48 protein-coding genes and 1 pseudogene (1 of these 49 only partly in view) are annotated in these 57,348 nt (G+C 71.2%); 24 read left to right on the top strand and 25 right to left on the bottom strand.

The genetic code is table 11. The features are described from left to right. Positions 1-275 carry the beginning of an O-methyltransferase gene (locus ACFVXC_RS40280; RefSeq protein ID WP_389916424.1) on the bottom strand. It extends 394 nt beyond the left edge of the window, so 275 of the gene's 669 nt are visible here — the first part of the coding sequence; the start codon lies at positions 273-275; the stop codon falls past the left edge of the window. Between the two features lie 146 nt (positions 276-421). Between ACFVXC_RS40280 and ACFVXC_RS40275 the strand changes: the two genes are divergently transcribed. Then, a complete protein-coding gene (locus tag ACFVXC_RS40275) occupies positions 422-1,540 on the top strand; it encodes a serpin family protein (protein ID WP_389916422.1) in 1,119 nt (372 codons plus the stop codon). Between the two features lie 127 nt (positions 1,541-1,667). Here ACFVXC_RS40275 and proP read toward each other — a convergent pair whose 3' ends face one another. After that, positions 1,668-3,122, bottom strand: coding sequence for a glycine betaine/L-proline transporter ProP (gene proP / locus ACFVXC_RS40270; RefSeq protein ID WP_389916420.1), 1,455 nt, complete (start codon positions 3,120-3,122; stop codon positions 1,668-1,670). Positions 3,123-3,638: 516 nt separating this feature from the next. Here proP and ACFVXC_RS40265 point away from each other — a divergent pair. Beyond that, the gene (locus ACFVXC_RS40265) at positions 3,639-5,717 is read left to right on the top strand and encodes a bifunctional glycosyltransferase 87/phosphatase PAP2 family protein (RefSeq protein ID WP_389916418.1); all 2,079 of its coding nucleotides are present in this window, start codon (positions 3,639-3,641) and stop codon (positions 5,715-5,717) included. Here ACFVXC_RS40265 and ACFVXC_RS40260 read toward each other — a convergent pair. Together ACFVXC_RS40260 and ACFVXC_RS40255 are read right to left on the bottom strand one after the other, a co-directional pair. Then, complete coding sequence (locus ACFVXC_RS40260) at positions 5,671-7,293, bottom strand: glycosyltransferase family 87 protein (protein WP_389916416.1); 1,623 nt, start codon at positions 7,291-7,293, stop codon at positions 5,671-5,673. The genes ACFVXC_RS40265 and ACFVXC_RS40260 overlap by 47 nt on opposite strands. A gap of 200 nt (positions 7,294-7,493) precedes the next feature. Then, positions 7,494-8,738 (bottom strand): cytochrome P450, encoded by a 1,245-nt coding sequence (locus tag ACFVXC_RS40255; protein ID WP_389916414.1) that lies wholly within the window; start codon positions 8,736-8,738, stop codon positions 7,494-7,496. A gap of 294 nt (positions 8,739-9,032) precedes the next feature. Here ACFVXC_RS40255 and ACFVXC_RS40250 point away from each other — a divergent pair, with 294 nt between their 5' ends. Continuing rightward, entirely contained in the window at positions 9,033-10,202 is a 1,170-nt protein-coding gene (locus ACFVXC_RS40250) for a steroid 3-ketoacyl-CoA thiolase (RefSeq protein WP_389916412.1), read from the top strand. 116 nt (positions 10,203-10,318) lie between these two features. Here the strand turns inward: ACFVXC_RS40250 and ACFVXC_RS40245 are convergent, their stop codons facing one another. The 7 genes from ACFVXC_RS40245 to ACFVXC_RS40215 all read right to left on the bottom strand — a co-directional run bounded on the left by ACFVXC_RS40245 (position 10,319) and on the right by ACFVXC_RS40215 (position 18,153). Next, positions 10,319-10,774, bottom strand: a complete 456-nt coding sequence (locus tag ACFVXC_RS40245) for a lytic transglycosylase domain-containing protein (RefSeq protein ID WP_389916410.1) — start codon at positions 10,772-10,774, stop codon at positions 10,319-10,321. Positions 10,775-11,118: 344 nt separating this feature from the next. After that, positions 11,119-11,967: an ECF transporter S component gene (locus ACFVXC_RS40240; protein ID WP_389916408.1), complete on the bottom strand. Its 849-nt coding sequence runs from the start codon at positions 11,965-11,967 to the stop codon at positions 11,119-11,121. After that, the gene (locus tag ACFVXC_RS40235; RefSeq protein ID WP_389916406.1) at positions 11,964-13,673 is read right to left on the bottom strand and encodes an ABC transporter ATP-binding protein; all 1,710 of its coding nucleotides are present in this window, start codon (positions 13,671-13,673) and stop codon (positions 11,964-11,966) included. The genes ACFVXC_RS40240 and ACFVXC_RS40235 overlap by 4 nt, the downstream gene beginning before the upstream one ends. Beyond that, complete coding sequence (locus tag ACFVXC_RS40230; RefSeq protein WP_389916404.1) at positions 13,670-14,839, bottom strand: energy-coupling factor transporter transmembrane component T; 1,170 nt, start codon at positions 14,837-14,839, stop codon at positions 13,670-13,672. Before ACFVXC_RS40230 ends, ACFVXC_RS40235 begins: the two co-directional genes overlap by 4 nt. A gap of 8 nt (positions 14,840-14,847) precedes the next feature. Beyond that, the gene (locus ACFVXC_RS40225) at positions 14,848-15,519 is read right to left on the bottom strand and encodes an SCO2322 family protein (protein ID WP_389916462.1); all 672 of its coding nucleotides are present in this window, start codon (positions 15,517-15,519) and stop codon (positions 14,848-14,850) included. Positions 15,520-15,545: 26 nt separating this feature from the next. Further along, positions 15,546-16,766, bottom strand: a complete 1,221-nt coding sequence (locus ACFVXC_RS40220) for a prenyltransferase/squalene oxidase repeat-containing protein (protein ID WP_389916402.1) — start codon at positions 16,764-16,766, stop codon at positions 15,546-15,548. 337 nt (positions 16,767-17,103) lie between these two features. Beyond that, entirely contained in the window at positions 17,104-18,153 is a 1,050-nt protein-coding gene (locus tag ACFVXC_RS40215; protein WP_389916400.1) for an MBL fold metallo-hydrolase, read from the bottom strand. A gap of 184 nt (positions 18,154-18,337) precedes the next feature. Between ACFVXC_RS40215 and ACFVXC_RS40210 the strand changes: the two genes are divergently transcribed. The 6 genes and pseudogenes from ACFVXC_RS40210 to ACFVXC_RS40185 all read left to right on the top strand — a co-directional run. Further along, positions 18,338-19,804, top strand: a complete 1,467-nt coding sequence (locus tag ACFVXC_RS40210; protein ID WP_389916398.1) for an aldehyde dehydrogenase — start codon at positions 18,338-18,340, stop codon at positions 19,802-19,804. Beyond that, positions 19,804-20,037 carry a ferredoxin gene (locus ACFVXC_RS40205; protein ID WP_344521034.1) on the top strand — a complete coding sequence of 78 codons (234 nt, stop codon included), beginning with the start codon at positions 19,804-19,806 and terminating at the stop codon, positions 20,035-20,037. The genes ACFVXC_RS40210 and ACFVXC_RS40205 overlap by 1 nt, the downstream gene beginning before the upstream one ends. Before the next feature lie 268 nt (positions 20,038-20,305). After that, the gene (lanKC, locus tag ACFVXC_RS40200; RefSeq protein WP_389916396.1) at positions 20,306-22,945 is read left to right on the top strand and encodes a class III lanthionine synthetase LanKC; all 2,640 of its coding nucleotides are present in this window, start codon (positions 20,306-20,308) and stop codon (positions 22,943-22,945) included. 47 nt (positions 22,946-22,992) lie between these two features. Next, positions 22,993-23,118 (top strand): SapB/AmfS family lanthipeptide, encoded by a 126-nt coding sequence (locus ACFVXC_RS40195; protein ID WP_383271570.1) that lies wholly within the window; start codon positions 22,993-22,995, stop codon positions 23,116-23,118. Positions 23,119-23,275: 157 nt separating this feature from the next. After that, positions 23,276-25,003 (top strand): ABC transporter ATP-binding protein, encoded by a 1,728-nt coding sequence (locus tag ACFVXC_RS40190; protein ID WP_389916393.1) that lies wholly within the window; start codon positions 23,276-23,278, stop codon positions 25,001-25,003. A 5-nt stretch (positions 25,004-25,008) separates the two neighbouring features. Next, a pseudogene (locus ACFVXC_RS40185) lies at positions 25,009-26,487 on the top strand (ATP-binding cassette domain-containing protein); the annotation flags it as partial. 300 nt (positions 26,488-26,787) lie between these two features. Here ACFVXC_RS40185 and ACFVXC_RS40180 read toward each other — a convergent pair. Both ACFVXC_RS40180 and ACFVXC_RS40175 read right to left on the bottom strand, forming a co-directional pair. Beyond that, entirely contained in the window at positions 26,788-27,396 is a 609-nt protein-coding gene (locus ACFVXC_RS40180; protein ID WP_389916391.1) for a LuxR C-terminal-related transcriptional regulator, read from the bottom strand. A 213-nt stretch (positions 27,397-27,609) separates the two neighbouring features. Further along, positions 27,610-28,254 carry a TetR family transcriptional regulator gene (locus ACFVXC_RS40175; RefSeq protein ID WP_389916389.1) on the bottom strand — a complete coding sequence of 215 codons (645 nt, stop codon included), beginning with the start codon at positions 28,252-28,254 and terminating at the stop codon, positions 27,610-27,612. Positions 28,255-28,475: 221 nt separating this feature from the next. On the opposite strand from ACFVXC_RS40175, the gene ACFVXC_RS40170 reads away from it, so the two are divergent. From ACFVXC_RS40170 to ACFVXC_RS40160, 3 genes are read left to right on the top strand one after another with little or no spacing between them, the layout of a single operon-like run. After that, entirely contained in the window at positions 28,476-29,843 is a 1,368-nt protein-coding gene (locus ACFVXC_RS40170; protein WP_389916387.1) for a glycosyltransferase family 4 protein, read from the top strand. Beyond that, a complete protein-coding gene (locus tag ACFVXC_RS40165) occupies positions 29,843-30,610 on the top strand; it encodes a methyltransferase domain-containing protein (protein WP_389916383.1) in 768 nt (255 codons plus the stop codon). The genes ACFVXC_RS40170 and ACFVXC_RS40165 overlap by 1 nt, the downstream gene beginning before the upstream one ends. Then, complete coding sequence (locus ACFVXC_RS40160; protein ID WP_389916381.1) at positions 30,607-31,698, top strand: prenyltransferase; 1,092 nt, start codon at positions 30,607-30,609, stop codon at positions 31,696-31,698. The genes ACFVXC_RS40165 and ACFVXC_RS40160 overlap by 4 nt, the downstream gene beginning before the upstream one ends. Here ACFVXC_RS40160 and ACFVXC_RS40155 read toward each other — a convergent pair. After that, positions 31,692-31,982, bottom strand: coding sequence for a hypothetical protein (locus tag ACFVXC_RS40155; protein ID WP_389916379.1), 291 nt, complete (start codon positions 31,980-31,982; stop codon positions 31,692-31,694). The two genes, ACFVXC_RS40160 and ACFVXC_RS40155, sit on opposite strands and share 7 nt — an antisense overlap. Positions 31,983-32,096: 114 nt before the next feature. Here ACFVXC_RS40155 and ACFVXC_RS40150 point away from each other — a divergent pair, with 114 nt between their 5' ends. After that, positions 32,097-32,660, top strand: coding sequence for a hypothetical protein (locus tag ACFVXC_RS40150; protein WP_389916377.1), 564 nt, complete (start codon positions 32,097-32,099; stop codon positions 32,658-32,660). Between the two features lie 132 nt (positions 32,661-32,792). Here the strand turns inward: ACFVXC_RS40150 and ACFVXC_RS40145 are convergent, their stop codons facing one another. The 4 genes from ACFVXC_RS40145 to ACFVXC_RS40130 all read right to left on the bottom strand — a co-directional run bounded on the left by ACFVXC_RS40145 (position 32,793) and on the right by ACFVXC_RS40130 (position 36,699). Then, on the bottom strand, positions 32,793-33,803 hold the full coding sequence (locus ACFVXC_RS40145) for an LLM class F420-dependent oxidoreductase (protein WP_389916460.1): 1,011 nt from the start codon (positions 33,801-33,803) through the stop codon (positions 32,793-32,795). 114 nt (positions 33,804-33,917) lie between these two features. After that, positions 33,918-34,778: a hypothetical protein gene (locus ACFVXC_RS40140; protein ID WP_389916375.1), complete on the bottom strand. Its 861-nt coding sequence runs from the start codon at positions 34,776-34,778 to the stop codon at positions 33,918-33,920. 148 nt (positions 34,779-34,926) lie between these two features. Next, positions 34,927-35,955, bottom strand: coding sequence for an N-acetylmuramoyl-L-alanine amidase (locus tag ACFVXC_RS40135; RefSeq protein ID WP_389916373.1), 1,029 nt, complete (start codon positions 35,953-35,955; stop codon positions 34,927-34,929). An 84-nt stretch (positions 35,956-36,039) separates the two neighbouring features. Then, positions 36,040-36,699, bottom strand: coding sequence for a class I SAM-dependent methyltransferase (locus ACFVXC_RS40130; protein WP_389916458.1), 660 nt, complete (start codon positions 36,697-36,699; stop codon positions 36,040-36,042). Positions 36,700-36,842: 143 nt separating this feature from the next. Between ACFVXC_RS40130 and ACFVXC_RS40125 the strand changes: the two genes are divergently transcribed. After that, complete coding sequence (locus ACFVXC_RS40125; RefSeq protein ID WP_389916371.1) at positions 36,843-37,487, top strand: CatB-related O-acetyltransferase; 645 nt, start codon at positions 36,843-36,845, stop codon at positions 37,485-37,487. Between the two features lie 135 nt (positions 37,488-37,622). On the opposite strand, the gene ACFVXC_RS40120 is transcribed toward ACFVXC_RS40125, so the two are convergent. Continuing rightward, the gene (locus tag ACFVXC_RS40120) at positions 37,623-39,350 is read right to left on the bottom strand and encodes an MFS transporter (RefSeq protein ID WP_389916369.1); all 1,728 of its coding nucleotides are present in this window, start codon (positions 39,348-39,350) and stop codon (positions 37,623-37,625) included. Positions 39,351-39,626: 276 nt separating this feature from the next. Between ACFVXC_RS40120 and ACFVXC_RS40115 the strand changes: the two genes are divergently transcribed. From ACFVXC_RS40115 to ACFVXC_RS40105, 3 genes are all read left to right on the top strand, one after another. Beyond that, positions 39,627-41,810, top strand: a complete 2,184-nt coding sequence (locus tag ACFVXC_RS40115; RefSeq protein WP_389916367.1) for an acyl-CoA dehydrogenase — start codon at positions 39,627-39,629, stop codon at positions 41,808-41,810. A gap of 13 nt (positions 41,811-41,823) precedes the next feature. Continuing rightward, complete coding sequence (locus ACFVXC_RS40110) at positions 41,824-43,014, top strand: lipid-transfer protein (RefSeq protein WP_389916365.1); 1,191 nt, start codon at positions 41,824-41,826, stop codon at positions 43,012-43,014. Positions 43,015-43,155: 141 nt separating this feature from the next. Then, complete coding sequence (locus tag ACFVXC_RS40105; protein WP_389916363.1) at positions 43,156-44,580, top strand: MFS transporter; 1,425 nt, start codon at positions 43,156-43,158, stop codon at positions 44,578-44,580. A 183-nt stretch (positions 44,581-44,763) separates the two neighbouring features. On the opposite strand, the gene ACFVXC_RS40100 is transcribed toward ACFVXC_RS40105, so the two are convergent. From ACFVXC_RS40100 to ACFVXC_RS40085, 4 genes are read right to left on the bottom strand one after another with little or no spacing between them, the layout of a single operon-like run. After that, positions 44,764-45,369, bottom strand: a complete 606-nt coding sequence (locus ACFVXC_RS40100) for a response regulator (protein WP_389916361.1) — start codon at positions 45,367-45,369, stop codon at positions 44,764-44,766. Beyond that, positions 45,366-46,610, bottom strand: coding sequence for a sensor histidine kinase (locus ACFVXC_RS40095; RefSeq protein ID WP_389916359.1), 1,245 nt, complete (start codon positions 46,608-46,610; stop codon positions 45,366-45,368). The genes ACFVXC_RS40100 and ACFVXC_RS40095 overlap by 4 nt, the downstream gene beginning before the upstream one ends. Before the next feature lie 38 nt (positions 46,611-46,648). Beyond that, the gene (locus ACFVXC_RS40090) at positions 46,649-47,371 is read right to left on the bottom strand and encodes an ABC transporter permease (RefSeq protein ID WP_389916357.1); all 723 of its coding nucleotides are present in this window, start codon (positions 47,369-47,371) and stop codon (positions 46,649-46,651) included. Beyond that, a complete protein-coding gene (locus ACFVXC_RS40085; protein ID WP_389916456.1) occupies positions 47,371-48,273 on the bottom strand; it encodes an ABC transporter ATP-binding protein in 903 nt (300 codons plus the stop codon). The genes ACFVXC_RS40090 and ACFVXC_RS40085 overlap by 1 nt, the downstream gene beginning before the upstream one ends. A gap of 357 nt (positions 48,274-48,630) precedes the next feature. Here ACFVXC_RS40085 and ACFVXC_RS40080 point away from each other — a divergent pair, with 357 nt between their 5' ends. The 3 genes from ACFVXC_RS40080 (at position 48,631) to ACFVXC_RS40070 (ending at position 51,594) form a co-directional block, all read left to right on the top strand. Further along, positions 48,631-49,485, top strand: coding sequence for a MaoC/PaaZ C-terminal domain-containing protein (locus ACFVXC_RS40080; RefSeq protein ID WP_389916355.1), 855 nt, complete (start codon positions 48,631-48,633; stop codon positions 49,483-49,485). Between the two features lie 61 nt (positions 49,486-49,546). Continuing rightward, positions 49,547-50,623 (top strand): Zn-dependent alcohol dehydrogenase, encoded by a 1,077-nt coding sequence (locus ACFVXC_RS40075; RefSeq protein WP_389916353.1) that lies wholly within the window; start codon positions 49,547-49,549, stop codon positions 50,621-50,623. Between the two features lie 17 nt (positions 50,624-50,640). Continuing rightward, a complete protein-coding gene (locus ACFVXC_RS40070; RefSeq protein ID WP_389916351.1) occupies positions 50,641-51,594 on the top strand; it encodes a 3-oxoacyl-ACP reductase in 954 nt (317 codons plus the stop codon). 109 nt (positions 51,595-51,703) lie between these two features. Here ACFVXC_RS40070 and ACFVXC_RS40065 read toward each other — a convergent pair whose 3' ends face one another. Further along, entirely contained in the window at positions 51,704-51,844 is a 141-nt protein-coding gene (locus tag ACFVXC_RS40065) for a hypothetical protein (protein ID WP_389916349.1), read from the bottom strand. 124 nt (positions 51,845-51,968) lie between these two features. Further along, positions 51,969-53,069: a hypothetical protein gene (locus ACFVXC_RS40060; protein ID WP_389916347.1), complete on the bottom strand. Its 1,101-nt coding sequence runs from the start codon at positions 53,067-53,069 to the stop codon at positions 51,969-51,971. Between the two features lie 273 nt (positions 53,070-53,342). Between ACFVXC_RS40060 and ACFVXC_RS40055 the strand changes: the two genes are divergently transcribed. The 4 genes from ACFVXC_RS40055 (at position 53,343) to ACFVXC_RS40040 (ending at position 57,247) form a co-directional block, all read left to right on the top strand. After that, a complete protein-coding gene (locus ACFVXC_RS40055; protein ID WP_389916454.1) occupies positions 53,343-54,386 on the top strand; it encodes an ABC transporter substrate-binding protein in 1,044 nt (347 codons plus the stop codon). 90 nt (positions 54,387-54,476) lie between these two features. Beyond that, entirely contained in the window at positions 54,477-55,328 is an 852-nt protein-coding gene (locus tag ACFVXC_RS40050; RefSeq protein ID WP_389916345.1) for a Nif3-like dinuclear metal center hexameric protein, read from the top strand. Continuing rightward, the gene (locus tag ACFVXC_RS40045) at positions 55,325-56,068 is read left to right on the top strand and encodes a zinc ribbon domain-containing protein (protein WP_389916452.1); all 744 of its coding nucleotides are present in this window, start codon (positions 55,325-55,327) and stop codon (positions 56,066-56,068) included. The genes ACFVXC_RS40050 and ACFVXC_RS40045 overlap by 4 nt, the downstream gene beginning before the upstream one ends. Before the next feature lie 12 nt (positions 56,069-56,080). Then, positions 56,081-57,247 carry a bifunctional RNase H/acid phosphatase gene (locus ACFVXC_RS40040; protein ID WP_389916343.1) on the top strand — a complete coding sequence of 389 codons (1,167 nt, stop codon included), beginning with the start codon at positions 56,081-56,083 and terminating at the stop codon, positions 57,245-57,247. Positions 57,248-57,348: the final 101 nt, after the last annotated feature.

The raw sequence follows: 57,348 nt of genomic DNA, 5'->3' as shown, positions 1-57,348 counted from the left end.
GGGGAGTACTCCAGGGTGATCAGGCGGCCGTCCGCGGGCAGGGCGCGGGCCAGCCAGATCGTGCTGTAGCCGCCGAGCGTGCCGATCTCGAGGATGCGGTGCGCGCCCTGGATCTGGGCGAGGAGCTGGAGCAGCTTGCCCTGGTTCGGGGCCACGCTGATCTGCGGAAGACCGGCGGCGTCGCTGTCGTGCAGGGCCGCGGTCAGCGCGTCGTCGGCGGGGGCGAGCAGGCCGGTGAAGTAGGTGTCCACCGCGTTCCATTGCTGCTGGGTCATGGGGGCCTTTCCGGGGTTCATTAGGTTCGCTAAAGATGTTAGTGGGGTGAGGGTCGATTGTCAGTGGGGACTCGCATACTGGGGTTGTCGGGCCGGGTTGTCGGACCGGGCCGGCGCACATGGGCTGTGGGCTGCGGGGGGTTGGGATGACGTACGGGACCGAGCGGGCGTTGCCCGCGTCGGCCATTCGGGGGCTCGCCGATCGATGGCTGCCGCTGATGGCTTCGCCGGGCAAGGAGCAGGGGAGCGACGCGAGCGCGGGGGACTTCGTGTGCTCGCCCGCCGGGTTGTGGCTCGCGCTGGCCGCCGTCGCGGTGGGCGCGCGGGAGGAGACCGCCGGGGAGCTGCGGGAGTTGCTCGGCGTCGCGGGTGAAGAGGCCGCCGGTGTGGTGAGGGGAGCCGCGCGCGCTCTGGCCGGTACGGACGCGATGGCCGTCGCCACCCGGGTGTGGAGCCGGGTTCCGGTGTACCGCGCCTATCGGGAAGCGCTGCCGGACGTGGGATTCGGGCCGATGGACCCAGACGACGTCGACGCGTGGGTGCGGGAGGCGACGGACGGTCTGATCCAGCGGCTGCCGGTGGTGATCACTCCGGATGTGCTGCTCGTCCTCGTCAATGCCCTTGCTCTCAAAGCGCGTTGGGAGACCCCTTTCGAAGGGGCGGGCACACGCGACCAGGACTTCACGGACGCGTTCGGCGTGCGGCACCGGGTGCCCACCATGCATCGGCCCGTTCCGCTGAACTGCGCCTGGACGGTGGGTGGCGCGAGCGTCGTCGAGCTGAAGTGCCGGGCGGAGGGCGGGCGGGCGCCTGCCCGGGTGCGGTTCGTGCTCGGCGAGCCGGGGGCGGGGGCGGCTGAAGTGCTGCCGCTCGCGTGGGCGCCTGAGGGGCGGTGGACCGGGATCGACGCCGAGCAGATCAACATGGCGCTGCCCCGGCTGTCCTTGCGGACACGGGTCGACGCGACGGAGCAGTTGGCCGCGCTCGGTGTGCGGTGGGCCATGAGCGAGGGGGCCGACTTCTCCGGGATGTCGCCGGAGCGGCTCGCGATATCGCAGGTGGTGCAGGAGGCGGTGGTGAAGGTCGCGGAGGAGGGGGTCGAGGCGGCGGCGGTTACGGCTGTGCCTATGGCGCCGGGTGGCGCGTATGCGCCTCGGCGGATCGAGTGGATCGCCTTTAACCGGCCCTTTGGGGTCGTGGTGCTTGACGGGGGTGGGGAGGTGCCTTTGTTCACGGCTTGGCAGGCCGGGGTGCCGACGGGGTAGGGGCGGGCCCCTTGCGGGGTGGGGGCGGGCCCCTGCGGGGTGGGGCGGGCCCCTGCGGGGCTTTCCCCGACCCCGCCCGTTCCCGAAACCATGGGGCTCCGCCCCCTGGACCCCCGAAAAGACGGCCTCAGACGCCGACCGGGCTTGATGCCTCCACCGCCGGTGGCGACCCCGGCAGTGGCCTGCCCGCGCTCTCGCTCACGAACCACACCGCGATGCCGCCCACCACGGCCGCGGCCATCATGTAGTACGCGGGCATCATCATGTTCCCCGTCGCCCCGATCAGCGCCGTCACGACCAGCGGTGTCGTGCCTCCGAAGATCGACACGGAGATGTTGAAGCCGATGGAGAGCGAACCGTAGCGGACCTTGGTCGGGAAGAGCGCGGGGAGTGTCGACGGCATCGAGGCCGTGAAGCAGACCAGGAGCAGGCCGAGCGCCGCCATCCCCAGGCCGATGGCCCAGAGCGAGCCCTCGCGGATCAGGAGCAGGGCGGGGACCGAGAGGAGCAGGAAGCCCGCGCAGCCCGCGGCGATCACCGGACGGCGGCCGACCCGGTCCGTCAGCGCGCCCGCGAACGGCTGGACGCACATCATCAGCGCCATCACGGCGAGCACGACCATGAGCCCGTGCGTCTCGTCGTACTTGAGCTCGCTCGTCAGATAGCTCGGCATGTACGAGAGCAGCATGTAGTCGGTGACGTTGAAGACCAGGACGAGGCCCATACACAGGAGAAGCGCCTTCCACTGACCCGTGACCATGTCGCGCAGGCGCACCTTCGGACGGGACTGCTCGTCCTTGTGGGCCTTGGCGAGCTCCGCCGCGAACGCCGGGGTCTCCTCCAGCTTCATCCGCAGGTACAGGCCGATCAGGCCCATCGGACCCGCGATCAGGAACGGGATGCGCCAGCCCCAGGTGAGGAGGTCCTCGGAGGACAGGAGCGCCGTCATCAGGGTCACGAGGCCCGCGCCGCCGATGTAGCCGGCGAGGGTGCCGAACTCCAGCCAGCTGCCGAAGAAGCCCCGCTTCTTGTCGGGGGCGTACTCGGCGATGAAGGTGGACGCGCCCGCGTACTCGCCGCCCGTCGAGAAGCCCTGCACCAGGCGGGCGATCAGCAGGAGGATCGGGGCGCCCACGCCGATGGAGGCGTAGGAGGGGATCAGGCCGATCGCGAAAGTGCCCGCCGCCATCATGATCATGGTCAGGGCGAGAATCTTCTGGCGGCCGATGCGGTCGCCGAGCGGTCCGAAGACCATGCCGCCGAGCGGGCGGATCAGGAACGCCGCCGCGAACGCGCCGAAGGTGGAGAGCAGCTGGGCCGTGGGGTTGCCCGACGGGAAGAAGACCTTGCCCAGCGTCACGGCGATGTAGCTGTAGACGCCGAAGTCGAACCACTCCATCGCGTTGCCGAGAGCGGCCGCCTTCACAGCCCGCTTGACCAGCGCAGGGTCGACGACGGTGACCTCCGCCGACGAGGGCGTGGGCGACGCGGACGACGTGGGCGGCGTGGGCGACGCGGACGACGTGGGCGGCGGGGCCTGGGTCTGCCGAGCTACGGGTGCGGCGGATGCGGCTGCCGGCAAGGGTTCGCTCGCCTGCCTCTCGGTTGACGACAAGGACAGAGCCGCCCGGTGAGAGGCGGCTCGAAAACGACCATAGGTGTAGGCAGCATCATTACGTTGGGTACCCGGTCAACCGCACACTGCCGGGAAAGTGCCGCTATCCAGGGCAAATGGTTCCGCTTGTGACGGTGGCGAGATGGCGTCCTTGTGATCTATGTCGCGCCTTGGGTGGGGAACCGTATGACCTGGTCTCGGTAGTCATCTCATGTGCGGGGGGTGGACTGTTTGTGGAGATCCGGCGGCAGTCGGGCGAATCCAGCCAGTTAGGAAGTCCACACAAAAGCCGGTAGAAAGCGGTGTGACTGACAGGTGAAATGGGGGTTGCGCGCGTCTCTCCCGAGGGCGCGAGCCTTCCGGAGCCGGTTGCGGACCCCGCAGCCGACCGGCACATCTCGGAGCCGACGGAGAACTCCCGGAGCCGACCGGGCGTTGGAACCGAACAGAGGATGACGAGCGGGGCGGGAGGGCCGACGACGCGTGGCGAATGTTGAGCACGGAGGACCGGGAAATGCCTTTGGGGCCGGAGGGCCGGATACACCAACGGCACGGATCGGGGCGGTCCGTGCCGCCCTCTGGCTGATCGCCGCCGTACTGGCGGTGCGGCAGCTGATCGTCGTCCTGCGCACGCCGGAAGGGGACCGGCTCACCGATCTGGAGACCTGGATCGGCCCGGAAGGCGTCCTCCATGTGAACGGCTCCTTCTACGACACGGACAAGTTCACCGGCACCCCCTTCGCCGGGCTCGTGCTCAAGCCCTTCTCCCGCGCGGCCGAGCAGGCGCTCGGCTGGGGCTGGACGTTCGGCACGCTGACCCTGGTCGTGATCCTCGGCCTGGTAGCGGCCCGCGCTCTTCCGCAGCCCGTGGCCCGGCGCACGTCGCTGCTCGCCGCGCCCGTCGCGATCTGCCTCCTGATGCTGTCGCTCCCGGTGCGCAACACGCTTTACCTGGGCCAGACCAGCGTCATTCCCGTGCTCCTCGTGCTGCTCGGGTGCTTCGCGGTCCGGGGCGAACGGGCCAGCGGAGTCCTCATCGGCATAGGGGCCGCGCTCCAGCCCACCGTGCTGCTCTTCGCCGCCCTGTTCTGGTTCACCGGCCGCAGGCGCGCCTCCCTCTCCACCGGCGCCACCTTCCTCGCCTGCACCGCGCTCGCCTGGGCCGCGATGCCGCACGACTCCTGGACGTACTGGGTGCACCACCTGGCCGGAGCCGGCCTGGGCGCGAACCCGGGCGGCCTTGCCAACCAGTCGCTGCACGGCGCGCTGCTCAGGCTCGGCCTCGAAGGGCCGCTGGAGATCGGCCTCTTCGTCGCCCTGGGGGTGGCCGTCATCGGGCTCGGCCTGCGCCGCGCCGTCCGCTACGCCAAGGACGGCCAGCTCCTGCTCGCCGTCGCGATCACCGGCTGCGTCGCGGTCGCCGTCTCGCCGACGACCTGGCAGCACCAGCTCCTGTGGGTGCTGCTCGCGGTGGTCGGCAGGGTCGGCAAGAAGCAGTCCGACCGGTACATGTGGCCCGTGGCCGTCGTCCTGGTCTCGACGCTGCCCGCGAAGATGATGCTGCCGAACATGCCGGTCGTGGAGCCCATCCGGGACAACATCGTGCTGATCGCCGCGCTCGCCGCGGCGACCGTCGTGCCGTTCCTGTCCCGTACGGCTCCGCAGTACCAGGCGCCCATCCCCACCGACTACGCCAGGCCCGCGCCCGCGCGCTGGAGCCGGGTGCCGCTGCTCCCGTTCTGGCGCCGGGTCACCACACGGCCGAACCTGCTGCTCGAACTGCTCCTGATCCGCGTCGGCTACTCCGCCTACCAGCAGGCGCGGCTCGCCGCCACGGGCGGTACGAACTCGGGCGGGCGTGCCACCGCCGAGCACCACGGCGCACAGATCCACTCGATCGAGCGGTTCCTGCGGATCGACATCGAGCACTGGGTCAACCACGCGGTGGTGAACATCGGCTGGCTCAAGGAGTTCTTCAACTTCTACTACACGTCGTTCCACTTCGTGGTGCCGCTGACCGTCCTCGGCGTGCTCTACGTCCGGCGCCCCGCCGACTACCGCTGGGCACGCTCCGCGCTCGGCTTCGCGACGGTCCTCGCGCTCGTCGGGTTCTGGCTCTACCCGCTGGCCCCGCCGCGTCTGATGCCCGGCCTCGGCTTCATCGACACGGTCCACGGCGTGCAGGACTTCAGCAAGCCGGAGTACGGCACACTGACCGCGCTCACCAACCAGTACGCGGCGATGCCCTCGCTGCACTTCGGCTGGTCGCTGTGGTGCGGTGTGGTGATCGTGGCCCTCGCGCCGAAGTGGTGGATGAAGGCCCTCGGCCTGCTGCACCCGCTGTTCACGGTCTCCGCGATCGTCGCCACCGGGAACCACTGGGTCCTCGACGCGGTGGGCGGCGCGACCGTCGTGGGCGCCGGATTCGGCCTCGGCTACCTCCTCGCGGGGCCCCGGGTGGGCAGGACCCTCAAGGTGGCGACGGGGGCGGAGCCGGTCATGGGCGCGGAGCCGGTCATCGACATGTCGAAGGACTCGGCGAAGGACCGTACCCCGAGCTGATCTTGTACGTCCCCGGCGTGGACACCGTAAGACGGGTGAAGTCGCCGTGCCGCTTCAGGCAGGCTCCCTCCGCCCGCAGCCACGGCGAGTACACCAGGCGCAGCGTCACCGGCTTACGCGTGGGAACGCGGACCACCATGGCCGAGCCGGTCGACTGCACGACGGACGCGGGCTCCGACACCATCGGCACCGGGTCCTTCACGCGGAGCACCCGCCAGTTCGCGTCCCGCCACACCGGCTCAAGCCACTTGGGGCCACTGGCGACGAGGGCCGCCTCGTCCTCGGCGAACCCGTCCGGCTTGCCGGAGGGCAGCACCACATAGCCGACGGCCCACTTGTCCAGCCACGCCCGGTAGGTGGCGGCCGAGAAGGACCCGTCGTAGAAGAGGCGGCCACGCTCGATGTCGAGCTGCCGGTTCCAGCCGCGCGCCATGTTCACGTACGGGGCAAGCGCCGTGGCCTCGCGGTGATTGCGGGCCGGGACCACCTCCACGCGCCCCCGGTCGGCGCCGAGCCGCGCCAGCTCGTCCACCACGCCCTTGGTGTCGGCGGCCCACTTGGGCACGGTCGTCGACACCGTCAGATCGTCCGCCGTCTTCTGCCCCACCCAGGCGGTGGACAGGACGAGCGCGCTGATGAGCACGGTCCGGCGTACACGGGACAGCGAGGGCATCAGGAGCGCGGCCAGGAGCGCGGCGGGCGCGAGCAGTTCGGCGAGGCGCTCCACGTTCGTGCCGATGGGGGAGGGGATGAGATACGTCAGGACCGTCCCGGCCGCGTACACCCCGGCGCCCCACCGCAGCACCCGCCACTCGCGCGGCGCCGCCGCGATGAGCGCGAGGCTGAAGACCACGGGCGGGAAGATCCGGTCGAACGGCATCAACTGCTCGCCGTTGAAGGGGAAGAGCACGGTCGTCGCCCCCACGACCACCACCGGCGGCACGATGAGCGCCGCTGCCCGCCCCCAGTCACGTACGAGGAAATAGGCGGCGCCCGCCACCACGAGGAAGAGGCCCGCCACCGGGCTGGACATGGTGGCGAGGGCCGCGCACACCACGGCGGCCCCCACGCGCCGTTCCCGCACGAGCACCAGACACGCGGCGAACCCGAAGGCGATGCCGAGCGCGAACGTGGTGCGCCCCGACGCGACGTTGCACCACACCGCGAGCGAGGCGAGCACCGCGGGCCACAGCGGGCGCCGCGCCCCGGTGCGTTCGATCAGCGCGGCGGCCAGCCAGGCCCCGGCGACGCCCGACACCACCGTCACCGTCTTCACGCCGAGGGCGGCCATCAAGTAGGGCGAGATCAGGCTGTAGTTGGCGGTGTGCATGCCGCCGTACCAGAACAGGCCGTACGCGGACGCCCCGTGCTCGGAGGCGAAGCGCGCCCAGGCCTCCTGCGCCGCCAGGTCACCGCCGCCGGTGGCGAGGAACGCCGCCCACACCGCGTACAGCGGAAGCGTGGGCAGGGTGGCGATGAGCGGTATGCGGTGGCGTCGGCGGAACTCGCGGAGGGAGGTCTTCCGCTCCTTGGGCGCGCTGCCCGACGGCGCGAGGGAGAAATCGGCGGAGACCACAGCGACCGTTTCCGTTCGAAGTCTTGGAGAGGCGGAAAGAGGCAAGAAGAGGAAAGGCTTGCTTCTCAAGACGCGTAACGCAACGGAAACGTTGGCTGTGGGCGGCACCTGGCCGGATATCCACCTTGGCCGCTGTCGACAGCCGAGGGAAGGCAGGGGCGGGGCGTAGGGAAGAGCGCCCCTGCCTCCCTGGCGGCAGGTCAGCTGGTGTTGACCTGCAGTTCCTTGACTCCGTTCAGCCAGGCCGAGCGGAGCCTGCGGGGGTCGGAGACCAGACGCAGATCGGGCAGGGCGTCCGCGATGGCGTTGAAGATGAGGTTGATCTCCAGGACGGCGAGCGACTTGCCGAGGCAGAAGTGCGGGCCTCCGCCGCCGAATCCGAGGTGCGGGTTCGGGTCGCGGGAGATGTCGAACTTCTCCGGCTCGTCGAACACTTCGGGGTCGTTGTTGGCCGAGGAGTAGAAGATGCCGACCCGGTCGCCCTTCTTGATCGTCGTGCCCTCCAGCTCGGTGTCCTGGGTCGCGGTGCGCTGGAAGGAGACGACGGGGGTCGCCCAGCGCACTATCTCCTCGGCGGTGGTCTCGGGGCGCTCGCGCTTGAAGAGCTCCCACTGCTCGGGGTGCGTGAGGAAGGCGTGCATACCGTGGGTGATGGCGTTACGGGTCGTCTCGTTTCCGGCCACCGCGAGCAGGATGACGAAGAAGCCGAACTCGTCGGAGGAGAGGTTGCCCTCGTCCTCGGCCGCCACCAGCTGGCTGACGATGTCCTTGGCCGGGCACTCCTTGCGGGCGGCGGCGAGGTTCATCGCGTACGAGACGATCTCCATGGCCGCCTCGGCGCCGATCTCCTCGGTGATCGCGTACTCCGGATCGTCGTAGGCCGCCATCTTGTTGGACCAGTCGAAGATCTTCGTCCGGTCGTCCTGGGGTACGCCGATGAGCTCGGCGATGGCCTGGAGGGGGAGTTCGACGGCGACGTTCGTGACGAAGTCGAAGGAGCCGTCGGCCGCGGCGTTCGCCAGGGCCGTCTCGACGATGGAGCCCGCCCGGTCGCGCAGGGCGTCCTCGAGCGAACGTATGGCGCGGGGCGTGAAGCCGCGCTGCACGATCTGGCGGACCCGCGTGTGCTCGGGCGGGTCCATGTTCAGCATGATCAGCTTCTGGACCTCGATCTGGTCGCGGCTGATCGTCTCGTTGAAGCGGATGACCGCGGTGTTGAGGTTCGAGGAGAACAACTCCGGGTGCGTGGAGACGTACTTGACGTCCGCGTGCCGCGTGACGGCCCAGTAGCCCGCGTCGTCGAAGCCGGATATGCGCGGCGGCTGGGCGATCCAGCGCACCGGTTCCGTCTGCCGCAGCTGGGCGAACTCCGGGTGGGGTACGCGCTCTTGGAGCAGGTCGGGGTCGGTGAAGTCGAACCCGTCGGGCAGCGCTGGACAGGGCATCGGCAACTCCAGGAGCTCAGTCGGGCAGCGTCACTTTTCTCCTGACGGTCCATCAGGAGATGCTCCGCAAGGTAGTAACGGGTTCTACAAGAGGCAAGGCTCACGGCGGGCCGTCTTCCCCGAACTCTCAATGAGCGGGGGAGGTCCCGCTGTGCAGGTACTGCGCAAGGTGCGTGCAAGCCCCTTGCGGTGCCGGGCCCCGGCTCAGCAGACTGCATGCAGAACTAGAACGCGTACTAGTTCTCCGTGTGGGTGCCGGGACGCCCCCGCGGGATGTGGATGGAGAGGACGCCCATGGCCGCGGAACCTGTCATCGTCGAAGCCGTACGCACCCCCATAGGTAAGCGCGGCGGCGCGCTCGCCAATCTCCACCCCGCCTATCTGCTCGGCGAGACCTACCGAGAACTCCTCGGACGCACGGGCATTCAGGCGGACTGCGTCGAGCAGATCGTGGGCGGCACCGTGACCCACGCCGGGGAGCAGTCCATGAATCCGGCGCGCACGGCCTGGCTCACGATGGGTCTTCCGTACGAGACCGCCGCGACGACGGTGGACTGTCAGTGCGGCTCGTCGCAGCAGGCGAGCCACATGGTCGCGAACATGGTCGCGGCCGGTGTCATCGACGTGGGGATCAGCTGTGGCGTCGAGGCGATGTCACGGGTGCCGCTGGGATCCGGCTCCAAGCACGGTCCCGGCAAGCCGTTCCCCGAGGAATGGAACGTAGACCTGCCCAATCAGTTCGAGGCGGCCGAGCGCATCGCCCGCAACCGGGGTCTCACGCGGGAGAACGTCGACTCGCTCGGCCTCATCTCGCAGGAGCGGGCCGCCACCGCCTGGGCCGAGGAGCGCTTCAAACGCGAGACGTTCGCCGTCCAGGTCCCCACGACGGAGGACGAGCAGGCCGCCGGGCAGGGCATGTGGCGGCTCGTCGACCGGGACGAGGGGCTGCGGGACACGTCGATGGAGGGCCTGGAGCGGCTCAAGCCGGTGATGCCGACCGCCGTGCACACCGCGGGCAACTCCTCGCAGATCTCGGACGGCGCGGCGGCGATCATGTGGGCGTCGAAGCGGATGGCGCGGGCCCTGAAGCTGAAGCCGCGGGCGCGGATCGTGGCGCAGGCGCTCGTCGGGGCCGATCCGCACTTCCATCTGGACGGGCCGATCGACGCGACGCGGGCGGTCCTCGGCAAGGCGGGGATGTCCCTGAAGGACATCGACATCGTGGAGATCAACGAAGCGTTCGCCTCGGTGGTCCTGAGCTGGGCGCAGGTCTTCGAGCAGGACCTGGAGAAGGTGAACGTGAACGGGGGCGCGATCGCCCTCGGTCACCCGGTCGGGGCGACCGGGGCGCGTCTGATCGCCACCGCTCTGCATGAGCTGGAGCGCCGCGACAAGGAGTTCGCGCTGGTCACGATGTGCGCGGGTGGGGCTGTGGCTACAGGCACGATCATCCAGCGGCTTTGAGTGGACCGCTCCCTCGCGTACGAAGAAGGCGGCCACCCCCTCTCCGGGGGTGGCCGCCTTCTTGCGCTTCAGGGAGCCCTGCTTCAGGGAGCCCTGCTCCAGGGAGTCCCGACGGCTCAGTAGGAGCCGTTGGCCTGCCAGTGGTTCCAGGCGCCGACGGGGCTGCCGTAGCGGTCGTTCATGTAGTCGAGGCCCCACTTGATCTGGGTCTCGGGGTTGGTCTTCCAGTCCGAGCCCGCCGACGCCATCTTCGAGGCGGGCAGGGCCTGGACCAGGCCGTAGGCGCCGGAGGAGGAGTTCGTGGCCTTGTGGTTCCAGCCGCTCTCGTGCTCCACGATCTTGCTGAACGCCTTGTACTGAGCGGGGTCCTTGATCATCTTCTTCGCGATCGCCTTGGCCGAGGAAGGCGCCGCGGCGGGAGCGGCGGCGGGGGCCGCGGCCTTCGCCTCGGTCGGGGCGGCGGCCTGGGCCGCGCCGGCGCTGAACACCATGCCGGTCGTGGCGACGGCCACGGCGGCACCGGCGAGGGCCTTCTTCGGGGTGGCGATACGGCGGAAAAGCGTGGCGGACAAAGCGTGACCTTCCGTGGGGAACATGGTGTCGCGGGCATGCCGTGGGCCACGGGGGTGTGGCTGGGGGAATGCGTCGGCGCCGGGGGCCTGAGCCGGTGGCGCTGTGCGACTCGATCCAGAGAAACAGGGCTGACGCGTCTCCGCAATGACCCCTTTTACTAGTGGATGTCGCACGCAGGAAGAAGGTCCTTCGTGTGACGTGGCTCTCAATCCCCAGGTCGGGGCGGGTGTTGACGCGTCCGCGACAAAAAGGATGATCTACGAGGCCCCTTCGTAGAGGACCAAAGACCTGTGCGCCGCCTCACCCCGAGAGGCGCTCCATGTGACGGAGAGCGGGCAGTCGCCTACGCCTTGGGCCCCTGGAATGTGACCTGGGCCTCGAAGGCGGCCCTGCGCGTGGCCCGGCGCAGCGCCTTCAGGACGGCGGGCCCCAGGGCGAGGCTCAGCAGGACGGTGACGACGGCGCGGGGCAGGTCCCAGCCGAGGGAGGTGGCGAGGCAGTACGCGATGAAGCGGCCGAGGTTGTCGCCGACGGGGTCGCCGGGCACGAAGGAGACGCCGGTCGCGAGGCCTCCGATGTAGGGCCAGCCCTGGAGGTTCATGACGGTGCCGTAGAGGACGGACGAGACGGCTCCGTACGCGGCGAGCAGCCACAGCTCGCGCCGCCCGCGCAGGCCGTGGGCACCCGGCAGCAGCCCGGCGCCCATGCAGACCCACCCCATGGACAGCATCTGGAACGGCATCCACGGCCCGACGCCCCCGGTCAGGAGCGCCGAGGCGAACATGGACACGGCGCCGAGCACGAACCCGAAACCGGGCCCGAGCACGCGCCCGCTGAGCACCATGAGGAAGAACATCGGCTCGATCCCGGCCGTCCCCGCCCCCAGTGGCCGCAGCGCGGCCCCCGCCGCGGCGAGCACCCCGAGCATCGCGATGGCCTTCGCGTCGAGCCCGGCATCGGCGATGGTCGCCACGACGACGGCAAGGAGGAGCGGCAGCAGCGCCGCGAACAGCCAGGGCGCGTCCTGGGCGTGCGCGCTGAGCCCCGATTCCCCGCTCGCGATGAGCGGCCACCCGAAGGCCACGACGCCGACCGCGCTGACGAGCGCGAGGGCGCCGATGGAGCGCGGGCCGAGGCGGATGGGGCGGGCCTGGCGGGCAGCGGTTCGGCCGGTGACGGGAGCGGGGCTCACGGGGTGCCGCCCTCCGTCCCGGTCTCCGTCCCGGCCTCCGTACGCAGCGCGTTTCGTACCTCCGTGACCGTCAGCCACTTCTGCGGGGCGAGGATCTTGGTGGTCTGCGGGGCGAAGGACGGGGACGAGACCACGATCTCCGGGGTCGGGCCGTCCGCGACGATCTCGCCGTCGGCGAGGATCGCCACCCGGTGGGCGAGCTCCGCCGCCAGTTCCACGTCGTGCGTGGCCAGGACGATCGCATGGCCTTCGGCGGCCAGGCCGCGCAGGAGCGTGACCAGACGGGCCTTGGCCGCGTAGTCGAGGCCCCGGGTCGGCTCGTCGAGGAGGAGCAGAGGAGGGCGGGCGGTCAGGACGATCGCCAGGGCGAGCGTGAGGCGCTGGCCCTCCGACAGGTCGCGGGGGTGGGTGTGGTCCGCGATGCCGGGAAGCAGCTCGGTGACCAGGGCGCGGCAGGTGCCCGCCTGCGCCGCCGCGTCATGGTCGGCGGCGGCGCACTCGGCGGCCACCGTGTCCGCGTAGAGGAGGTCCCTCGGCTCCTGGGGGACCAGGCCCACGTGGCGGATCAGCTCGCGCGGGCCCGTGCGGTGCGGGACCGCGCCGCCTACGCGCACCGAGCCCGCCGCCGGTTCGAGCAGGCCCACCAGCGTCGAGAGGAGCGTGGACTTCCCGGCGCCGTTGCGGCCCATCAGGGCCACCGTCTCGCCCGCGCGGACGGTGAGGTCCACGCGGCGCAGGGCCTCCACGCGGCCCCGGCGGACGGCGAGGGCGGTGACGCTCGCGGCGGCGGGCTCAGGGGCGTCCGGCTTCGTGCGCCCGCGCGGGGCCGGGCGGCGCGGCGCGGGCGGCGTGGCCGCGGCTTCCTCGCGTTCATGGGGCCCGGAACCCGCGAGAGCCAGCCGCTCCCGCAGCGGGCCCGCCCTGCGCCGTGCGTCCCGCACCGTCAGTGGCAGCGGTGACCAGCCCGCGAGGCGGCCGAGGCCCACCACCGGCGGGTGGACGGGCGAGAGCGCCATCAGCTCGGCGGGATCCCCGAGCACGGGCGCCTGGCCCGGCGCCGCGAGCAGCAGCACCTGGTCCGCGTACTGGACGACCCGCTCCAGGCGGTGCTCGGCCATCAGGATCGTCGTGCCCAGGTCGTGGACGAGGCGCTGCAGTACGGCGAGTACCTCCTCGGCGGCGGCCGGGTCGAGGGCCGACGTCGGTTCGTCGAGCACGAGGACCCGGGGGTGCGGCGTGAGCACCGAGCCGATGGCGACGCGCTGCTGCTGACCGCCGGAGAGCGTGCTGATGGGGCGGTCGCGCAGCTCGGCGAGGCCGAGCAGGTCGAGGGTCTCCTCGACCCGGCGGCGCATCACGTCGGGGGCGAGCCCGAGCGACTCCATGCCGTACGCGAGCTCGTCCTCGACGGTGTCCGTCACGAAGTGCGAGAGCGGGTCCTGGCCCACCGTGCCGACGACGTCGGCGAGTTCACGCGGCTTGTGGGTACGGGTGTCGCGCCCCGCCACCGTCACACGGCCCCGCAGGGTGCCCCCGGTGAAGTGCGGCACGAGCCCGCTCACCGTGCCGAGCAGCGTCGACTTGCCGACCCCCGAAGGCCCGACGAGGAGCACCAACTCGCCCTCGGGCACGGCGAGATCGACCCCGCGCACGGTGGGCTCGGTGACCCCTTCGTACGTCACGGAGACATCCTCGAAGCGGATCATGAGGACTCCTTGGAGCGAACGCGGGTGGAAACAGGGGCGGCGGAATCGGCGGGCACCGGCGCCACGAAGGCGGGCAGCAGGCCGACAAGGACGGCCGCCGCGGGCCACAGCGGCAGCGTCGGCGCCGTCAGGGGGACGACTCCGGGGTGCAGGGCGCCAGCGTCGTACGAGGAGGCCCAGATCATCAGGCCCGCCACCGCGATCCCCGATCCCGCGACGAGCCAGGCGCGGACGCCCCAGGGGTCGGGGCGGTAGCGGGTGCGGACGGAGCGCCGGCCGCCGAGGCGCAGGCCGGCGAGGGCCGCGAGCAGGCCGACGGCCAGGACCGGCAGACCGTAGCCCGTGCCTCCCGCCGTGAGCAGGCCGTACGTTCCCGCGCAGACGCCCATCAGGCCGCCGAGCGTCAGTACCGCCGTGGCCCTGCGCACCCCTGCGGGCACCGGAGCGCTGCGGCCGAAGCCGCGCGCGTCCATCGCGGCGGCCAGGGCGACCGACCGCTCAAGGGCGCCCTCAAGGACCGGGAGGCCGACCTGGAGCAGCCCCCGGATGCCCTTGTCCGCACGCCCGCGAAGGCGCCGCGCGGCCCGCAGCCGCTGCACGTCCATGATCAGATTCGGCGCGAACGTCATCGCGACGACGATGGCGACCCCCACCTCGTACAGCGCGCCCGGCAGCGACTTGAGCAGCCGGGCCGGGCTCGCGAGGGCGTTGGCGGCGCCGACACAGATGAGGAGTCCCGCGAGGCGCACCCCGTCGTAGAGCGCGAAGAGCAGCCCCTCGGCCGTCACCCTGCCACCGATCCGCACGCCCTTCGCCCAGTCGGGCAGCGGCACTTCGGGGAGCGTCACGATGACGTGCGTACCGGGGATGGGGGAGCCGAGGACGACGGCGAAGACGAGCCGGATCGCGATCACGACGAGACCCAGCTTCACGAAGGCGCCGTACGACCGTGCCCACGGTGCCGACGTCCTGCGTGCCGCGACGACGTAGCCCGCGACCCCGATGAGGAGACCGAGCAGCAGGGGATTGGTGGTGCGGGACGCCGCGACGCCGAGCCCGAGCGCCCACACCCACCAGGCGCCCGGGTGCAGCGCGTTGCTCCGGTGCGCTCGGGGGGCGAGCCGCCGCCGCAGCGCACCGGGTGCGGTGCTCGGGTGATCGTTCATGGCGCGGGTCAGCCGCGTCGGCGGCGTGCCTGCCAGAGGGCGGCCCCGCCGAGCAGGGCGATGGCGGCGACACCCGCGATCAGGCCGACGGAGGGACCACCGGAGTCGCTCTCCTTCTTGCTCGCGTCTTTGCTCGCGTCCTTGCTCGTGGCGGGTGTCCGCTCCGGCTTCCTCTCGGACTCCCCGTTGCCCGCGACCTGCTCTCCGCAGCCCGACTTCGGGTAGTCGGCGATGGCGCACAGGAGCGCGTTGCTGTCGTAACGCAGCGGCTTGGCGACCGCGGCGAGGGCGTCCGCGCTCGTCGCGTCGTCCGCGATCCGGGCGCAGGCGGTACGCGGCTTCGGCGGCGTCTCGCCTTCGGGGGCGTCACCCGGCGTACCGAAGTCGATGACCAGGGCGATCCGCTTGCGGCCGTCCTCGGCGGGGGTCTTGGCGCAGACGGCGGCGAAGTCCGCCGCGGCGCCGCGCGGCTTCGCGGAGTCCTGCGAGTCCTCGGACACGGAGAACCGGAAGCCCTGGACGGCGCCGTCTTCGGGCCGGGCGGTGCTGGGGCCCTGGCTCGCGTAGGCCCACTTGGAGCCGTCCCGGTCCCAGAAGGACCAGTAGCGGTAACCGGCGGCCTGGGCGGGGGCGGCGGCGAGGACGCCGAGCAGGGCGGCGACGAACGCCCCCACCACCAGGTGCCCCCACCGCGCGCGACCCCGCGTCACAGCTGCTGCTTCTTCTTGTTGCCGCTGTACAGGAAACCGATGCCGACACCGGCGACCATGCCCACGCCGATGATCCACCAGACGCTCACGCCGCCGCCGTCATCGCTGTCCTTCTTCTCGTCGGCGGCCTTCTCGGTCGTCTGCGGGGCGGGACCGGTCGCGTTCAGCCGCTCGACCAGGTCCGCGCCGCCGAAGTCACGCGCGTCGAGGCCGGAGGCGTGGGCGGCGAAGATCAGCTGGGCGTAGGCGGCGGGGCCGGACTTCTTGGCCCAGTCCGCGGAGTTCTTCGCCAGCCACTCGGCCGACTTCTTGGCCTGCTCCGGCTGACCCGCCGCGGCGAGCGCGAGCACGGAGTCCGCGGTGTTGCCCAGGTCGGGCATGTTCTTGGCGCCGGGCATCGAGGACATCAGGTGGTCGTCGCCCTTGGCGAGGGTCTTGAGGAGGTAGCCCGTGCCGTTCGACGCCGCCTGCTCGGCGGTGTCGGCCTTGGCGCACTTCGGGGCTGCGGCCTCCTTCTTCGCCTCGTCCACGACCAGGCCCTTGCCATGGGCGCCGAGTACGCCTGCCGCGGTGGCGTCCGCGTTCGGCGCCGGCTTGCCCGACTTGACGTCCGCGAGACCGAAGGCGCCGCCGTCCTTCTCGCAGCTCATCGAGAGGGCGGGCAGCGCGTCGTACGCGGACTTGCCGTCCCGCGACTTCACCGACTGCGGCTTCTCGCCCGCGGCGGCGAGCGCGCCGATCACGATGCCGGTGGAGTTGGCGTCGGAGTCCATGCCGGGGCTGTATCCCCAGCCGCCGTCGGTGTTCTGCGCCGACTTCAGCCAGCCGACGCTCTTCTCGACCGCCTTGTCCTGACCGCCGAGCGCGGCGAGAGCCTGTACGGCGGACGCCGTCATGTTGCTGTCGACCATGGTCTTGGAGTCGCACGGCTCGCTCGCGTCGGCACGGTACGCGGTGAAACCGCCGCTCGCGCACTGCTGTCCGGTGAGCCAGTCGACGGACTTCGCGGCGGGCTTCACGCCGACGGCGTCTTGGGCGAGCAGGGCGTACGACTGCCGGAACACGCCGTCGAACTTGGGATCCGAGTCGCCGTACAGACCGGAGGGAAGCCCGGCGGAGGGCGACGGGGACGCGGTGTCCGCGAAGGCGGCCGGGGCGGCGGCCGAACCGAACACGGCGACGGCGGCCAGGACCGCTGCGCTGCGGCGAACGTTCATGATGCGGCGGGTGCCTCTCCCTGCGGGGAGCGGGGCAGCACGGGCACGTAGCGGGCACGGGCACCGGGCGGCTCCGGCTCCGTGTACCTCGACGGTGCCGTTCATCGGAGGGTCCGACGACGCGAGCCGGTCATGTTCCGTACCAGGCATTCCGGCTCACCGCGCGGGCGCGGGATAACGGAATGGGGTCTCCCCTGCTCGAGCGGAGTCGAGAGCTTGGGGAAGGGTCAGCGCCGGATTTCCACCGGCTTCCCCCCGTACGGGCATGATGACGACGGGGCCACTCTACCGGCCCGTAGGGGGAGCGGCCCGGGGCGCCCGCCCCCGGCGCCGGACGTCACACCGCCCGGTACCGCACCGGATCGTCGCCCACCGCCTCCGCGCGCCCCAGCTTCACCAGGCGCCGCACATGGGCCTCGGCCTCGGAGACCGCGATGTTCCGTGAGCCGTAGCGGATCTCGGCCCAGGGGCGGTTCCACTCCATCTGCTCGGCGAGCTGCCAGGGCGTGAGGGGCTCGGCGAGGAGGGCGAGCAGGTCCGTCAGGCGCTCCTCGTGGTGGGCCAGGATCTCCCGCACGCGGGCCGGAGCGTCCGTGAACGCGTACTGATGGGCGGGCAGCACCTCGGCGGGACCCAGGCGGCCGACGCGCTCCAGGGAGTCGATGTAGTCGCCGAGGGGGTCGGTGACGGTGTCGTCGTCGGGGTCCTCGTAGAGGCCGATGTGCGGGGTGATGCCGGGGAGCAGATGGTCGCCGGAGAACAGGCGGCCGTGACCGGGCAGCTGCGCCGGGTGCTCCTCCTCCAGGTGCAGGCAGACGTGACCGGGGGTGTGCCCCGGGGTCCAGATCGCGCGGAGCCTGCGCCCCGGCAGCTCCAGCAGCTCGCCCGGCGTGATGTCCCGGTCGGGGAGCGCGGCGGCCATGCCCGGGAGGCGGGGCGCGCGGCCCGCGTCGCGGGCGGCGAGCAGCGGTGTCAGATGCTCCGCGGGGGCGCCCGCGGCCGTCAGCTTCTCCACCATGTAGTCGAACCAGCGCGCGGGCGGCCCTGTGCGCGTGCGGCGTACGACCGACGCGTCCGCCTCGTGCATCGCGATCCACGCGCCCGATGCCTCGCGGACCTTGGCCGAGAGGCCGTGGTGGTCGGGGTGGTGGTGGGTGATGACGACGCCGTGCACCGCCTCGACGGACGTGCCGCAGGCGGCGAGGCCGGTGGCGAGGGAGTCCCAGGACGTGGGGTCGTCCCAGCCCGTGTCGATGAGGACCGGGCCGCCGTCGGTGTCAAGGAGATGGACGAGGGTGAAGCCCAGGGGGTTGTCGGGGATCGGGACCTTGATGCTCCATACGCCCCCGCCGTGCTCGGCCACCTGCGGTTCGGTCACCTGCGTCATCGGGAGCCCTCTTCTTCGCTCGTCCGTAACTAGAACTAGTTCCAATGATCGCCCAAGTCGACCGTTCACTCAGGCTACTTGAGCCTTGCCCTCCGTGGACTACTGGAACTAGAACTGGTATCAGTTCTGAAACAGTGTCAGAGAGCGTGCCGCGCAGGCGGAATCCCGCAGGAGGCAGTCAGCCATGACCGATCTCGTGGAACACGGACAGCTGTTCATCGGCGGGGAGTTGGTGGACCCCCTCGGCAAGGACGTCATCGAGGTGATCTCGCCGCACACCGGCCGGGTCTTCGCGCGGGTGCCGCACGCCGCGCCCGCCGATGTGGACCGGGCCGTCGCCACCGCGCGCAGGGCGTTCGAGGACGGGCCCTGGCCCCGGATGACGCTCGACCAGCGGATCGAGGTCATCGCCAGGATCAAGGACGCGTTCGCGGTGCGGCACGAGGAGATCGCCCGCGTCATCAGCTCCGAGAACGGCACCCCGTACACCTCCAGCATCATGGTGCAGGCCCTCGCCGCGATGATGGTCTGGGACTCGGCGCTCACGGTCGCGCGGAACTTCACCTACGAGGAGCAGCGCGACGGAGCACTCGGCAAGATCCTCGTCCGGCGCGAGCCGGTCGGCGTGGTGGCGGCCGTCGTCCCGTGGAACGTCCCGCAGTTCACGGCGGCGGCCAAGCTCGCGCCCGCGCTGCTCGCCGGGTGCCCGGTGATCCTCAAGACCTCGCCCGAGGCGCCGCTCGACGCCTACATACTCGCGGAGATCGCCACCGAGGCGGGGCTGCCGCAGGGCGTGCTCTCGATCATCTCGGCGGACCGCGAGGTGAGCGAGTACCTCGTCGGGCACCCCGGCATCGACAAGGTGTCCTTCACCGGTTCCGTCGGCGCCGGCAAGCGCGTCATGGAGGTCGCGGCCCGCAATCTCACGCGCGTGACCCTGGAGCTCGGCGGCAAATCGGCCGCGGTGATCCTGCCGGACGCCGACGCGTCGGCTGCGGTCGCCGGCATCGTCCCCTTCGCCTGGATGATCAACGGCCAGGCCTGCGTGGCCCAGACCCGCATCCTCGTGCCGCACTCGCGCTACGACGAGTTCGCCGACGCCTTCGCCGCCGCGGCCGGAGCGCTCAAGGTCGGCGACCCGCTCGACCCGGCGACCGAACTCGGCCCACTGGTCGCCAAGCGACAGCAGCAGCGCTCGCTCGACTACATCCGCATCGGCCAGGAGGAGGGCGCGAAGATCCTGACGGGCGGCGGGCGCCCGGCGGGGCTCGACGAGGGCTGGTACGTCGAGCCCACACTCCTCGGCGGCGTGGACAACTCGATGCGCGTCGCCCGCGAGGAGATCTTCGGCCCGGTCATCTGCCTCATTCCGTACGGCGACGAGAGCGAGGCCGTGAAGATCGCCAACGACTCGGACTACGGGCTCAGCGGCAGTGTGTGGACGGCGGACGTGGAGCGCGGCATCGACATCGCGCGCCGGGTGCGCACCGGAACGTACTCGGTGAACACCTTCAGTCTCGACATGCTCGGACCGTTCGGCGGCTACAAGAACTCCGGTCTGGGGCGGGAGTTCGGGCCCGAGGGGTACGGCGAGTACTTCGAGCACAAGATGATCCATCTGCCGCCGGGGTACGAGGGGGCCGGTGCCTGATGGGTGACCGCTGGCACGTCGAGGTGGACCGCTCCGTCTGCATCGGCTCCGGGATGTGCGTGATCACGGCGCCGGGCGGGTTCGCGCTCGACTCCGCCCGGCAGTCGCACCCCGCGGATCCCGAGACCGACGCCAACGAGAAGGTGCTCGAAGCGGCCGAGGGGTGTCCGGTCGAGGCGATCACGATCACGTTGTCCGGCAGCGGGGAGGTCGTCTTCCCGCCGGAGGACTGATCGGGTCCGTGCCTGATCGGGTCCGTGCCTGATCGGGTCCGTGCCTGATCGGGTCCGTGCCTGATCGGGTCCGTGTTGGCCGGGACTTCACTTCCGCGACGCCGCCCACACCGGCTTGCATGGGTCCTGTACGTATCCTGTTCGATCGAACGGGTGCGAACAGGACTTTACCCATGCGTTCCGCATGGCCGATCGATGACATCCGTGACTGTCCGTCCCCTTTGCGGCCTGGAAATCTCTCTCCCAGACCACATGGGGAGGGGACACCGTGGACAAGCGGTACGAGGTCTACTGTCTGGCCGACAGGCACTTCTACGAGACTCCGGACCGTTTGTCCGTGGGCGGCAGCGCCCCCGATTTCGAGACGGCGGGGCGCCCGGTCCCGCAGGGATGGCGGTCGGCGCGCCAGGGCGACTGGCTGACCTTCGTCCCCGTCGACGAGGACGGGCACGCCAGGCCCGCGCCCCAGCAGGGCTGGAAGATCCACGTCTCCGCCACGCTGGAGAACGCCGACCGGATCGCCGCGGCGGTCACGGACCACTGCGTGCCGCGCTCCGTCCCCTTCAAGTTCATCGCGGGACGGCGCCTGCTCCACCTGCGCAACAGCAAGTACGCGGGACGCGACGGCAGCGGCAAGTTCGTGACGATCTACCCCGCCGACGAGCAGCAACTGCACGCGGTCCTTGATGAGCTGGGGCGAATACTCGCAGGGCAGGAAGGCCCCTACATCCTCACCGACCTGCGCTGGCAGGAAGGCCCGCTGTACGTCAGGTACGGCGCCTTCACCCGCCGCATGTGCGCCGACGAGCGCGGCGGTCTCGTCCCCGCGATCGAGGACGACCAGGGGCGCCTCGTCCCCGACTCGCGCGACCCGGCCTTCCGGGTCCCCGAGTGGGTGACGCTCCCGCCGTTCCTCGAACCCCAGCTGGCGGCGCGCAACAACACGACGGTCGGCGACCTGCCGTACCGCATGGAGAAGGCGCTGCACTTCTCCAACGGCGGCGGGGTCTATGTGGGCACCGATACCAGGGACGGCAGCAAGGTCGTCCTGAAGGAAGGCCGGCCGCACGCGGGCCTGGCATCCGACGGGGCCGACGCCGTGGCCCGCCTGGAGCGCGAACGGGACGCGCTGGGGAAGCTGGCGGGCCTCGGTGTCGCGCCCGAGGTGCGGGACTGGTTCGAACTCGGCGGCCACCGCTTCCTCGTCATGGACTTCCTGGAGGGCCGCACCCTCAACTCCTTCTTCGCGGACCGCCATCCGCTGTTGGTCAGCGAACCGGACGCCGACGCGATCGCCGCGTACACGGCCTGGGCGCTGCGGATCCACCGCGCCGTCGAGGAGGCCGTCGCGGCCGTGCACGGTCGGGGCGTCGTCTTCAACGACCTCCATATGTTCAACATCATGGTCGCCCCCGACGAACAGTCCGTCTCCCTCCTCGACTTCGAGGCGGCGGGGCGGGTGGGCGAGGGCGGCAGACAGATCGTGGCCCACCCCGGATTCATCGCGCCCGCCGACCGCGAGGGCGTGGACGTCGACCTCTACGCACTCGCCTGCCTGCGGCTCGCCCTCTTCCTGCCGATCACCACGCTCCTCGCGGTCGACCGGGGCAAGGCGGCGCACCTCGCGACAGTGATCGCGGCCGAATTCCCCGACGTACCGGCGGAGTTCCTCGCCGGAGCGGTGGCGGAGATCGAGCGGGGAGGGCAGGACGGGACCGGTGGCGGGGCGGTCGCGGGGGCCACGGCATCCGCATCCGCGTCCGCGCCGCTCGTCGAGGTGGCCGACTGGCCCGCCAGCCGGGACTCGATGGTCAAGGCCATCCTCGCCTCGGCCACCCCGGAGCGCGACGACCGGCTCTTCCCCGGCGACATAGCGACGTTCACCGACGGCGGCGGGCTCGGCCTCGCACACGGTGCGGCCGGAGTGCTGCTCGCCCTCGCCGAGGGCGGCGGCGAACGCTACGAGGAGGGCGAGCGCTGGCTCCTGAAGCACACCGAATCCGCGCCGCCCGGTACGCCGCTCGGGCTGAACGACGGCCTCGCGGGCATCGCCCACGTACTCGAACGGCTCGGTCACCGCACCCGCGCGCTCGATCTGATGGAGCTCATCCTCCAGGAGAACTGGCAGCGGCTGCCCTCGGACCTGAACGGCGGCCTGGCCGGACTCGGCCTCGCCCTCGACGCCCTCGCGCACAGCACAGGCGAGGAAGGTCTGGCCCAACACGCTTTCCGGGCAGCCGAGTTGATCGGCGATCGCCTCACCGCTGCCGAGGACCCGCCGAAGAAGGGGCGGCCCCGGGCCGGACTGCTGCACGGGGCGACCGGCCCCGCACTCCTCTTCCTCCGGCTCTACGAGAGGAACGGCGACCCGGCGCTCCTCGACCTGGCGGCGCGGGCCCTGCGCGCGGACCTCGAGCGGTGCGTGTCGCGGCCCGACGGCAGCATCGGGGTGGACGAGGGGTGGCGCACGATGCCGTACCTCGGCGACGGCAGCGTCGGCATCGGGATGGTCGTCGACGACTACCTCGCGCACCGGGACGACGCCGGGTTCGAGGCGGTACGGCCGGGTGTCCTGACCACCGCGCGCTCACGCTTCTGCGTGCAGCCGGGCCTGTTCCAGGGGCGGGCCGGACTGCTGCTGCACATCAACCGCAGCACCGCACCCGGCATCACGCCCGGGGACGTCGCAGCGCAGATCGAGGGACTCGGCTGGTTCGCGATGCCGTACGCCGGCCAACTCGCTTTCCCCGGACACCAGATGCTGCGCCTTTCCATGGACCTGCACACCGGAACGGCGGGCTGTCTTCTCGCCCTCGCCGCCGCCCTGGGGGACGGCGGAGCACACGTCCCCTTCCTGCCGCCTCTGAGGCGGCCCCAGAGCCGGTCCCGCCACGCAGCGGGGTCGTGACACCACCCGATGAGGACAGCAACGTCCCCAAAAGAGAGGCAACTCCCATGGCACTTCTCGACCTGCAGAGCATGGAGTCCGACGAGATGACCGGTGGCGGCCACGGTGGCGGCGGCAGCAACGTGAGCCTGCTCCTGTGCTGGAGCGACGCGAGCGTCCTGCTCTGTCTGTGACACCGGTCCGTGCCTGACCGGCACGGTTCCTGAGGGACCGGGCGGCACCTCCTCGCGGAGGGCCGCCCGGCTCCACCGATGCCATGGCCCTCGCGGACAGCGTTCTCGTCACGCTCCGCCCCGGCCGCACCGCCACGGACACGAGGACCCGTACCGCATGGCGACCACGACCACCCGGCCTCCCCGGCCCGACCACGACGCGGGCCTCCTGAAGGCCGCCACCCGCCACAGTGCCGCCCGCTGCGTGGCCCTGGTGCTGTGCAGCGTCGCAGGAGCCGGGGCGAGCCTCCTCCTGCCGTTCGCCATCGGCCGCGCCCTCGATACCGTCCTCGCGGGGCACGCGGCCGGTCACGTCGGTGCCGACGCCACCCGCTGGATCCTCCTGTGCACGGCGCTCGTCGGTGCGAGCGCACTTCTCGACGCCTGCGACGGCGTCCTCACCGGAACCACCAACGCCCGCACCACGGCCTGGCTGCGCGGCCGGGTCGGGCGCCACGTGCTGGCCGTCGGGCCGCGCGCCACCGCGCGTTTCGCCCCCGGCGACCTGGTGGCCCGCCTCATCGACAACGCGGCCCACGCGGGCGTCGCGCCCGCCACACTCGCCGCGCTTCTCGCCGCCCTGGTCGCGCCCGTCGGCGCCGTCGTGGCCCTCGTCCTGATCGACGGCTGGCTCGCCGTGGTGTTCGTCGCCGGGGCACCCGTACTCGTCCTGCTCCTGCGGGCGTTCGTGCGCGTCTCGTCCGACTGCGTGGCGCGCTACCAGCAGGTCCAGGGCGACATCGCGGGCCGCCTCGGCGAGGCGATCGGCGGGGCAAAAACCGTCACGGCCGCGCACACCGAGGACAGAGAGGCCGGGCGCATCCTCGCGGCGCTGCCCGAACTCTCCCGCCAGGGACATCGGATGTGGCGGGTCCAGGGCCGCTCCCAGGCGCAGGCCGTCGCGGTCGCGCCCCTCCTGCAGATCGCGGTCGTCGCGGTCGCGGGCCATCTGGTGGTCCAAGACCGCATCACCGTCGGCGAGTTGCTCGCCGCCTCCCGGTACGCGGTGCTCGCCACCGGTATCGGCATGCTCGTCGGACAGCTGGGGGCACTGGTGCGGGCGCGGGCGGCGGCGCGACGCCTCGGGGAGGTGCTCGCGGAGCCCGCGACCCCCTACGGGGAAGCTGAACTACCTCTGGGAGACGGACTGTTGGAGGTACGTGGCGTGAGAGTGACTCGCGGTGGGCGTGCCGTGCTCGACGGGGTCGACCTGACGGTTCCCGCGGGCGGCACGCTCGCCGTGGTCGGGCGCTCCGGCGCCGGCAAGTCGCTTCTGGCGTCCGTCGCGGGCCGCCTCGCCGACCCCGACGAAGGGGACGTACGCCTCGACGGCGTCCCTCTGCGCTCGCTCAGCCGCGAGGAGCTGCGCCGCGAAGTCGGTTACGCCTTCGAGCGGCCCGCGCTGCTCGGTACGACCCTGGAGGACACGATCGGCTTCGGCGCCCCGCGCCCGACACCGCCCCGCATCCGCGAAGCGGCCCGCGCCGCCCACGCCGACCCCTTCATCACACGCCTCCCCGACGGCTATGCGACACCTTGCGCGGAGGCGCCCCTCTCCGGGGGTGAGGCCCAACGCCTCGGCCTAGCAAGGGCGTTCGCGCGCGGCGGGCGGATCCTGATCCTGGACGACGCCATGTCGAGCCTGGACACGGTGACGGAACACCACATAGCCGAGGCCGTCCTCCACCACACCCCGCACCGCAGCCGCCTGATCATCGCCCACCGCGCGGCGACGGCGGCCCGCGCGGACGCCGTGGCCTGGCTGCACGAGGGCCGGATCCGGGCGGTGGGCACGCATGCGGAGCTGTGGGAGCGGCCCGAGTACCGGGAGGTGTTCGGCGCGTGAGGCACATGGAGCGGGCAGAGGAGGCGGAGCGCGTGGAGTCGTCCTCGACGGCCCCGCAAGGTCCCTACCGCCGAGGTGTCCGCTTCCTGTGGCGCAGGTGGCCGGTGCTGCTCAGGCTCGCGCTCTGGTCCGTCCTGGAGACCGGGCAGACCTTCCTCACCGGGTACGCCCTCGCACGCGCCCTGGACGACGGGTTCCTCGCGGGGCGTGAGGCGGTGGGTCTCGGGTGGCTCGGCGGGGCCGGGCTCGGCGTGCTCGTGGCCGCGTACGGCACGGGGCGGGTGTACCGCTCGGTCGCCGATCTGGTCGAGCCGCTGCGGGACAGCCTGGTCAGGCAGGTCGTCGGGCGGGGGCTGCGGGACGCCGACGGCGCCTCCGTCTCCCGGCTCACCCAGCAGGTGGAGATCGCCAGGGACACGTTCGCCGGCCTGGTCCTCGTGTCCCGCTCCTTCGTCTTCACGGCGGCGGGCGCGCTGATAGGCCTGTTTTCGCTTGCCCCGCTCCTCCTTCTTGTGGTGGCGCTGCCGCTGCTCGCCGGTATCGCCCTGTTCGTGGCGAGCCTGCGTCCACTGGCCAGGCGCCAGGAGAGGTTCCTCGTCGCGGACGAGGGCATCGCGGGCCAACTGGGTTCGATCACGCCGGGGTTGCGGGATGTCGCGGCCGCCGGCGCCGAGCAGGACGTGGCCGATGACCTGGACCGGGGTGTCGCCACGGAGTACGCGGCGGCCCGTGCCCTCGCCCACTGGGGCCTCCTGCGCACGGCGGCCCTGACGACCGGCGGCCAGCTGCCACTCGTCCTGCTCCTGGTCACGGCCCCCTGGCTGCTGAACCACGGAGTGACCCCGGGCGCCCTGGTGGGGGCGATCGCCTACGTCACCCAGGCGCTGCTCCCGGCCCTGCACAACCTGATCCACGGCCTGGGTACGAGCGGCTCCCGCCTGGCGATCGTCCTGCGCCGCCTGACGTGGACTCCGGGGGAGGGGACGGGGGCGGGCGCTGCGACACCCGCGCCCGGTGAGGAGGACGGAGCAGAGGCCCACGCCCCTGAAAAGGCTCCCGCCCTCCAGCTCTCCTCCGTCACCTTCGCCTACGGACCCCTCGCCGAACCCGTCGTACGCGACCTGTCGCTCACCGTCCCGCACGGCGGCCATCTGGCGGTCGTCGGCCCCAGCGGGATCGGGAAGTCGACGCTGGCCGGGCTCGTGGCCGGGCTGCTCGACCCGGGAGGCGGTGTCGTCCGCGTGGAGGGGCGGCCCGTACGAGGGCAAGAGGCCGTCGGGCGGCGGGTGTTGATCCCGCAGGAGGCGTACGTCTTCAGCGGGACGGTGCGGGAGAACCTGGAGTATCTGCGGGCCGACGCCGTCGGCGGCGCGGAGCTGCTGAACGCCGCGCGGGTTGTCGGGCTCGGCGGGCTCATCGAGCGGCTGGGCGGCCTCGCCGCCCCCGTCGAGCCGGCCACGCTCTCCGCGGGCGAGCGGCAGCTCGTCGCGCTGACCCGCGCCTATGTCTCGTACGCGACCCTCGTCCTGCTCGACGAGGCCACCTGCCACCTCGACCCGATGGCGGAGGCCCGCGCCGAGCGGGCGTTCGCGGCGCGCCCCGGCGGCACCCTCGTGGTGATCGCCCACCGCATCAGCTCGGCCCGCCGCGCCGACCGGATCCTGGTGATGGACGGGACGCACACCCTGTGCGGCGGCCACGACGAGCTCATCGAGAGCTCCTCGCTCTACCGCGAACTGTCCGGCAGCTGGGGCGCTACGGGTCCGGGGCCACGGAGCGGGGCGTCACACCCAGCCCTCCCCGCGCGATATCCGTATGGCGTCGATCCTGTTGCGCGCCCCGGTCTTACGGGTGATGGCGGCCATGTAGTTGCGCACCGTTCCGTTGGTCAGGTGCAGGCGGTGCGCGATCTCGGCGACGGGCGCGCCTCCGGCGGCGAGTGAGAGGACCAGTAACTCCCGGTGGGTGAGGGGCATCTGAGCTGCTTTCAGGAACCCGAACCCCAGCGAATCGTCTACGAACCTCCGGCCGGTCGCCACCTGCCTTATCCCGGCGAGCAGCCGGTCGAGCGGGCTCGCCTTGTCCACGTAGCCGACGGCGCCTGCCTCCATGCAGCGACGCAGCAGGCCCGGTCGGTTCCCGGACACCAGGACGAGGAGCGGGCTGCCGAGGCCGCCGCTCACCGGATGGGACTGCTCCCCGAACTCGGCTGAGGCGTAAGCCGTTTCGCCGTCGGGATCGACCACGCAGACGTCGGGCCGCACCGCGCCGGTACGGTCGCGGGCGTTGCGCCATGGTGCATGGAACACCTCCAGGTCCGGCTCACGGGCGAGGCGCTCAGCGAGCGCCGATCGCAGCAGACAGGCGTCATGCACGAGAAGAACCCGGATCACGCTCTGATCCCCCAGTTCTCCGCTTCTGGTTCCGATGGCTTCATTCAGCACGTGGACCATTCATAGCGGGCGTCAACCACTTGACGGACACGGAGAACTGGCCAAGCGGGACCAGACGAGGCTCAGGGGCGCAATTGCCCGGTGCGCGTGCGCCCCCTGTGCAACTATCCGGGGTTTGTGACGTCAAGGTCAGTGACGTCAAGGTTTGCGCCGTCAGGTTTTCTGATCGGCCTCGGGGGACGTCAGATCGATCAGACGGCACACCATCTCGATGTCGATCTTGACCTGTGCGATCGACGCCCGCCCCGAGAGCCAGGTGATCAGCGCGGAGTGCCAGGTGTGCTCGATGACCCGGACGGCCGAGAGCTGCTCGGGGGTCGGCGCGTCCGCCAGGCCCATCGCGTCCAGGATGATCGCCGTGGTCAGCCGCGAGACCGTGTCCACCTCGGGGCTCACCGAGCGATCGGCGAAGGTCAGCGCCCTGACCATGGCGTCCGCCAGATGGGGCTCGCGCTGCAGGGCGCGGAAGGCCCGCATCAGCGTCTCGGCGCACCGCTCGGCGGGCGTCTCACCGTCGGGCGGGCGCTTACGGATCGTCGTGTGCATGTGCTGCAGCTGGTCCTGCATGGTGGCGACCAGGAGATGCACCTTGGAGGGGAAGTAGCGGTACAGCGTGCCGAGGGCGACGCTCGACGACTCGGCGACCTCGCGCATCTGCACCGCGTCGAATCCGCCCCTGCTCGCGAGTTGGGCGCTGGCGTGCAGGATGCGGCGACGGCGCGCCTCCTGCCGTTCGGTCAGGGGTGGCGACGCCGGATCAGCTGCTGCGACTTCCGCTGCCTTGGCTTCCGATGACATATGTCCCGTTGTTCCGTCGTCCCGCTCCGGTCAGGTGGTCGGCCAGCATGGCAGGGCACCCGCCGTGGCGCGAATCACCTGATCCGGGCCTTACAGCGCGGCTACCTGCCGGTAGATTCAAAGCTCGTTCAGCGATCATTCAGCGATCAAGTCTGAAACTTGTTCTAGATTACCGTCCCGGCGTAACCTCGCGGACAACCGCAGGGAGAAGGGGGCCGAGAGTGACCGCTGAGGCCATGGAGGCGGGCCCCCGGACGGGGCCGCAGGGCGCCGATGGCGACCGCCCGCTGCGCATCGCTCTCCTCACGTACAAAGGCAACCCGTTCTGCGGGGGCCAAGGCGTCTATGTACGTCACCTCTCGCGCGAGCTGGCCCGCCTCGGCCACAGCGTCGAAGTGATCGGCGCACAGCCCTACCCCGTCCTGGACGAGGGCCTGGCGGGCCTCAAGCTCACCGAGCTGCCGAGCCTCGACCTCTACCGTTCGCCCGACCCCTTCCGCACGCCGAAGCGCGGCGAGTACCGCGACTGGGTCGACGCGCTCGAAGTGGCGACGATGTGGACCGGCGGCTTCCCCGAGCCCGCGACGTTCAGCCTGCGCGCCCGCCGCCATCTGCGCGCCAGGCGGGGCGAGTTCGACGTCGTGCACGACAACCAGACGCTCGGCTACGGCCTGCTCGGAGATCTCGGCGCCCCGCTCGTCTCGACGATCCATCACCCCATCACCGTGGACCGCGGGCTCGACCTGGACGCGGCGCCCGGCTGGCGGCGCCGCATGTCCGTGCGCCGCTGGTACGCGTTCACGCGCATGCAGAAGCGGGTGGCCCGCCGCCTGCCCTCCGTGCTCACCGTCTCCGGCACATCGCGCCAGGAGATCATCGACCACCTCGGCGTACGCGACGACCGCATCGACGTCGTGCACATCGGCGCCGACACCGACCTCTTCTCGCCGGACCCCTCGATCCCCGAGGTGCCGGGCCGGATCGTCACGACGTCCAGCGCGGACGTCCCGCTCAAGGGCCTCATCCACCTCGTCGAGGCGCTCGCCAAGGTCCGCGCCGAGAACCCCGCCGCCCATCTCGTCGTCGTGGGCAAGCGTGCCGAGGACGGCCCGGTGGCGCAGGCGATCGAGAAGTACGGCCTCAAGGACGCCATCGAGTTCGTCAAGGGCATCACCGACGAGGACCTCGTGGACCTGGTCCGCTCGGCCGAGGTCGCCTGTGTCCCTTCGCTCTACGAGGGCTTCTCGCTCCCCGCGGCCGAGGCGATGGCGACGGGGACGCCGCTGCTCGCGACGACCGGCGGCGCGATCCCGGAGGTCGCGGGCCCCGACGGCGAGACCTGCCTGGCCGTGCCGCCCGCCGATCCCGGCGCGCTCGCGGCGGGCCTGAGCAGGCTGCTCGGCGACCGTGAGCTGCGGGTCCGCCTCGGCGCGGCAGGGCGCGAGCGGGTCCTCGCCAAATTCACCTGGGCCCGCGCCGCCCAGGGCACCGCAGAGCTGTACCGCGCGGCGATCGCCGGAAAAAACGCGGCCCCGCAATCCGGCCGCCCCCCGGCCACCACCCCGACGTACTCCGGGAGCCATCGCTGATGCTGACCGTCGACTTCACCCGCTTTCCGCTCGCCGCGGGCGATCGCGTACTTGACCTGGGCTGCGGCGCGGGCCGGCACGCCTTCGAGTGTTATCGGCGGGGGGCCCAGGTGGTGGCCCTCGACCAGAACGGCGAGGAGATCCGCGAGGTCGCCAAGTGGTTCGCCGCGATGAAGGAGGCGGGCGAGGCACCGGCGGGCGCGACCGCCACGGCGATGGAGGGCGACGCGCTCAACCTGCCCTTCCCCGACGCCTCGTTCGACGTCGTGATCATCTCCGAGGTGATGGAGCACATCCCCGACGACAAGGGCGTACTCGCCGAGATGGTCCGCGTCCTGAAGCCGGGCGGCCGTATCGCGGTCACCGTCCCGCGCTACGGCCCCGAGAAGGTCTGCTGGGCGCTCAGCGACGCGTACCACGAGGTCGAGGGCGGCCACATCCGCATCTACAAGGCGGACGAACTGCTCGGCAGGATGCGCGAGGCGGGCCTGAAGCCGTACGGCACGCACCACGCGCACGCCCTGCACGCGCCGTACTGGTGGCTGAAGTGCGCGTTCGGCGTGGACAACGACAAGGCGCTGCCGGTGCGGGCGTACCACAAGCTCCTGGTCTGGGACATCATGAAGAAGCCACTGGCGACGAAGGTGGCGGAGCAGTTGCTCAACCCGGTCGTGGGTAAGAGTTTCGTGGCGTACGCGACGAAACCGCATCTGCCGAAGGCCGACGTGACGTCTGACGCCGAGTCCGACGCGAAGACCGACGCGTGACGAGCCCGGAGCGGACGGAACACCTGGTCCTGCCCGGCGTCCTGACGGCCGATCAGGCAACGCGGACAGTGCACGGGATCCTGGCCGTCCAACGCGAGGACGGCGCGATCCCGTGGTTCCGCGGCCACCACCTGGACCCCTGGGACCACACCGAGGCCGCCATGGCCCTGGACGCGGCGGGCGAGCACGCGGCGGCGGGCCGCGCCTACGACTGGCTCGCGCGGCACCAGAACCCGGACGGGTCCTGGTACGCGGCGTACGCCGACGGTGATCCGCACGACGTGACGGACCGGGGCCGCGAGACGAACTTCAGCGCGTACATCGCCGTGGGCGTCTGGCACCACTACCTCTCGACGGGCGACGACACGTTCCTGGACCGCCTGTGGCCCACGGTGGCGGCGGCGGTGGAGTTCGTGCTCACGCTCCAGCAGCCGGGCGGCCAGATCGGCTGGAAGCGCGAGCCGGACGGGACGCCGGTTAACGACGCGCTCCTGACCGGCAGTTCATCGATCCACCAGGCGCTGCGCTGCGCCCTGGCGATCGCCGAGCAGCGCGAGGAGGCGCAGCCGGACTGGGAGCTGGCGACGGGCTCACTGGCCCACGCCATCCGCAGCCACCCCGAGCGCTTCCTGGACAAGGACCACTACTCGATGGACTGGTACTACCCGGTCCTCGGCGGCGCGTTGACGGGCGCGGGGGCCAAGTCCCGTATGGAGGAGGGCTGGGACCGCTTCGTGGTGCCGGACCTGGGCGTGCGCTGCGTCATCCCCAACAACTGGGTGACGGGCGGCGAGAGCGCCGAACTCGCTCTCGCCCTATGGGTGTTGGGTGAGTCCGACCGCGCCCTGGTGATCCTCCAGTCGATCCAGCACCTGCGAGACGCGGAGTCCGGCCTCTACTGGACGGGCTACGTCTTCGACGACAAGGCGATCTGGCCCGAGGAACTGACCACGTGGACGGCGGGCTCCCTGCTGCTCGCGGTGGCGGCACTGGGCGGCGACGAGGCCACCTGCGCGGTGTTCTCGGGAGAACGCCTGCCGGTGGGCCTCGCGCCGGAGTGCTGCGGGGCGGCCGCGGGGGGTCAGTAGCGGCGCAGCCGTCCGGCGACGGCGTGGCCGATGAAGACGTACACGAGGGCTGCCAGGCCGTAGCCGCAGACGACTCGGGCCCAGGCCTCGTCGAACGTGAACAGGTCATGCGACCAGCCGGCCAGCCAGCGGGCCACGTCGTGGATGAATTGGACGAGGTCGTTGGCGCGGTTCGCGTCCAACAGGTACATGAGGATCCACAGGCCGAGGATGATGGCCATGACGTCCGCGACGATGACGATGATCCTCGCTGCAGTGCTGCCACGTGCTTGTCGGGTGGACATGAGGGCCGAGTACCGGGGTCGGGCTTGTTGAAACCCATACGGGCTCGCCCGGGTGGCGGGCCCGCCCGTCCGGGGTGAGGCTGCCGGGAGAGCTGTCCACTCCCGGAGGTCCCCGTGTTGCTGTCCGCCGCGACCGTACGCCGGTCGCTCGTCGCCCCTGTGCTGTGCGGGGCCCTGCTAGCCGGCCTGACCGCGTGCAACGGCGACGCCGATGCCGCTGACACCGCGGACGCGTCGTCCACACCGTCCGCGACCAGCTCCGCGCAGAAGGAGAAGTTCGCGAAGACGCGGTTCGTGGCGAACGCGGGGATCGCCGCGGGGGCGACGTACCAGTGGATCGTGAAGCCGTTTCGTGCGGGGAAGTTCAAGAAGGGCGCAAACGGGCGGAAGTTCGCCCTGATCAAGGCCGGGCTCGCGGGGACGCTCGCCTACAACCGCCTCAAGGCCGCGTCGAAGAACGCCAAGGGCGACCCGACGCTGGCCAAGGCGGTGGCGCCGCTGACTGCGGGCATCGACGCGTTGAAGGACCTTCCCTCGAAGCTGCGCAAGGGGGATTCGACGGACTCGGTCGTGAACTCCTTCGATGACGTCATCAACAAGGTGAAGGACGCGGGTAAGGGGGCTGGTGCGGAGGTCAAGGACAAGGTGCCGTCGGCCGGGGACTTGGCGAAGGGCTGAGGGCTGGATATTTCAGCCTGTCCGGCGTTTGAGGACATCTTGTACCGGGGTCCAGGGGGCGGAGCCCCATGGTTTCGGGAAGGGGCGGGGTCGGGGAATGCCCCGCAGGGCCCGCCCCTGCCCAGCCGTCACCTAGCCGTTCAACTCCGCAAGCACCCGCAGCGTATGACGGTCCGGCGCCAGTACCAGCAGATCCGTCACCGGCCCCTTGCGCCACAACTCCAACCGCTCCGCGATCCGCTCCCGCGGCCCCACCAGCGAGATCTCATCGGCGAAGGCATCAGGAACGGCAAGGACCGCCTCCTCCCGCCGCCCCGCCAGAAACAGCTCCTGAATCCTCCGCGCCTCCTCCTCGAACCCCATCCGCGCCATCAGATCCGCATGAAAGTTTCGCGCGGAGTGCCCCATTCCGCCGATATAGAACCCCAGCATCGCCTTGACCGGAAGCAAGCCCTCCGCAACGTCGTCGCAGACCTTCGCCCGTGCCATGGGCGCGACCATGAAACCGTCCCGCACATCCGCGAGCGACGCCTCGTACACATCGGACCGCATCGGCGACCAGTAGAGGGGCAGCCACCCGTCCGCGATCCGCGCCGTCTGCGCGATGTTCTTCGGGCCCTCCGCACCGAGCAGCACCGGCAGATCGGCCCGCAGCGGATGCGTGATCGGCTTCAGGGGCTTGCCGAGACCGCTTCCGTCCTCCCCCTGGTAGGGGTGCGAGTGGAAGCGTCCGTCGAGGGCGACGGGCCCCTCCCGCCGCAGCACCTGGCGGATGACATCCACGTACTCCCGCGTGGCGGTCAGCGGCGACTTCGGGAACGGCCGCCCGTACCACCCCTCCACCACCTGCGGCCCGGAGAGCCCGAGCCCGAGCATCATCCGCCCGCCGGAGAGGTGGTCGAGGGTCAGCGCGTGCATCGCGGTCGTCACCGGCGACCGCGCCGCCATCTGTACGATCGCCGTGCCCAGCTTGATCCGCGAGGTCTGCGCCGCGATCCAGGTCAGTGGGGTGAAGGCGTCGGATCCCCACGCCTCCGCCGTCCATACGGAGTCGTAGCCGAGCCGCTCGGCCTCCTGGGCGAGTGCCACGTGCCCGGGGTCGGGGCCGCGCCCCCAGTAGCCGAGAGCGAGTCCCAGGCGCATACCTGTGCCCATCCCCGATCCTTTCTGACGGGCCGTCAGTTCAGTGCAGGGTGGCGACTGTACGACAACGGCCCCCCGCCCGGAAGGGCGAGGGGCCGCGAGCTACGGGCGAGATCAGCCGCGCTGAATCCCCGTGGTGTCCTGCAGCACGCCGCGACGGCCGTCCTGCGTCTGGGCCACCAGGCCGGGACCGCGCTGCTCGACGGCCAAGTACCAGGTGCCGGGCGCCAGTTCGGCGATCGGCGTCGGCGAACCGTCCTCCGCGTACAGCGGACGCGGCACCGGCACGGCGAACCAGAACGGTGAGAACTCACCGGTGGCCTGCGCCGCCCCGGGAGGCGGCGTCTGCTGCCCCGGCTGCGGCTGACCCGGCTGGGCGCCGAAGGGCTGACCCTGCTGGGGCTGACCGGGCTGGGCGCCGTACGGCTGGCCCTGCTGCGGCTGGCCCTGCGCACCGGGGTATCCGTAACCACCCTGCGGCTGGCCACCGTAGGGCTGGGGGGCGGCGGGGCGGGGGGCGCCGATGAGGGGGGCCTTGAAGGCGGGGACCGTCAGGGCGAGGATCGCCCCGGCGGCCAGGACCAGCGTGGCGATCAGGGAGAGGATGGTGCCGATGCCGACGCTGACGCCACTGTCCCCCTGTCCCATGTTGTCGAAGCCGCCGGCCGGGTCGAAGGTCTGCCCGAGGGCGCTCCAGAGGGCGGCCACGGTGAACACGACGCCGAAGTGTCCGAGGTCGATGCCGAGGACCTTCGGGGCCGCGGGCAGGCCGCGGGCCACGATGATGCAGACGGCACCGATGATCCCGGCCAGGGTGACCCCCAGCAGGAACGGCCCGCTGTTCCAGCCGTTCGGCATGTCAGTCGAGTCCGGGGCGCCTTCGAGGTCGATGATGTCCAGGAACGAGGCGATGAACAGCAATACCGCTGCCCCGATCACCACGCCGTCGCCTCGAGTGAGAGAGCGGATATTCACTTCAGGTCCTTCGTCAGTCGTCTCGTCGGTGGAGGCGTAGCTCGCCCCAGGTCGCGGCGCGGAGCGCGGGGATGGCCCCCCATCGTACGGAGGACATTATCGTCCGCGTGGGTGGGGTGTCTGCTCGGGATAAAGACCTATCGACGCGTTATCCCCGCAGAAAGCTCGCGATTCCGTCGGAGATCCCCTGGGCCGCCTTCTGCCGCCAGCTGCCGTTGGTGATCAACGCCTCGTCCTTGGCGTCCCGCATATTGCCGCACTCGATGAACACCTTGGGGACGGTGGACAGATTCAGGCCGCCCAGATCCTTGCGTACGTCGAGGCCCGTGCCCTTGCCGACGTAGTTGGACGGGGCGCTGCCCGTCGCGCTCAGGAACTTGCCGGCGACGCGCTCGCCCAGGGCGCGTGACGGGACGACGATCTCGGAGGTGTCCGCGGAGCCCGACTTCACCGACGCGGGCAGGATCACGTGGAAGCCGCGGTTGCCGGCCGCCGAGCCGTCGGCGTGGACGGAGACGACGGCGTCCGCGTGGGCGTTGTTGCCGATGCGGGCGCGCTCGTCGACGCAGGGGCCCCAGGGGCGGTCGCCGTCCTGGGTGAACTTCACCGTGGCGCCCTGCTTCTCCAGGAGCGTGCGCATGCGGCGTGAGACGTCGAGAGTGAACTGGGCCTCGCTGTAACCGTTGTTGGTCGAGGTGCCCGTGGTGTCGCACTCCTTGCGGTTGGTGCCGATGTTCACCAGGCGGTTGATCTCGGCCGTGTGCCTGCCGTTGCCCGGGTTGTGGCCGGGGTCGATGACGACGACCTTGCCCTTGAGGGGGCCGGAGGCCGCGGGGCCGCTCGACGACTTCGGCGGCTTGGTCGCGCTCGGCTCGTCGCTGGCCTTGTCGTCGGCCTCGTCACCCTTACCGGCTTTACCGGCCTTGTCGCCTTTGTCGTCCTTCTCGGACGCTGACGGGGACGGCTTGTCCGCCGACGAGCCCTGCGCGGACGCGGACTGGCTCGACGCGGGGAGGGACCTGGGCGGCTCGCTCCCGCCGGGGCCGCTCGTCGCCTCGTAGATGAGCCACCCCGCCAGGCACGTCGGCACCAGCGCGGCGAGCGTCACGGTGAGGGGGCCGCCGGTGAAACGGCGGGGCGGGCGTGGGGGCTGGCTTTCCGGACCGACGTACGACACGGGTGACACCTTACGGGCCGTTCACGTGCTTCGCAGCGTCCCTGGTCGCCCCGCCGCGAGCCCGTCATCTCGCCGACGGCGAGGTCAGATCCCCGCACCCGTCCGACGCAGGACACGCAGCGAGTCGGTTGCCGAGACCTCGGTGAACGCGCCGGACCCAAGGGCCCTGAGGTAGACGCGGTAAGGGGCCTGGCCCGTCATGATGTCCGCCGGATCGGGGAAGACGTCGTGGATCACCAGGAGGCCGCCGTCGGCGATGTGCGGGGCCCAGCCCTCGTAGTCGCCCGTGGCGTGCTCGTCCGTGTGGCCGCCGTCGATGAACACCAGGCCGAGCTGCCCGCCCCACGCCTTCGCCACCTGCGGAGAGCGCCCGACGATCGCGATCACATGCTCCTCAAGGCCCGCGTGGTGGAGCGTGCGGCGGAAGGTGGGGAGGGTGTCCATCCGGCCGACCTCCGGGTCGACCGTCGCCGGATCGTGGTACTCCCAGCCCGGCTGCTGCTCCTCGCTGCCGCGGTGGTGGTCCACCGTGATCGCGGTGACGCCCGCCGCGCGTGCGGCGTCGGCGAGCAGGATCGTGGAGCGGCCGCAGTACGTTCCGACCTCCAGGAGCGGCAGGCCGAGTGCCCCCGCTTCCGCTGCCGCCGCGTACAGGGCGAGGCCCTCGCCGGCGGGCATGAAGCCCTTGGCCGCTTCGAAGGCGGCCAGGATCTCGGGCTCGGGCTCGGGGCGCGGGGCGGACATGGGGGCCATGAGGGTTCCTCCCGGTCGTATGAGGCGGTCGCATAAATGCGATGGGGTTCGTCTGCGGGCCGCCTTATGCTGCCGCATGGTCCGGCCGTTGACGGAGGCGGGGCCGTACACAGGAGCGGAAGGCGGCATGACCCATGCAACTCGTACCGGCGGATCCGACGGTGCTGCATCCCTTTCCGGACCAGCCTCGTGTCGTGCTCCTGAAGCCGCTGGTGAAGTCGCCGTTGATCGAGGTGGGGGAGTACTCCTACTACGACGATCCGGATGACGCGACGGCCTTCGAGACGCGCAATGTCCTTTACCACTACGGGCCGGAGAAGCTCCGTATCGGGAAGTTCTGCGCCTTCGGCACGGGGGTGCGGTTCATCATGAACGGCGCCAATCACCGGATGGACGGGCCCTCGACCTTTCCGTTCCCCATCATGGGCGGTTCGTGGGGCGAGCACTTCGATCTGATCAGCGGGCTGCCGGGGCGCGGAGACACCGTTGTCGGCAACGACGTCTGGTTCGGACACGGTGTGATGGTGATGCCCGGGGTGCGGATCGGGCACGGTGCCGTTGTCGCCTCCGGGTCCGTCGTCGTGGACGACGTCCCTGATTACGGCATCGTCGGCGGCAATCCCGCCAAGCTCATTCGTACGCGGTACAGCGAGGACGAGGTCGCGCGGCTGCTTGCCGTCGCTTGGTGGGACTGGCCCGCCGAGCAGCTCACCGAGCATGTCCGCACTGTTATGTCCGGGACGATCGATGAGCTGGAGAAGGCGGCTGCGCGGGGGTAGTGGCCATGTGCCCCGTGCTTGCCGTCATCACCGGCTTCGCCGAGTTCGTCCTCAAGCGCCGGACGGGCCGAGAGCTCAGCCCGTCCGGCGATTGAGGACATCTCGAACAAGGGTGAAAGCCCCGCAGGGCCCGCCCTACGCCGGCACGCCACTCTCACCCGGCAGCGAGAGGTCGACCTCCACCGCGTCTCCGCGATGCGCCGCCGCGGACGCCAGCGGCGCATGCCCGGCGGCCGTCGCAGCGAGGACGTACGAGCCGTCGCCCGGGACGGAGAGCGAGTAGCGCCCGCCTTCGTCCGTGAGGGCCGCACCAGCCTGCCGCCCCCTGCGGTCGATCAGCGTGACCTTGGCCCGCGCGAGGGGCGCCCCGGAGGGGCTGAGCACCCGGCCGTGGAAACCGGCGAGCGCCTGCGTGGCGGCGCGCAGGTTCGCGTCCTCCTCGCTGCTCGCCCGGAGCTGGGTCTTGACCGAGCGACGGGCGGAGGGCAGGAACAGGGCGAAGACCAGGCCCAGGGCGACCGCGCCGGTGGCGATCAGGAAGGACGTACGGAAGCCCGTCATCGTGGGGACCGCGACGCCACCCACGTGGTTCGCCGTGTTGGCGAGGACCATGCCGATGACGGCGCTCGAAACCGACGTACCGATCGACCGCATCAGGGTGTTGAGGCCGTTGGCCGCGCCCGTCTCCGAGGGCGGAACGGCACCGATGATCAGCGCGGGAAGCGAGGAGTAGGCGAGGCCGATGCCCGCGCCGATCACCACCGCGATGATGATCGTCTGCCAGGCGGCGCTCATCAGGCCGAGGCCCGCGCCGTAGCCGATCCCGATGATCAGCATGCCGAGGATGAGGGTCACCTTCGGGCCGTACTTCGCCGACAGGCGCGCGTACACCGGCGCCGTGAACATCATCGTGAGGCCGAGCGGCGCCACGCACAGGCCCGCGACGACCATGGACTGGCCGAGGCCGTAGCCGGTGGCGGTCGGGAGCTGGAGGAGCTGGGGGAGGACCAGCGAGATCGCGTAGAACGCCACGCCGACCGTGATCGAGGCCAGGTTGGTGAACAGGACCGCGGGGCGGGCCGTGGTGCGCAGGTCCACAAGCGGTGCCTTGAGGCGCAGCTCCATCACGCCCCAGAGGACCAGGACGACCGCTGCCGCGCCGAACAGGCCGAGCGTCATGCCCGAGGTCCAGCCCCAGTCGCTGCCCTTGGTGATGGGCAGGAGGAAGAGGACGAGGCCCGCGGAGAGGCCGAGCGCGCCGAGGACGTCGAAGGTGCCCTGGGCCTTCACGGTGCTCTCGGGTACGAAGAGGACGGTCAGGAGCATCGATATGACGCCGAGGCCGGCCGCGCCGAAGAACAGCATGTGCCAGTCGGCGTGCTGGGCGGTCAGTGCCGCGAGCGGCAGGGCGAGGCCGCCGCCGACGCCGATGGACGAGCTCATCAGGGCCATCGCGGAGCCGAGCTTCTCGCGGGGCAGCTTGTCGCGCATCAGGCCGATGCCGAGCGGGATGGCGCCCATCGCGAAGCCCTGGAGGGCGCGGCCGACGATCATCACGACGAGGCTGTCGGTGAAGCCGCAGATCAGCGATCCCACGACCATCACGGCCAGGCTCGTCAGAAGCATGCGGCGCTTGCCGTAGAGGTCACCGAGGCGGCCCATGATCGGGGTCGAGACGGCGCCCGCGAGCAGGGTCGCCGTCATGACCCAGGTGGCGTTCGACGGCGTGGTGCTAAGCAGCGTCGGCAGGTCCTTGATGACCGGCACCAGGAGCGTCTGCATCACCGCCACGACGATGCCGGCGAAGGCGAGTACGGGGACGACTCCGCGGGTGCCGCGTTGTTGGGTCGTCGACTGCGTCATTGCGTGGGGCCTCCGGGGTGGTACACGGGCTGGCAGGGAAACGGGCTGGCAGGGAAAAACGGGCTGGCAGAGGGACGGAGTGGCAGGGGTACGTGCAGAGGGAACCTGTTTCCCGAGGCGACTATTCCGACGGATGTCGTACGAGGGGAAGTCTTGACCTGTTGTTAACCGGCCGGATAAGTGCCGCGCGAAGGGGCCCGGCATCTGACCTTCCGTCAGATTGGAACGTGTTCTAGTCTGTCGCCGTCCCGGAAGCTGCTACTGGCGAGGACGCGCATGAGCATCGGAATCACGCAGGAACAGCGGGAGTTGGCGGCGGCGGCGCGCGGCTGGATCGCTCGCGCCATGCCGCCCGAGGAGGTGAGGAAACTGCTCGATGCGCCGCCCGGCGCGGGCGGCAGGCCCGCCTACTGGGACGGCCTCGCCGAGCAGGGGCTGCTGGCGGTGCACCTGCCCGAGGAGTACGGGGGCGGGGGCGGCGACCTCGTCGACCTCGCCGTCGTCCTGGAGGAGGCCGGGCGGGCCGCGCTCCCGGGGCCGCAGCTGGCAGGCTCCCTCGCCTCGGAGGTGCTGCACCGCGCGGGCGCCCGCGAACTGGCCGCCGATCTGGCGTCCGGGGCGCGGATCGGCGCCGTCGCGCTCGGTGCGGGCACGCTCACCGCGGTGTCCGTGGCGGACGGCTGGGTCCTCGACGGCACCGCGCCGCCCGTACTCTCCGGGGCGGACGCCGACCTGCTGATCCTCTCCGCCGAGTCAGCGCGCGAAACCGTGTGGCTCGCTGTCGACGCCGCCGGGCTGACCGTACGTACCCAGGAGAGCGCCGATCCGACGCGGCCCACCGCAGAGGTGACGGCGGACGGGGTTCAGGTCCCGGCCGCGCGCGTGCTCGACGTCGACGCGGCGCTCGTGCGCGACCTCGCGTGCGCCCTGTACGCGGCGGACGCGTGCGGGGTGGCGGCCTGGGCGCTTGAGACCGCCGCCGAGCACGCGAAGGTGCGCGAGCAGTTCGGGCGGCCGATCGGACAGTTCCAGGCGGTCAAGCACAGTTGCGCGGACATGCTGGTGCGCCTGGAACAGGCGCGGGCACTCGCCTGGGACGCGGCGCGGGCGGCGCAGGAGCCCCCGGAGGTGCGAGGACTCGTCTCCGCGCTCGCCGCCGGCGCCGCGCTCGACGCCGCGTACTCCTGCGCCAAGGACGCCATCCAGATCCTCGGCGGCATCGGCTTCACCTGGGAGCACGACGCACATCTGTATCTGCGCAGGTCACTGGTTGCCCGGCAGCTGCTCGGCGCCGGTGACACGCACCGGCTGCGGGCGGTCCGGCTCGCGGCGGGCGGGGCGCGGCGCGAGCTGCGTATGGAGCTGCCGCAGGAGGCGGAGGCGTACCGGGAGGCGGCCCGCGAGGCCATCGCACCGGCGCGGGGGCTCGACCCGGCCGCCGCCCGCAAGGCGCTCGCGCCGACCGGCTACGCGGCGCCCCATCTGCCCGAGCCGTACGGCCTGGGCGCGGGTCCCGTCCAACAGCTCGCCGTCCAGCAGGAGTTGGCGGCTGCCGGGGTGCGCGTCAGCGATCTCGGGATCGCCACCTGGGTGGTGCCCTCGCTCATCTCGTACGGGACCGGCGAGCAGCAGGAGCGGTTCCTCGCGCCGACGCTCAGGGGCGAGCTGCTGTGGTGCCAGCTGTTCAGCGAGCCGGGGGCGGGCTCCGACCTGGCATCGCTGCGGACGCGGGCGGAGCGGGTCGACGGCGGCTGGCTGATCAACGGCCAGAAGGTGTGGACGAGCGCGGCGCAGTGGGCGGACCACGGGATCCTGCTTGCCCGCACGGACCCGGACGCGCCCAAGCACAAGGGCCTGACGTACTTCCTCATCGACATGAAGCGGGCCACGGGCGTCGACATCCGCCCGCTGAAGGAGATCACCGGGGACTCCCTCTTCAACGAGGTCTACTTCGACGACGTACTGCTGCCCGCCGACACGGTCGTCGGCGAGGTGAACGACGGCTGGCGGGTCGCGCGCCACACCCTGGGCAACGAACGCGTCCACATGGCCGACCAGCTGACCTTCGACACCGGCCTCGAAGCGCTCATCGCGCGCGCCGCCGATCTCGACGGCGCCTGCCGCGCGCGGATCGGCACGCTCGCCGCGGAGGCGCACGCGCTCGCCTGTATCGGCCTGCGGACGACGATGCGGCAGGTGTCCGGCGCGGAACCGGGCGCCGGGGCCTCCATCCGCAAGCTCGTGCAGACCCCGCATCAGCAGAAGGTCGCCGAGCTCGCCGTCGAACTGCTCGGCCCGGCGGGCGCGGTGCGCGAGGGCGCGGGGGAGCGGACGCTGCACGGCTTTTTGATGTCGCGCTGCCTGACCATCGCGGGCGGGACCACGCAGGTGCAGCTGAACGTCGTCGCGGAGCGCCTCCTCGGCCTGCCGAGGGACCCCGAGCCGCGCCCCATCATCTAGAAGGAGCTGGCAAGTGAAGGCGTACATAGTCGGTGTCGGCATGACGAAGTTCGAGAAGCCCGAGACGCGGGACTGGCAGTACTGGGACATGGCGAAGGAGGCGGGGACAGAAGCGCTCGGTGACGCCGGGATCTCGTACGAGCAGGTGGAGCAGGTCCCGGTCGGGTACTGCTTCCAGGCCTCGACGGCGGGGCAGCGGGCCGCGTACGAGCTGGGCCTGACCGGAGTCCCCGTCTACAACGTGAACAACAACTGCGCGACGGCGTCGACCGCGCTGATGATGGCGCGGCAGTTCGTCGAGGGCGGCATCAACGACTGCGTGCTCGCGCTCGGCTTCGAGAAGATGGCGCGCGGCGCGTTGGGCCAAGGGTCCGACGGCGGCGACTTCAAGACGTCCCCCGTCGCCCGGCACTACGGCGTGATGGCCGCGGCGCACGGCTTCGAGATGACCCCGCCCACCGCCCAGATCTTCGGCAACGCGGCGCGCGAGCACATGGAGAGGTACGGCACGACCGAGGCGCAGCTGGCCGCCGTGGGCGCGAAGAACCACCGGCACTCGGTGCACAATCCGTACGCCCAGTTCCAGGACGAGTACACCGTCGACGAGATCCTCGCCGCCAAGACCATCCACCGCCCCCTCACCAAGCTCCAGTGCTCGCCGACGTCGGACGGCTCCGCGGCGGCGGTCGTCGCGTCGGAGCGGTTCGTGGAGCGGCACGGCCTTCAGGAGCGGGCCGTGGAAATCGCCGCGCAGGCGATGACGACGGACACGGGGGAGTCCTTCGACTCGGGGTCGTGTATCGACGTCGTGGGACAGCCGATGTCGAGGGCGGCGGCGCGGCAGGTGTACGAGAGGTCGGGCCTCGGTGTCGAGGACGTCGACGTGATCGAGCTGCACGACTGCTTCTCGATCAACGAGCTCCTCACGTATGAGGCGCTGGGCATGTGCGGCGCGGGGGAGTCCGGGAAGCTCGTCGAGAGCGGGGCGACGACGTACGGCGGGCGGTGGGTGGTGAACCCCTCGGGCGGCCTGATCTCCAAGGGGCATCCGCTCGGTGCGACCGGAATCGCCCAAGTGGCGGAACTCACATGGCAGTTGAGGGGAGAGGCCGGGGCCCGGCAGGTGGCAGGAGCCCGGGTGGGGATGGCGCACAACATCGGGCTCGGGGGTGCGGCGGTGGTGACGTTGCTGCGTAAGGGATAGGAGGTGGGGCGCCGGGGCCGAGGGGCGGCAGGGGGCCTGAGACCCAGGGAGGTCCTGGGAGAGACCTAGGACTCGCGGCCGAGGATCTCTGCGCCGAAACCCCGATGCACGGGGCACGCGATCCCTGAGAACATGCCCGTCATGGTCCAAACGCCCCCTGACACTTACATAGCCGCGACCTCGCGGAAGTCCGCACCCGTCTGGGCAGTGCTGCTCGCCGCCTGCGCGGGGCAGTTCCTCGTCGTCCTGGATGTGTCGGTGGTGAACACGGCGCTGCCCTCCATGCGGTCCGACCTGGGCATGAGTGCCGTCGGACTGCAGTGGGTGGTCAACGCGTACTCGATCGCCTTCGCCGGCTTCATGCTGCTCGGCGGGCGGGCCGGGGACCTCTTCGGCCGCAAGCGGATGTTCCTGGTCGGGCTCGGGCTCTTCACGGTGGCCTCGCTCGCGGGCGGGCTCGCGCAGGCCGAGTGGCAACTGCTCGTGGCGCGGGCGGTGCAGGGGCTCGGCGCGGCGGTCCTCGCCCCTTCGACCCTGACGATCCTCACGTCCGCGGTGCCCGAGGGGCCCGCCCGGATAAGGGCGATAGGGACCTGGTCGGCGGTCGGCGCGGGCGGCGGCGCCGCGGGCGGTCTGGTCGGCGGAGTCCTCACCGACCTGCTCTCCTGGCGCTGGGTGCTCCTGATCAACGTGCCGATCGGTGCCCTCGTCATCGTCGCGGGCGTTGCCTGGCTCACCGAGAGCAGGGCCGGTGAGGCGCGCCGCCTCGACGTGCCGGGCGCGGTGCTCGTGACGGCGGGGCTCGCCACGCTCGCGTACGGGATCGTGCAGACGGAGGAGAAGGGCTGGACCGCTTCGGCGACCCTGGTGCCACTGGCCGCCGGGCTCCTGCTGCTGGGCCTCTTCGTTCTGGTCGAGGCGCGTACGAAGGTGCCGCTGATGCCCCTGAAGCTGTTCAGGGTGCGGTCCGTCTCGGCGGCGAACGCGGCGATGTTCGTGTGTGGCGGCGGGATGTTCGCCATGTGGTTCTTCATGACGCTGTACGCGCAGAACGTCCTTGGGTACTCGGCCCTGAAGGCGGGCCTTGCGTTGATTCCCTCGTCGCTGACGATCGTCTTCGGGTCGAAGCTGGCGCCGCGGCTGATGCCGGTGCTCGGGGCGAAGAACGTCTCCGTGCTGGGGATCCTGGTGGCGGCGGCCGGGTTCGGCTGGCAGTCCCTGATGACGGCCGACGGCGGCTACGTCACCTCGATCATGCTGCCCGGCATCGTGATGATGTTCGGCGCGGGCCTGGCCACGACGCCGCTCGCGTCCCTCGGCACTTCGGGGGCGGAGCCCGGGGACGCGGGGCTCGTCTCGGGGCTCATCAATACGTCGCGCACGATGGGCGGAGCGTTGGGCCTCGCGGTGCTTTCGACGGTTTCCGCTTCGCGGATGGGGGGTTCGACCACTCCGGAGGCGCTGACGTCCGGGTACGCGATGGCGTTCCGGACGAGTGGGTGCATTCTGCTGGTGGGGGTCGTGGTGCTGTTGCTGTGGATGCCGCGGGACGGGAGCAGGCGCTGACCCGCTGGCGCGGGAGTCTCGGCACGGTCATCACCGGCTTCGCCGAGTTCGTCCTCAAACGCCGGACGGGCTGAGAATTCACTCCGGGCCGGGGAGATCATTTAGCCGTCCGGCGCTTGGGGACGCCCCCGCGCAGCGGGTTTCAGGGAAGGGGCGGGGTTGGGGAAAGGGCCCCTGGGCCGACTAAAGCCACCCCCGCTGCCGAGCCTCCCGCACCGCCTCCATCCGGTTCCGCGTCCCCGTCTTCCCGATCGCCCCCGAGAGATAGTTCCGCACCGTCGACTCCGAAAGGTGCAGCTTTCCGGCGATGTCGGAGACCGTCGCTCCGTCCACGGAGGCCCGCAGCACATCCGCCTCCCGCGCCGTCAGTGGACTGGGCCCCGCGCTCAGGGCCGCCGCCGCCAACGCGGGGTCGATCACCGTTTCGCCCCGCAGCGCCTGGCGGACCGCCTCCGCGAGGTCCTCCACCGGGCCGTCCTTGACCAGGAAGCCCACCGCGCCCGCCTCCATGGCCCGGCGCAGATAGCCGGGCCTGCCGAAGGTCGTGAGGATGAGGACCCGGCACTCGGGGCACTCGTCCCGCAGGTCCGCCGCCGCGTCGAGCCCGCTGCGGCCCGGCAGTTCGATGTCGAGGAGGGCCACGTCGGGGCGGGAGTTCAGCGCCGCGTCGACGATCTCGTCACCCGCGCCGACCTGCGCGACGACCTCGATGTCCTCCTCCATGCCGAGCAGCAGCGCGAGCGCGCCCCGCATCATGCCCTGATCCTCGGCGAGCAGGACTCTGATCATGGGGTGTGCTCCTCCACAACGGCGTCGGTCGCAACGGGGTCAGTGCTGAACTCGGTGACCGGCAGCTCCGCCGTGACCCGGAAGCCGCCGCGCGGTGCGGGGCCGGACTCCAGGGAGCCGCCCGCCGCCGCGAGGCGTTCGGCCAGGCCCTTCAGCCCGCTGCCGGGCGCTGTCGAGCCTACGCCGCGGCCGTCGTCGGTGATCAGCAGCCGAGTCCGTTCGGCGGTGCCCGCCACCTCGATCTCGCAGCGGGTCGCCTCGGAGTGGCGTACGACATTCGTGGCGGACTCCCGGACCACCCAGCCCAGCAGCGCCGCCGTCTGCGGGGCGAGCGGCGGCCCCGACTGGCGTACGACCGACTCGATGCCCGCCGCGTCCAGGAGGTCGCGGGCCCGGTCGAGTTCCGTGGCGAGGCTGCCCTCGCGGTAGCCGGTGACCGCCTCGCGGATCTCGGTCAGGGCCTGGCGGCCGACGGACTCGATGTCGGAGACCTGGCCGAGCGCCGCCTCCAGGTCGCGTGGGGCGAGACGGCGTGTGGCCTCCGCCTTGACCACGATCACCGAGAGCGTGTGGCCAAGGAGGTCGTGCAGGTCGCGGGAGAAGCGCAGCCGCTCCTTCTCGACGGCGCTGCGGGCCAGCTCCTCGCGGGTGGTGCGCAGTTCCTTGACCGTCTCGGAGAGGGCCAGGATCGCCGCCGTCACCATGACGGAGAGGAACGTGCCGTACGCGATCCCCGCCGCGTCCCAGCCCTCCTTCAGCCCGCCGATCACCGCCGCGGAGATGCTCAGGGCGAACCCCGCGGGAGCGAGCTGCCTGCCCCGCAGCACCGAGCCGGTCGCCAGGCCGAGCAGCGGGAAGAACATCAGCCAGCTGCCGCCGTAGCCGATGGCGAGGGCGAAGGTGACCGCGATGAGGCCGAGCAGCGAGTACTTGGTGGAGCGCGCCTCCCGGGCCTGCTTGGTGAAGGCGCGGAACACCACGGAGATGTAGAGGGAGTTGAAGGCCAACAGGCCGATCCCGGCGAGCCAGGGGTTGCCCGCCTTTCCCTGGAGGAGGTTGGAGAAGGAGCCCATGCCCATCAGGAGCCAGGGCAGCATCGCGAAGCCGTTGGGCGGGCCCAGGTCCTCCGGCTTGCTCCGGCCCGACTTCTCATGCGCCCGCATCTCGGCGAGCTGCTCCCTGCTGCTGTGTTTCAAGGCCGCGAGGCGCGTGCGCCCCCGCCAGAAGCTCTTCACCGGCATTGCTTCTCCTGTCGCGCCGTGGCGCCTCGTCGGTGTAGTCATACCGTCCGCGCAGCCCGGCGGTAGGAGGTCACAGCGTACGAACCGAAGACGAGAAGCCAGGCGGTCAGCACCGCGACCGTGCCGAAACCGATCCCGCCGCCGTCCGTCACGGACGTGCCGAGCTGCGCGAAGCGGTGCGTGGGCGTGTAGTCGGACAGGGCGCGCAGCCAGTCGGGGAACAGGTCGACGGGGAACCAGAGGCCGCCGAGCACCGCGAGCCCCAGATTGCAGGCCGTGTTCACCACGCCCGTGGTCTGCGCGGTCAAGCGGTAGCCGTTGCCAAGGCCCAGCATCGTGAAGGGCAGCGAGCCGAGCCAGAGCAGCACCGCTGCCGCCGCCCACTGCCAGACCTCCAGGCGTACGCCGTTGACCAGGCCGCCCGCGGCGAACACCGCCACGATCGACGGAAGCACGGTCACCGCACCGGTCAGGGCGCGGCCCGTCACGACCTCGCGCGGCGTCATCGGCGTGACCCGCAGCTGCCGCAGCCAGCCGATCGTCTTGTCCTCGGCGACACCGGTGCCGGTGCTCATGGCGGCGATCACGGCCCCGTACGCGGCCATGCCGATCATCGACGTCGTCTTCCAGTCGTCGTATCCGGAACCGCCGCCGATGTTGGTGAACAGCAGATACATGAGGACAGGGAGTCCGATGCCGCCGATCACGAAGCCGGTGTCGCGGAGCGTCCTGCGTACTTCCAGCCTGGCGTAGTCGAACATCACACGGTCTCCGTGGTGAGAGGGGCGGGCGGGGAAGCGGGAGTGGTCAGGGCGAGGAACGCCTCGTCGAGCGAGGCCGCCGTGACCTGGAGGCCGCGGATCGCGCCGAGCTCCGCGAGCGCGACCACGGTCGCGTCGGAGTCCGTCGTACGCAGCCGGGCCCGGTCCCCGCGCACCTCGACGGAGGCCACGCCGGGCAGCAGCGTCAGGCCCCGCGTCCCGTGCCCGGCCAGGTCGAAGGAGACGGTGTTGCCGCCCGCGGACCGCTTGACCTGCTCGCCGCTGCCGTCGGCGACGATCCTGCCGTGGTCCATGACGACGATCCGGTCGGCGTGCCGGTCCGCCTCCTCCAGGTAGTGGGTGGAGAACAGGACGGTGTTGCCGCGCCGCGCGTAGGACCGCATCGACGCCCAGAACTCCTGCCGCGCCTCCACGTCGAGGGCGGCGGTCGGCTCGTCGAGGACGATCAGCGAGGGGTTCCCGGCAAGGGCGGACGCGAACCGCACCCGCTGCGTCTGGCCCCCGGACAGCTTGTCGACGCGCCGGCCGGCGAGATCCTCGATCCCGGCGAGCGCGAGGGCCTCCCCGACGGGCAGCGGCGCCGGATAGCGCCCGGCCACGAAGGAGACCAGCTCGCGCACGGTGACCCGGGGGACCAGGCGGCCCTCCTGGAGCATCGCGCCCACGTGCCCGGCGCGCACGGCGTCCTCGGGCGGGCCGCCGAAGAGCTCGACGCGGCCCGTGGCTGGGTCGTCGAGGCCGAGCAGGAGGGAGATCGTCGTGGACTTGCCCGCGCCGTTGCGGCCGAGCAGGGCGACGGTCTCGCCGCGGTGGATCTCCAGGTCGATGCCGTCGACGGCGCGGAGCGGGCCGAAGGCCTTGACCGCGCCGGTGAACGCCACGGCCCGCTCGGTGGGAAGCCCGATGGGAAGCCCGATGGGAAGCCCGATGGGAAGCCCGATGGGACGCTCGGAGGGAACTGTCTTCGTCATGGCTGAGACGCTACGAATCAGGGGCGGTGCGGCGGCAGATGCGGTTGTACGGACTCGGCCGGTACAAATGTCACACGCGTGATCGGCGACGTATCTGACGTGACGTCAGGAGTCTTCACAACTACCGGACGCTCGGCTATACATGGGATCGCCGGACTGGAACGCGTTCTAGAACGGGCTCCTTCCGGCCCTGTTGCGACCTCGGTGCGACCGACGGTGCGGACGGTCGCACCGAGGTCTTCAGACCGGCCAAGGAGCTGCCACCACATGCCCATCGATGCCGCGAAAGCACTGGCCGCGGAGCCCAGGTCGGCCGAGATCGCCTGGGATCACAAGGACGTCCAGCTCTACCACCTGGGCCTGGGAGCGGGCGTCCCCGCCACCGATCCCGACGAGCTGCGCTACACCCTGGAGTCCAGACTGCACGTCCTGCCCAGCTTCGCGACCGTCGCCGGCGCGGGCATGGGCGTCGTCGGCGGGCTCTCGTCACCCGGCATCGAGGTGAACCTGGCCGCGGTGCTCCACGGCGGCCAGAGCGTCACGCTGCACCGCCCGATCCCGGTCGAGGGCAAGGCCACCACCACCTCCGAAGTCGCCGCCGTATACGACAAGGGCAAGGCCGCGATCCTCGTCCTGCGCACCGAAGTGGCCGACGGGGAGGGCCCGTTGTGGACGAGCGACGCCCAGATCTTCGTACGCGGCGAAGGCGGATTCGGCGGCGAACGCGGACCCTCCACCCGCCTCCCGGCCCCCGAGGGCGAGCCCGACAAGGTCGTCGAGCGCGCCGTCCGCGAGGAGCAGGCGCTGCTCTACCGCCTCTCCGGGGACTGGAACCCCCTGCACGCCGACCCCGAGTTCGCCGAGCTCGCGGGCTTCGACCGGCCGATCCTGCACGGCCTGTGCACCTACGGGATGACGCTGAAGGCCGTCGTCGACACGGTCCTCGGGGGCGACGTCTCGCTGGTGCGCGGCTACAGCACGCGCTTCACCGGGATCGTCTTCCCGGGCGAGACCCTGCGGATCCGGATGTGGCGCTTTGAGGGCCGCGTCCAAGTGGCGGTGACGGCGGTCGAACGGGACGACGCGCCGGTCCTCGCCGACACGATCGTCGAACACGCCTGAGGCTTCGGACACGTCTGAAGCTCCGGACACGCCTGAATCTTCGTACGAGAGGAGCCGCACCATGCGCGCAGCCGTGCTGCACGAGATAGGCCAGGACAAGCTAGAGGTCCTCGACGACGTCGAGACGGTGGGCTTCGGCCCCGGCAAGGTGAAGATCCGGGTACGGGCCACCGGCCTGTGCCACTCCGACGTCTCCGCGATGAACGGCGTACTTCCGCAGCCCGGTCCTTTCATCCCCGGCCATGAGGGCGCGGGCGAGATCATCGACGTCGGCGACGGGGTGAGCGGGATCAGCCGGGGAGACCGGGTCCTGGTGTGCTGGCTGCCCGCCTGCGGCCAGTGTCCGGCGTGCAAGCGCGGCCAGAGCCAGCTGTGCCTCGCCGGGTTCATGAACGCGGGCACGCCCAACTTCAAGCGCCCCAGCGGTGACGTCTTCGGCTTCGCGGGCACGGGGACCTTCACCGAGGAGGTCGTGGTCGACGCGGGCTGCGCCGTGCCGATCCCGGACGACGTGCCCTTCGACATCGCGGCCCTCATCGGCTGCGGAGTCACGACGGGGCTCGGCGCCGCCATCAACACCGCTGATGTGAAAGCCGGTTCGTCGGTCGCCGTCATCGGCTGCGGCGGCGTCGGCATCTCCGCGATCCAGGGCGCGCGGCTCAAGGGCGCCGCGCAGATCATCGCCGTCGACCCGGTCGAGTCGCGGCGCGAGGCCGCGCTGCGGTTCGGCGCGACGGAGGCGGTCGCACCGGACGCCCTTGAGGACGCCAAGCAGCGGATCACCGGGGGCGAGGGCTTCGACTACGTCTTCGAGGTCGTCGGCAAGTCCGCCACCGCCCGCACCGCGTACGAGACCACGCGACGCGGCGGCACCCTCGTCATCGTCGGCGCGGGGGCCATGGACGACAACCTCCAGCTGAACATGTTCGAGCTGTTCTTCGACGAGAAGAAGATCCTGCCGTCCATGTACGGCGGCGGCGACGTCCTGCGGTCCTATGAGCGGGCCATCGCCCTGTGGCGCGCGGGCCGGATCGACCTGGAGAGCATGATCACCCACAGGGTGGCGCTCTCCGAGATCAACGAAGCGCTTGACCAGATGCGTACGGGCGTCGCGCTGCGTACGTGCATCGAGATCTGAGAGGACTTCGATCACTGATGGCACAGCCATTGCCACGGCCACTGGACGGATTGGCCGCGATCGTGACAGGAGCGGGCCGGGGCCTCGGTCGTGCGGAGGCCATGGAACTGGCCCGGCTGGGCGCGAGCGTCGTCGTCAACGACTTCGGTCAGCCCGGCCGCGACGGCTCGGGCGAGGCGTCGGCGACGCCCGCCGAGGAGGTCGTGGCCGAGATCCGGGCTGCGGGCGGGCAGGCGGTCGCGCACCTCGGCGACGTCGCTGACCACGAACAGGCCCGCGGACTGGTCCAGTTGGCGATCGACACGTACGGAAAACTCGACATCCTGGTCAACAACGCGGGGATCCTGCGGGACCGGATGATCTTCTCGATGAGCGAGAGCGAGTGGGACTCGGTCATCCACGTCCACCTCAAGGGCCACTTCAACACGACGCACTTCGCGTCCGTGCACTGGCGTGAGCGCTCCAAGGCGGCGGGTGGGCCGGTGTACGGCCGGATCGTCAACACGTCGTCGGAGGCGTTCCTCGCGGGTTCGGCGGGCCAGCCGAACTACGCGGCGGCCAAGGGCGGCATCGTCGGCCTGACGACGTCGAGCGCGCTGGCGCTCGGCAAGTACGGCGTCACGGCGAACGTCATCTGCCCGCGCGCGAGGACGCGGATGACGCAGGACGTCTTCGCGGGGTTCCAGGAACCCGGCGCCGACGAACTCGACGCGCTCGCTCCCGAGCATGTGGCGCCCCTGGTCGGCTACTTGGCGTCGCCCGCGGCCGCCGGGGTCAACGGGCAGTTGCTCGTGGTCCACGGCGGCATGGTCGCCGTGGTCGAGCGGCCCAAGGTGGCGGCGAAGTTCGACACGGCGAAGGCCGCCTTCTCGTACGAGGAACTGGACGAGGTCCTTTCGCCCTATTACGCGGGGCGGCCGGACGGGGAGACGTTCGCGGCGCAGGAGGTGCTGGGGCTGAAGCGGGGGTGAACCCCGCCTGACGCGACAAACGCCGGACCGGCTGGATATATCCAGCCGGTCCGGCGTTCGAGGACGAAATCGGCGGAGCCGGTGATCGGCGGCGCCCAGGGCCAGGGCCCTACGCCTCGTCCTTGCGGCGGTGCCGCCCCCGCGGCGTCTCACCCTCGTCGTGCTCGGCCACAGGCCCCCGGTGCTTACCGGCACCGGTAGCGCCCGCCGCCTCCCGCGGCTCGGGATTCTGCTCGGACTCCGTGCTCATCTCGGTTCTCATCAACACACTCACCCCGTAAACCGGTAAATCTGTAACCCTGTAAATCTGTAACCGTGTACATGTGTAACCGTGTACATCTGTAAAGAAGGTCGTTCGGTACAGGCGGGCGAGTCTAACGAACGCCCGTACGCCCCGTGAGGGGCGCCTGCTGCAAGGGAACGGGCCGCGCGGCGACCGGCGCGGGCGCCGCCGCCGGAGGGATCGGTTCCGCCTCCGCGACCCCGCACGGCACCGCCTCCGTGGCGTACGGAAGGCGCAGTGCTCCCTCGCGCGTCCACCACCCCGAACCGGCCAACCATCCGCTAGGGGCGGCCAGTTGATGCAGGCGCCGATCGCTGGGACGCCACACACCGAGCCAGCTGCCCGCCGCCCCGTCGATCCGCAGCGCCACCGCACAGCCCTCCGGCGTCAGCGTCTGCCCGGGCTGGATGGCGAACGGCGTCACCGCGAGATCGGGCAGCCGCAGGCACTCGGGGAAACGCACCGGGCGCGTACCGCCGAGGACTCCCCAGCCCAGCCGGTCGTGCCCCGGCGCGTCCGAGCGGATCAGGAGCAGCCCGCTCTCGGCGTCCGCGAGCAGCACCCGGTCATTGCTCTCGTCGGCGATCTGGAGGAGGGGGGAGACCTCGCCGCCCCGCCCCAGATCCACCGCCACCGCCTTGACCCGGCCGCCCAACTCCCGGTCCAGGGCGAGGATCCGCCCCTCTCCGTCCAGCCAGGCCCCGCCCGAACAGCGCCCCGGGATCTCGGCGACGTGCTCGGGCCCGAAGGCGCCGCCCGCCACCAGCCACAGGGCCGTCGATCCCTTGCCCACCGCGAGCGCGTAGGCCTGGCCGCCCACCGGTGACGGCGGCAGCAGCGTGAGCCGGGACTCGCCGCACTCCACGGCGCCGAGCGGCACCTCGCCGGTCTGCGGGCCCGTCGGGTACAGGAGCGCGAAGACGTGCCGCCCGTCGGTGACGCGGTGGATCAGGACCCGCCCGTCCGTCATCGGGAGCACTTCCGTGCCGGGCTCCTCCGGCTGACTGCCGGGCAGCGGCACCGCGTAGGGCTCGGGGGAGTCAAGGCTCCAGCGCTCGGGGAACCAGGAACCGCCGTCATGGGTGAGGCGAGCGGCGTACGTGCCGTCGGTGGTGATCACTGGGGGTGTCGCGGGCGCGGGACGGGACGTCGGCGCGGTGATGGGCTCGGGTTCAAGCGTGGGCGCTGTCATGGGGGGTACCTCCGGGCCACGAAGCTAGTTTTCGTACGCACTGCCGTGGCACCTGTGGCCGCCCGCTTCACACAGAAGGGTGGCGATGTGCCGATTCGCCTGAGGGGGCGGGGGCGGTTGTGCTGGGCGAGAAGGGCGCGCTTAAAGTAAGGCGAACCTAAGTGGTTGAAGGGCGGTCCGGGCCGGCGCATCGGCTCGTCCGGGCGGCAGATCAACCAGCACACCCCTGGAGCCCCGATGTCCCCGTCTGTACGGTCCCTGCCCGCACGGTCCATGCGACCGCGCCGCCACCGCGCCACCGCGGCCCTCGCACTCGCCGTGGCCGGCGCGCTCTCCCTCGCGGCCTGCGGGTCCGGTGACGCCGACGGCTCCGGCAAGTCCGACAACGGCAGCGGCAGCAAGGCCGTCGCCCAGGGCGGCGACGACTTCTCCAAGGCCGCCGAGCAGACCGCGAAGATGGGCACCACGGCGAAGCCGGGCGAGTTCCCGCGCACCCTCACGCACGCCCGCGGCAAGACCGAGCTCAAGGCGCGGCCGAAGCGGGTCGTGGTCCTGGACGTCGGCGAGCTCGACAACGTCGTCTCGCTCGGCGTCAAGCCCGTCGGCTACGCCCCCACCGAAGGCGACGACGGCATCCCCGGCTACCTGAAGAAGGACGCGGGCAACCCCAAGGACGTCGGCACGATCAACGCCCTCAACCTGGAAGCGATCGCGAACCTCAAGCCGGACCTGATCCTCGGCAGCGAACTGCGCGCGGCCAAGCTCTACCCGCAGCTCGCCAAGATCGCCCCGACCGTCTTCTCCATCCGCCCCGGCTTCACGTGGAAGGAGAACTACCTCCTGAACGCGGCCGCCCTGGACCGGACGGCCAAGGCGAAGGAGGAGCTCGGCGCGTACGAGAAGAAGGCCGAGGCACTCGGCGAGGAGATCGGCGACGGCGGCAAGAAGCCGACGATCACCATGCTCCGCTACATGCCGGACCGTGTCCGCCTCTACGCGAAGGCGTCGTTCATCGGCACCATCCTCGACGACACAGGCCTGCCCCGCCCCAAGAACCAGCAGGTCAACGACCTCGCCACCGAGATCAGCACCGAGAAGATCGACGACGCCGACGCCGACTGGATCTTCACCGGCGTCTACGGCGACGCCGAGAAGACGGGCCGCACCGAGGCCGAGAAGAACCCGCTGTGGAAGAAGCTCGACGCGGTCAAGGCCGGTCAGGCCAAGGACGTCCCGGACGAGACCTGGTACCTGGGCCTCGGCGTGACCGCGGCGAACGAGGTCCTGGGCGACCTCAAGGGCTTCCTCGTCAAGTAGGACGCGGCCCGGCCACGCCACCGGTGCGTGGCCGACAGCACTGCGTAAGCCATGGCCAGTGGGGCGCAGAGGGCAGGTAGCCTTTCCTCTGTGCCCCGTCTGTCTGAAGTCATCGCCGCCCTCGACGCCCTGTGGCCCGCCGAACTGGCCGAGAGCTGGGATGCCGTCGGCACGGTCTGCGGCGACCCCGACGCGGAGGTCTCCCGGGTCCTCTTCGCCGTCGACCCCGTCCAGGACATCATCGACGAAGCGGTGAAGCTGGGCGCCCAGCTCCTGGTCACGCACCACCCGCTCTATCTGCGCGGCACGACCACGGTCTCGGCCGGCACCTTCAAGGGCCGCGTCGTCCACGACCTCATCAAGAACGACGTCGCGCTGCACGTCGCGCACACCAACGCGGACCGTGCCGACCCCGGCGTCTCCGACGCCCTGGCGGGCGCACTCGACCTGCGGATCGTCCGGCCCCTCGTACCGGACCCGGCCGACGCCCGAGGGCGCCGCGGCCTCGGCCGGATCTGCGAGCTCGAACACCCCCTGACGCTCCGTGAACTCGCCGCCCGCGCGGCCGAGCGGCTGCCCGCCACCGCACAGGGCATCCGGATCGCGGGCGACCCGGAGCAGCTCATCCGCACCCTCGCGGTCAGCGGCGGCTCCGGCGACAGCCTCTTCGACGACGTACGCGCGTCCGGCGTGGACGCCTTCCTCACCGCCGACCTGCGCCACCACCCGGTGTCGGAGGCCCGCGCGCAGACTCCGCTCGCGCTGCTCGACGCCGCGCACTGGGCCACCGAGTGGCCGTGGTGCGAACTGGCGGCGACACAGCTCGATCAGATCTCCGACCGTCACGGATGGGGACTGCGCGTCCACGTCTCCAAGACGGTCACCGACCCCTGGACCGCCCACGCGGCCTCGAATACCCACACCACAGGAGCCCCCAACTGAACGCCGCGCCCGCCGACCAGATCCGACTCCTCGACGTCCAGGCACTCGACGTACGCCTCCAGCAGCTGGCGCACCGGAAGAAGTCCCTGCCCGAGCACGCCGAGATCGAGTCGCTCAGCAAGGACCTCGCGCAACTGCGCGACCTGCACGTCGCCTCGACGACCGAGGAGAGCGACTGCTCCCGCGAGCAGACCAAGGCGGAGCAGGACGTCGACCAGGTGCGTCAGCGTGCCAACCGGGACCAGCAGCGCCTCGACTCGGGCGCCGTGACGTCCCCCAAGGACCTGGAGAACCTCCAGCGCGAGATCGCCTCGCTCGCCAAGCGCCAGGGCGACCTGGAGGACGTGGTCCTGGAGGTCATGGAGCGCCGTGAGTCCGCCCAGGAGCGGGTCTCCGAGCTGGCGGAACGTGTCTCCTCGGTCCAGGCGAAGATCGACGACGCGACGGCCCGCCGTGACGCGGCCTTCGAGGAGATCGACGGTGAGTCCGCCACGGTCACCAAGGAGCGCGAGGTCGTGGCGGGTTCGGTCCCGGCCGACCTGCTCAAGCTCTACGACAAGCTGCGCGCCAAGGAGGGCGGCGTCGGTGCGGCCAAGCTCTACCAGCGGCGCTGCGAGGGCTGCCGCATCGAGCTGGACATCACCGGGGTCAACGAGGTGAAGGCAGCGTCCCCCGACACTGTCGTGCGGTGCGAGAACTGCAGCCGCATCCTGGTCCGCACGTCCGAGTCGGGTCTGTAAGGGCCTGTGGCCGTGCGGGAGTTCATCGTCGAGGCCGACGGCGGGTCACGGGGCAACCCGGGGCCCGCGGGCTACGGCTCGGTCGTCATCGACGCGACCACGGGGGAGACCCTGCGGGAGACCGCCGAGTACATCGGCGTCGCGACGAACAACGTGGCCGAGTACAAGGGCCTTGTGGCCGGTCTGAAGGCGGCACACGACCTTGACCCGGCCGCCTCGGTCCACGTCCGGATGGACTCCAAGCTCGTCGTCGAGCAGATGTCGGGCCGCTGGAAGATCAAGCACCCGGACATGAAGCCGCTCGCCGCCGAGGCCGCGCGGATCTACCCGGCGTCCCAGGTGACGTACGAGTGGATCCCGCGCGAGAAGAACAAGCACGCGGACCGTCTCGCCAACGAGGCGATGGACGCGGGCAAGCGGGGCGAGCGGTGGGTGGCGTCGGATTCGACGGCGGAGCTCGACGCGCGGGCCGTCTCCGGCGCGGAGGCGGACGTCCGTGCCGCGGGCAATGTCGCCGAGCAGGCCCCGCCCGTCGGCTGGGCCGCCCCCGCCGACCTGGGTGCCCCCGCGACCTTCGTGCTGCTGCGGCACGGCGAGACCGCGCTGACGCCCCAGAAGCGGTTCTCCGGCAGCGGCGGGACCGATCCGTCCCTCTCCGACGTGGGGCGGGAGCAGGCTGAGCGCGCGGCGGCGGCGTTCGCCGCGCGGGGCACGATCCAGGCGGTCGTCTCCTCGCCGCTGAAGCGCTGCCAGGAGACCGCGCGGGCCGTAGCCGCCCGCATCGGCCTGGACGTACGCATCGAGGACGGGCTGCGCGAGACGGACTTCGGGGCCTGGGAGGGGCTCACCTTCGGCGAGGTGCGCGAGCGTCAGCCGCAGGAGCTGAACGCCTGGCTGGCCTCGCCCGACGCGGCGCCGCCGGGCGGCGAGTCCTTCGCCGCGGTGGCCGAGCGGGTGTCGGCGGCGCGGGAACGTCTGGTCGCCGAGTACGCGGGCCGCACGGTCCTCCTGGTCACGCACGTCACGCCGATCAAGACCCTGGTGCGCCTCGCGCTGGGCGCGCCGCCGGAGTCCCTGTTCCGGATGGAGCTCTCGGCGGCGTCGGTGTCGGCGGTGGCCTATTACGGGGACGGCAACGCGTCGGTGCGCTTGCTGAACGACACGTCTCACCTGCGGTAGGGCTTGGCGGGGTGGCGGGTGTGGGGTGTGGTGTGAGGGGCGTGGATCTCTGCGGGTGCGTTGTGGCTGGTCGCGCAGTTCCCCGCGCCCCTCAGCGGCGC

This window comes from Streptomyces sp. NPDC058257, assembly GCF_042881845.1.
In the GTDB taxonomy this organism is placed as follows: Bacteria; Actinomycetota; Actinomycetes; order Streptomycetales; family Streptomycetaceae; genus Streptomyces.
Note: the sequence above shows the minus strand (reverse complement) of the source record. Positions and strands in the feature narration are given on the sequence as shown.

What these genes read in the sequence shown, in the direction of transcription:
- ACFVXC_RS40275 (WP_389916422.1), top strand. Translation starts at nt 422, where the DNA reads ATGACGTACGGGACCGAGCGGGCGTTGCCCGCGTCGGCCATTCGGGGG.
- ACFVXC_RS40255 (WP_389916414.1), bottom strand. Translation starts at nt 8,738, where the DNA reads ATGCCCTGTCCAGCGCTGCCCGACGGGTTCGACTTCACCGACCCCGAC.
- ACFVXC_RS40250 (WP_389916412.1), top strand. Translation starts at nt 9,033, where the DNA reads ATGGCCGCGGAACCTGTCATCGTCGAAGCCGTACGCACCCCCATAGGT.
- ACFVXC_RS40235 (WP_389916406.1), bottom strand. Translation starts at nt 13,673, where the DNA reads ATGATCCGCTTCGAGGATGTCTCCGTGACGTACGAAGGGGTCACCGAG.
- ACFVXC_RS40230 (WP_389916404.1), bottom strand. Translation starts at nt 14,839, where the DNA reads ATGAACGATCACCCGAGCACCGCACCCGGTGCGCTGCGGCGGCGGCTC.
- ACFVXC_RS40220 (WP_389916402.1), bottom strand. Translation starts at nt 16,766, where the DNA reads ATGAACGTTCGCCGCAGCGCAGCGGTCCTGGCCGCCGTCGCCGTGTTC.
- ACFVXC_RS40215 (WP_389916400.1), bottom strand. Translation starts at nt 18,153, where the DNA reads ATGACGCAGGTGACCGAACCGCAGGTGGCCGAGCACGGCGGGGGCGTA.
- ACFVXC_RS40210 (WP_389916398.1), top strand. Translation starts at nt 18,338, where the DNA reads ATGACCGATCTCGTGGAACACGGACAGCTGTTCATCGGCGGGGAGTTG.
- ACFVXC_RS40205 (WP_344521034.1), top strand. Translation starts at nt 19,804, where the DNA reads ATGGGTGACCGCTGGCACGTCGAGGTGGACCGCTCCGTCTGCATCGGC.
- ACFVXC_RS40195 (WP_383271570.1), top strand. Translation starts at nt 22,993, where the DNA reads ATGGCACTTCTCGACCTGCAGAGCATGGAGTCCGACGAGATGACCGGT.
- ACFVXC_RS40190 (WP_389916393.1), top strand. Translation starts at nt 23,276, where the DNA reads ATGGCGACCACGACCACCCGGCCTCCCCGGCCCGACCACGACGCGGGC.
- ACFVXC_RS40175 (WP_389916389.1), bottom strand. Translation starts at nt 28,254, where the DNA reads ATGTCATCGGAAGCCAAGGCAGCGGAAGTCGCAGCAGCTGATCCGGCG.
- ACFVXC_RS40165 (WP_389916383.1), top strand. Translation starts at nt 29,843, where the DNA reads ATGCTGACCGTCGACTTCACCCGCTTTCCGCTCGCCGCGGGCGATCGC.
- ACFVXC_RS40155 (WP_389916379.1), bottom strand. Translation starts at nt 31,982, where the DNA reads ATGTCCACCCGACAAGCACGTGGCAGCACTGCAGCGAGGATCATCGTC.
- ACFVXC_RS40145 (WP_389916460.1), bottom strand. Translation starts at nt 33,803, where the DNA reads ATGCGCCTGGGACTCGCTCTCGGCTACTGGGGGCGCGGCCCCGACCCC.
- ACFVXC_RS40130 (WP_389916458.1), bottom strand. Translation starts at nt 36,699, where the DNA reads ATGTCCGCCCCGCGCCCCGAGCCCGAGCCCGAGATCCTGGCCGCCTTC.
- ACFVXC_RS40125 (WP_389916371.1), top strand. Translation starts at nt 36,843, where the DNA reads ATGCAACTCGTACCGGCGGATCCGACGGTGCTGCATCCCTTTCCGGAC.
- ACFVXC_RS40120 (WP_389916369.1), bottom strand. Translation starts at nt 39,350, where the DNA reads ATGACGCAGTCGACGACCCAACAACGCGGCACCCGCGGAGTCGTCCCC.
- ACFVXC_RS40115 (WP_389916367.1), top strand. Translation starts at nt 39,627, where the DNA reads ATGAGCATCGGAATCACGCAGGAACAGCGGGAGTTGGCGGCGGCGGCG.
- ACFVXC_RS40105 (WP_389916363.1), top strand. Translation starts at nt 43,156, where the DNA reads ATGGTCCAAACGCCCCCTGACACTTACATAGCCGCGACCTCGCGGAAG.
- ACFVXC_RS40100 (WP_389916361.1), bottom strand. Translation starts at nt 45,369, where the DNA reads ATGATCAGAGTCCTGCTCGCCGAGGATCAGGGCATGATGCGGGGCGCG.
- ACFVXC_RS40095 (WP_389916359.1), bottom strand. Translation starts at nt 46,610, where the DNA reads ATGCCGGTGAAGAGCTTCTGGCGGGGGCGCACGCGCCTCGCGGCCTTG.
- ACFVXC_RS40090 (WP_389916357.1), bottom strand. Translation starts at nt 47,371, where the DNA reads ATGTTCGACTACGCCAGGCTGGAAGTACGCAGGACGCTCCGCGACACC.
- ACFVXC_RS40080 (WP_389916355.1), top strand. Translation starts at nt 48,631, where the DNA reads ATGCCCATCGATGCCGCGAAAGCACTGGCCGCGGAGCCCAGGTCGGCC.
- ACFVXC_RS40075 (WP_389916353.1), top strand. Translation starts at nt 49,547, where the DNA reads ATGCGCGCAGCCGTGCTGCACGAGATAGGCCAGGACAAGCTAGAGGTC.
- ACFVXC_RS40070 (WP_389916351.1), top strand. Translation starts at nt 50,641, where the DNA reads ATGGCACAGCCATTGCCACGGCCACTGGACGGATTGGCCGCGATCGTG.
- ACFVXC_RS40065 (WP_389916349.1), bottom strand. Translation starts at nt 51,844, where the DNA reads ATGAGCACGGAGTCCGAGCAGAATCCCGAGCCGCGGGAGGCGGCGGGC.
- ACFVXC_RS40060 (WP_389916347.1), bottom strand. Translation starts at nt 53,069, where the DNA reads ATGACAGCGCCCACGCTTGAACCCGAGCCCATCACCGCGCCGACGTCC.
- ACFVXC_RS40055 (WP_389916454.1), top strand. Translation starts at nt 53,343, where the DNA reads ATGCGACCGCGCCGCCACCGCGCCACCGCGGCCCTCGCACTCGCCGTG.